Origin of the sequence: Pseudomonas tremae (assembly GCF_001401155.1) — a bacterium.
GTDB classification, from domain to species: Bacteria; Pseudomonadota; Gammaproteobacteria; order Pseudomonadales; family Pseudomonadaceae; genus Aquipseudomonas; species Aquipseudomonas tremae.
The window spans coordinates 114,782-172,452 of record NZ_LJRO01000090.1; the positions used below are offsets into that span (position 1 = coordinate 114,782).

46 protein-coding genes, 1 tRNA gene, 1 pseudogene and 1 riboswitch (2 of these 49 running past the window's edge) are annotated in these 57,671 nt (G+C 58.4%); of the genes and pseudogenes, 32 read left to right on the forward strand and 16 right to left on the reverse strand.

From position 1 onward, the window contains the following. Positions 1-296: the end of a VRR-NUC domain-containing protein gene (locus ALO43_RS07100; protein ID WP_024691276.1), read on the forward strand. The gene continues 1,390 nt to the left of window position 1, outside the view; the window shows 296 of its 1,686 coding nt (coding positions 1,391-1,686); the start codon falls outside the window, past its left edge; the stop codon is at positions 294-296. On the opposite strand, the gene ALO43_RS07105 is transcribed toward ALO43_RS07100, so the two are convergent. Beyond that, a complete protein-coding gene (locus ALO43_RS07105) occupies positions 272-574 on the reverse strand; it encodes a hypothetical protein (RefSeq protein ID WP_005893956.1) in 303 nt (100 codons plus the stop codon). The two genes, ALO43_RS07100 and ALO43_RS07105, sit on opposite strands and share 25 nt — an antisense overlap. A gap of 124 nt (positions 575-698) precedes the next feature. Next, the gene (locus ALO43_RS07110; RefSeq protein WP_005893957.1) at positions 699-983 is read right to left on the reverse strand and encodes a hypothetical protein; all 285 of its coding nucleotides are present in this window, start codon (positions 981-983) and stop codon (positions 699-701) included. Positions 984-1,503: 520 nt separating this feature from the next. Between ALO43_RS07110 and pstS the strand changes: the two genes are divergently transcribed. The 4 genes from pstS to pstB all read left to right on the forward strand — a co-directional run bounded on the left by pstS (position 1,504) and on the right by pstB (position 5,266). Next, positions 1,504-2,529, forward strand: a complete 1,026-nt coding sequence (gene pstS, locus ALO43_RS07115; RefSeq protein ID WP_005893959.1) for a phosphate ABC transporter substrate-binding protein PstS — start codon at positions 1,504-1,506, stop codon at positions 2,527-2,529. Positions 2,530-2,610: 81 nt separating this feature from the next. Beyond that, positions 2,611-3,606 carry a phosphate ABC transporter permease subunit PstC gene (gene pstC, locus ALO43_RS07120; RefSeq protein ID WP_005893960.1) on the forward strand — a complete coding sequence of 332 codons (996 nt, stop codon included), beginning with the start codon at positions 2,611-2,613 and terminating at the stop codon, positions 3,604-3,606. Then, positions 3,603-4,487 (forward strand): phosphate ABC transporter permease PstA, encoded by an 885-nt coding sequence (gene pstA / locus ALO43_RS07125; RefSeq protein WP_024691275.1) that lies wholly within the window; start codon positions 3,603-3,605, stop codon positions 4,485-4,487. The genes pstC and pstA overlap by 4 nt, the downstream gene beginning before the upstream one ends. Continuing rightward, positions 4,487-5,266 carry a phosphate ABC transporter ATP-binding protein PstB gene (gene pstB / locus ALO43_RS07130; RefSeq protein WP_024646511.1) on the forward strand — a complete coding sequence of 260 codons (780 nt, stop codon included), beginning with the start codon at positions 4,487-4,489 and terminating at the stop codon, positions 5,264-5,266. The genes pstA and pstB overlap by 1 nt, the downstream gene beginning before the upstream one ends. Here pstB and ALO43_RS07135 read toward each other — a convergent pair whose 3' ends face one another. Next, a complete protein-coding gene (locus ALO43_RS07135) occupies positions 5,267-6,196 on the reverse strand; it encodes a LysR substrate-binding domain-containing protein (RefSeq protein ID WP_005893965.1) in 930 nt (309 codons plus the stop codon). Between the two features lie 242 nt (positions 6,197-6,438). Between ALO43_RS07135 and ALO43_RS07140 the strand changes: the two genes are divergently transcribed. Then, a complete protein-coding gene (locus ALO43_RS07140; protein WP_024669421.1) occupies positions 6,439-7,437 on the forward strand; it encodes an alpha/beta fold hydrolase in 999 nt (332 codons plus the stop codon). A 57-nt stretch (positions 7,438-7,494) separates the two neighbouring features. On the opposite strand, the gene nirD is transcribed toward ALO43_RS07140, so the two are convergent. Together nirD and nirB are read right to left on the reverse strand one after the other, a co-directional pair. Then, positions 7,495-7,881: a nitrite reductase small subunit NirD gene (nirD, locus tag ALO43_RS07145; protein ID WP_024669420.1), complete on the reverse strand. Its 387-nt coding sequence runs from the start codon at positions 7,879-7,881 to the stop codon at positions 7,495-7,497. Continuing rightward, entirely contained in the window at positions 7,881-10,439 is a 2,559-nt protein-coding gene (gene nirB, locus ALO43_RS07150; protein WP_053479565.1) for a nitrite reductase large subunit NirB, read from the reverse strand. Before nirB ends, nirD begins: the two co-directional genes overlap by 1 nt. Positions 10,440-10,969: 530 nt before the next feature. Here nirB and ALO43_RS07155 point away from each other — a divergent pair. Then, entirely contained in the window at positions 10,970-11,464 is a 495-nt protein-coding gene (locus tag ALO43_RS07155) for a GNAT family N-acetyltransferase (protein ID WP_054997301.1), read from the forward strand. A gap of 42 nt (positions 11,465-11,506) precedes the next feature. Here the strand turns inward: ALO43_RS07155 and ALO43_RS07160 are convergent, their stop codons facing one another. The 4 genes from ALO43_RS07160 to ALO43_RS07175 all read right to left on the reverse strand — a co-directional run bounded on the left by ALO43_RS07160 (position 11,507) and on the right by ALO43_RS07175 (position 16,439). Further along, complete coding sequence (locus ALO43_RS07160; protein ID WP_005893972.1) at positions 11,507-13,513, reverse strand: peptidase U32 family protein; 2,007 nt, start codon at positions 13,511-13,513, stop codon at positions 11,507-11,509. 105 nt (positions 13,514-13,618) lie between these two features. Beyond that, entirely contained in the window at positions 13,619-14,410 is a 792-nt protein-coding gene (locus tag ALO43_RS07165) for an ABC transporter ATP-binding protein (protein WP_005893973.1), read from the reverse strand. Then, positions 14,407-15,429: a FecCD family ABC transporter permease gene (locus ALO43_RS07170; protein WP_024691270.1), complete on the reverse strand. Its 1,023-nt coding sequence runs from the start codon at positions 15,427-15,429 to the stop codon at positions 14,407-14,409. The genes ALO43_RS07165 and ALO43_RS07170 overlap by 4 nt, the downstream gene beginning before the upstream one ends. Beyond that, on the reverse strand, positions 15,426-16,439 hold the full coding sequence (locus ALO43_RS07175) for an ABC transporter substrate-binding protein (protein WP_054997302.1): 1,014 nt from the start codon (positions 16,437-16,439) through the stop codon (positions 15,426-15,428). The genes ALO43_RS07170 and ALO43_RS07175 overlap by 4 nt, the downstream gene beginning before the upstream one ends. Before the next feature lie 137 nt (positions 16,440-16,576). Beyond that, positions 16,577-16,776, reverse strand: a riboswitch (cobalamin riboswitch). 342 nt (positions 16,777-17,118) lie between these two features. Between ALO43_RS07175 and pmrG the strand changes: the two genes are divergently transcribed. Genes pmrG through ALO43_RS07190 form a run of 3 tightly spaced genes read left to right on the forward strand, consistent with a single transcriptional unit; the run spans position 17,119 to position 19,380 of the window. After that, entirely contained in the window at positions 17,119-17,817 is a 699-nt protein-coding gene (gene pmrG, locus ALO43_RS07180) for a lipopolysaccharide core heptose(II)-phosphate phosphatase PmrG (RefSeq protein WP_005893977.1), read from the forward strand. Then, on the forward strand, positions 17,784-18,686 hold the full coding sequence (locus ALO43_RS07185) for a phosphatase PAP2 family protein (protein ID WP_050587159.1): 903 nt from the start codon (positions 17,784-17,786) through the stop codon (positions 18,684-18,686). Before pmrG ends, ALO43_RS07185 begins: the two co-directional genes overlap by 34 nt. Positions 18,687-18,705: 19 nt before the next feature. Further along, complete coding sequence (locus tag ALO43_RS07190) at positions 18,706-19,380, forward strand: response regulator transcription factor (RefSeq protein ID WP_005893979.1); 675 nt, start codon at positions 18,706-18,708, stop codon at positions 19,378-19,380. 7 nt (positions 19,381-19,387) lie between these two features. Here ALO43_RS07190 and ALO43_RS07195 read toward each other — a convergent pair whose 3' ends face one another. Then, positions 19,388-20,302, reverse strand: a complete 915-nt coding sequence (locus tag ALO43_RS07195) for a GGDEF domain-containing protein (RefSeq protein ID WP_053932727.1) — start codon at positions 20,300-20,302, stop codon at positions 19,388-19,390. 240 nt (positions 20,303-20,542) lie between these two features. Between ALO43_RS07195 and ALO43_RS07200 the strand changes: the two genes are divergently transcribed. Further along, a tRNA-Asn gene (locus tag ALO43_RS07200) sits at positions 20,543-20,618 on the forward strand. Between the two features lie 394 nt (positions 20,619-21,012). Here the strand turns inward: ALO43_RS07200 and mapR are convergent. Beyond that, positions 21,013-22,422 carry a GntR family transcriptional regulator MpaR gene (mapR, locus tag ALO43_RS07205; protein ID WP_054997354.1) on the reverse strand — a complete coding sequence of 470 codons (1,410 nt, stop codon included), beginning with the start codon at positions 22,420-22,422 and terminating at the stop codon, positions 21,013-21,015. A 424-nt stretch (positions 22,423-22,846) separates the two neighbouring features. Between mapR and ALO43_RS07210 the strand changes: the two genes are divergently transcribed. Then, positions 22,847-24,334 carry a SulP family inorganic anion transporter gene (locus tag ALO43_RS07210; protein WP_054997303.1) on the forward strand — a complete coding sequence of 496 codons (1,488 nt, stop codon included), beginning with the start codon at positions 22,847-22,849 and terminating at the stop codon, positions 24,332-24,334. A 21-nt stretch (positions 24,335-24,355) separates the two neighbouring features. On the opposite strand, the gene ALO43_RS07215 is transcribed toward ALO43_RS07210, so the two are convergent. Both ALO43_RS07215 and ALO43_RS07220 read right to left on the reverse strand, forming a co-directional pair. Next, on the reverse strand, positions 24,356-25,531 hold the full coding sequence (locus tag ALO43_RS07215) for a sensor histidine kinase (protein WP_054997304.1): 1,176 nt from the start codon (positions 25,529-25,531) through the stop codon (positions 24,356-24,358). A gap of 5 nt (positions 25,532-25,536) precedes the next feature. Next, positions 25,537-26,226 (reverse strand): response regulator, encoded by a 690-nt coding sequence (locus ALO43_RS07220; RefSeq protein WP_053480229.1) that lies wholly within the window; start codon positions 26,224-26,226, stop codon positions 25,537-25,539. 98 nt (positions 26,227-26,324) lie between these two features. Between ALO43_RS07220 and ALO43_RS07225 the strand changes: the two genes are divergently transcribed. From ALO43_RS07225 to ALO43_RS07250, 6 genes are all read left to right on the forward strand, one after another. Next, complete coding sequence (locus tag ALO43_RS07225) at positions 26,325-27,800, forward strand: efflux transporter outer membrane subunit (RefSeq protein WP_024669409.1); 1,476 nt, start codon at positions 26,325-26,327, stop codon at positions 27,798-27,800. 18 nt (positions 27,801-27,818) lie between these two features. Next, complete coding sequence (locus tag ALO43_RS07230; RefSeq protein WP_005893987.1) at positions 27,819-28,670, forward strand: MipA/OmpV family protein; 852 nt, start codon at positions 27,819-27,821, stop codon at positions 28,668-28,670. A gap of 85 nt (positions 28,671-28,755) precedes the next feature. After that, positions 28,756-29,823, forward strand: coding sequence for an efflux RND transporter periplasmic adaptor subunit (locus ALO43_RS07235; RefSeq protein WP_054997355.1), 1,068 nt, complete (start codon positions 28,756-28,758; stop codon positions 29,821-29,823). Further along, positions 29,820-32,900, forward strand: coding sequence for an efflux RND transporter permease subunit (locus ALO43_RS07240; RefSeq protein WP_054997305.1), 3,081 nt, complete (start codon positions 29,820-29,822; stop codon positions 32,898-32,900). The genes ALO43_RS07235 and ALO43_RS07240 overlap by 4 nt, the downstream gene beginning before the upstream one ends. 64 nt (positions 32,901-32,964) lie before the next feature. Beyond that, on the forward strand, positions 32,965-34,206 hold the full coding sequence (locus tag ALO43_RS07245) for a M20/M25/M40 family metallo-hydrolase (protein WP_054997306.1): 1,242 nt from the start codon (positions 32,965-32,967) through the stop codon (positions 34,204-34,206). Between the two features lie 181 nt (positions 34,207-34,387). Continuing rightward, positions 34,388-34,813, forward strand: a complete 426-nt coding sequence (locus ALO43_RS07250) for a VOC family protein (protein WP_024669404.1) — start codon at positions 34,388-34,390, stop codon at positions 34,811-34,813. Between the two features lie 26 nt (positions 34,814-34,839). Here the strand turns inward: ALO43_RS07250 and ALO43_RS07255 are convergent, their stop codons facing one another. Continuing rightward, entirely contained in the window at positions 34,840-35,715 is an 876-nt protein-coding gene (locus ALO43_RS07255; RefSeq protein ID WP_024691197.1) for a LysR family transcriptional regulator, read from the reverse strand. Positions 35,716-35,906: 191 nt separating this feature from the next. Between ALO43_RS07255 and ALO43_RS07260 the strand changes: the two genes are divergently transcribed. The 5 genes from ALO43_RS07260 (at position 35,907) to ALO43_RS07280 (ending at position 44,590) form a co-directional block, all read left to right on the forward strand. Beyond that, complete coding sequence (locus ALO43_RS07260; protein WP_081000224.1) at positions 35,907-37,382, forward strand: TolC family outer membrane protein; 1,476 nt, start codon at positions 35,907-35,909, stop codon at positions 37,380-37,382. 141 nt (positions 37,383-37,523) lie between these two features. After that, positions 37,524-39,686: a type I secretion system permease/ATPase gene (locus ALO43_RS07265; protein ID WP_054997307.1), complete on the forward strand. Its 2,163-nt coding sequence runs from the start codon at positions 37,524-37,526 to the stop codon at positions 39,684-39,686. Then, entirely contained in the window at positions 39,679-41,100 is a 1,422-nt protein-coding gene (locus ALO43_RS07270) for an HlyD family type I secretion periplasmic adaptor subunit (protein ID WP_054997308.1), read from the forward strand. Before ALO43_RS07265 ends, ALO43_RS07270 begins: the two co-directional genes overlap by 8 nt. A 50-nt stretch (positions 41,101-41,150) precedes the next feature. Then, positions 41,151-43,664, forward strand: coding sequence for a calcium-binding protein (locus ALO43_RS07275; RefSeq protein WP_053932722.1), 2,514 nt, complete (start codon positions 41,151-41,153; stop codon positions 43,662-43,664). A 290-nt stretch (positions 43,665-43,954) separates the two neighbouring features. Beyond that, positions 43,955-44,590 carry a glutathione S-transferase family protein gene (locus ALO43_RS07280; protein WP_054997309.1) on the forward strand — a complete coding sequence of 212 codons (636 nt, stop codon included), beginning with the start codon at positions 43,955-43,957 and terminating at the stop codon, positions 44,588-44,590. A gap of 33 nt (positions 44,591-44,623) precedes the next feature. Here the strand turns inward: ALO43_RS07280 and ALO43_RS07285 are convergent, their stop codons facing one another. Further along, positions 44,624-45,934, reverse strand: coding sequence for a sensor histidine kinase (locus ALO43_RS07285; protein WP_024669398.1), 1,311 nt, complete (start codon positions 45,932-45,934; stop codon positions 44,624-44,626). Between the two features lie 485 nt (positions 45,935-46,419). Here ALO43_RS07285 and ALO43_RS07290 point away from each other — a divergent pair, with 485 nt between their 5' ends. From ALO43_RS07290 to ALO43_RS07325, 8 genes are all read left to right on the forward strand, one after another. Next, complete coding sequence (locus ALO43_RS07290; RefSeq protein WP_054997310.1) at positions 46,420-48,027, forward strand: M10 family metallopeptidase; 1,608 nt, start codon at positions 46,420-46,422, stop codon at positions 48,025-48,027. A gap of 427 nt (positions 48,028-48,454) precedes the next feature. After that, complete coding sequence (locus tag ALO43_RS07295) at positions 48,455-49,798, forward strand: amidase (RefSeq protein WP_234779159.1); 1,344 nt, start codon at positions 48,455-48,457, stop codon at positions 49,796-49,798. Positions 49,799-49,878: 80 nt separating this feature from the next. Next, positions 49,879-50,637 carry a DeoR/GlpR family DNA-binding transcription regulator gene (locus tag ALO43_RS07300; RefSeq protein WP_024669395.1) on the forward strand — a complete coding sequence of 253 codons (759 nt, stop codon included), beginning with the start codon at positions 49,879-49,881 and terminating at the stop codon, positions 50,635-50,637. Then, a complete protein-coding gene (locus tag ALO43_RS07305) occupies positions 50,615-51,895 on the forward strand; it encodes a M20 family metallo-hydrolase (RefSeq protein WP_024691193.1) in 1,281 nt (426 codons plus the stop codon). The genes ALO43_RS07300 and ALO43_RS07305 overlap by 23 nt, the downstream gene beginning before the upstream one ends. 10 nt (positions 51,896-51,905) lie before the next feature. Continuing rightward, a complete protein-coding gene (locus ALO43_RS07310; protein WP_053480239.1) occupies positions 51,906-52,859 on the forward strand; it encodes an aminoglycoside phosphotransferase family protein in 954 nt (317 codons plus the stop codon). After that, the gene (locus ALO43_RS07315; protein WP_005894025.1) at positions 52,856-53,791 is read left to right on the forward strand and encodes a choline kinase family protein; all 936 of its coding nucleotides are present in this window, start codon (positions 52,856-52,858) and stop codon (positions 53,789-53,791) included. The genes ALO43_RS07310 and ALO43_RS07315 overlap by 4 nt, the downstream gene beginning before the upstream one ends. Before the next feature lie 131 nt (positions 53,792-53,922). Then, positions 53,923-54,183: a hypothetical protein gene (locus ALO43_RS07320; protein WP_005894028.1), complete on the forward strand. Its 261-nt coding sequence runs from the start codon at positions 53,923-53,925 to the stop codon at positions 54,181-54,183. Next, on the forward strand, positions 54,180-55,709 hold the full coding sequence (locus tag ALO43_RS07325; protein ID WP_005894030.1) for a sodium:solute symporter family protein: 1,530 nt from the start codon (positions 54,180-54,182) through the stop codon (positions 55,707-55,709). The genes ALO43_RS07320 and ALO43_RS07325 overlap by 4 nt, the downstream gene beginning before the upstream one ends. Positions 55,710-55,810: 101 nt before the next feature. On the opposite strand, the pseudogene ALO43_RS07330 reads toward ALO43_RS07325, so the two are convergent. Continuing rightward, a pseudogene (locus ALO43_RS07330) lies at positions 55,811-56,651 on the reverse strand (pirin family protein). 112 nt (positions 56,652-56,763) lie between these two features. On the opposite strand from ALO43_RS07330, the gene ALO43_RS07335 reads away from it, so the two are divergent. Next, positions 56,764-57,671 carry the 5' portion of a LysR family transcriptional regulator gene (locus tag ALO43_RS07335; protein WP_024669390.1) on the forward strand. It continues 4 nt past the right edge of the window, so only the first 908 of its 912 coding nucleotides appear in the window; the start codon lies at positions 56,764-56,766; its stop codon lies beyond the right edge, outside the window.

A 57,671-nucleotide genomic window follows, 5' to 3' on the forward strand; every position in this document is an offset into this window, starting at 1 on the left:
TTGAGCAGGCCCTGCATTGTCTGCCCGCAGAGCATTTGCTTCACTGGTTTCGTCGCTTGTTGCAGGACATCAAGGCAAACCGGACCGGTATGCCGGACCTGATCCAGTTCTTTCCGGACCAACGTAGTTATCGGATGATTGAGGTCAAGGGGCCTGGCGATCGCTTGCAGGACAACCAGCTTCGCTGGCTGGATTTCTGCGCCGAGCATGGCATGCCGGTGGACGTGTGTTATGTGCGATGGGCGCTCGATAGTGCCGAGCAGCCAGTCAGTCAGGGCTTCCTGACGTCGTCATGATCGCTGTCAGGGTTCATGTCCGAGGCTTTTTTAGAGTCGTGTGGCTGGCCTTTCATGCCGTCTTTTTTAGCAGGTTCAGGGTCCATGCCTTTGGTGCCGGGGCTGGTACCCGGTGCGCCGGTGCTGGTTCCGTCGACATTCTTGTCAATACCAGTGCCAGGCACCGGTTTCATGCCGCTGTCGGGGTAGGTAGGGCCGGTAGAGCCCGCCATGACGCCGCCACTGGCACACGCCAACAGGGTTGCGAGACTCAGTGCCACCAGTCGTTTATCAATCATGATGAAAACCTCCGTGAGTGTCGGTGCTGCTGTCATCGCGCTTCAGCCCGGTAAGCGGAGCTGAAGCGCGCAGGGCTGGCCTGCCAGCGAACAAGGCCAGGCCCTGTCCGCGTGCGCTGTCGGATCAATTGGTTTTGGTTTTCTCGGTAACTTTGCTCTTGTCGTGGGTGCCGTGAGCGCCTTTGTCGTGCTTCATCGAACGCTCTGCAGCCGCTTCCTTGCTTTCATTCTGCGCGCCTGGGGTTTCGGACGAAGTACGGTCCATTGGCTGGGTGTTGGTGCCCGGCAGTTTGGTCGCATTCTTGTTGATCGGCGTCTCGTTGCCGGTCGTCGATTCAGCGAATACTGCACCTGAAGCTACAGCCATCAGGCCAGCCAGTGTAAGGGCAGTCAGTTTGGTCTTGATCATGATGTTTGCTCCGTTGTTTTAAAGTACTCACGTTGGTCATTGGCCAGTGGCCATAGGTGCCCTCTATCCCGACGAACGGTATGTGGCTACCACTTTTAGCAGGTTGCATACAGCAGCAACAAGGCGGCTTTGATATGGCTGCCTTTTGTGCGCTTTCGCAGGGCAATAATAGGCGCCTGTACCGCATTTTTAAGTCGCTTTAGCTATAACGTGACCGTCCGGTCATTTATTACCGATCTTAAAATGCACACTTTCTTACACTTTTATAACGCGGATAGCGTTAAGCCATTATGCTGATAGTGGCAGAACGATATTTCATCCAGGAAGGCGCAATATGCCTGAAAACACTGGGCGAAACACAAATTAAAGGCTCGTTGATCTGCAGAAATTCGCGACAAAAAAGTTTCCGCTTCGACATGATTCGTTTGATTGTCATTAAACAGCAACATTTCAGGTTTTAAATCCGCCTCGGGCCTCCTTAACTGGGCCACCACACAATCTCCCGGACTGAGGTATTACCGTGATACTGCTGACTAAAAAACGCTTGTCGCTTCTGATCGCTTCGCTGTGCCTCAGCGGTGTGGCCCACGCGACTGACGTAACAGGCGCTGGTTCGAGCTTCGTTTTCCCGGTTATTTCCGCGTGGTCCCAGGACTACAGTAAAAGCAACGACTCCAAAAACCGCATCAACTATCAGTCGATCGGTTCGGGTGGTGGTATTGCTCAAATCAAAGCAGCGACTGTCGATTTCGGCGCTTCCGACGCTCCGATGTCCGCTGAGGACCTGCAAGCAGGCGGTCTGGGCCAGTTCCCGAGCGTGATCGGCGGTATCGTGCCGATCGTCAACGTTGAAGGCGTTGAAAGTGGTCAGCTGAAGCTGGATGGCGCTGTAATGGCCAAGATCTTCATGGGCGAAATCAAGACCTGGAACGACCCGGCGATCGTTGCGCTGAACCCTGGCGTGAAACTGCCGAAAACGGTGATCACCGTCGTTCACCGTTCGGACGGCTCGGGCACCACTTACAACTTCACCAACTACCTGAGCAAAGTCAGCCCGGAGTGGAACGAGAAGCTGAAGTTCGGTTCGACCGTTCAGTGGCCGGCCGGTGTGGGTGGCAAGGGTAACGAAGGTGTTTCCGCCTACGTGAAGCAGATCAAGGGTTCGATCGGCTACGTTGAGTACTCCTACGCCGTCACCAACAAACTGTCCTACACCCAGTTGAAGAACGCCGCCGGCAAGTTCATCAAGCCAGACGCCAAGGCTTTTGCCGCCGCTGCCGATTCGGCCAAGTGGGAAGATGCCAAGGACTTCAACCTGATCATGACCAACGCGCCGGGTGACACTGCGTGGCCGATCACGGCGACTACCTGGATCATCATGTACAAGAAAGCCAAGAACGAAGAGAAAAGCGCTGCGACTTTCGACTTCTTCAAATGGTCCTTGGAAAACGGCCAGAAACAGGCCGAAAAACTTGAGTATGTTGCTTTGCCGAAATCGCTGGTCGAGCGCGTAGAGAGCTACTGGAAAACGGAATTCACCAAGTAAGTGATTCAACCCGTATCACCCCTGTCATCAGCCGCGATATCGGCTCGGTGACAGGGGCTTTTCCTTGCGAGTGGCCTCAACATGACTGAAAACACCCAATACCTGTCCGCGAATGTCTCCGCTGGTGAGTCCGAAGGCGAGAAGCGCGCCAAACGGGATCATCGTCATGACCTGTGGTTCAAGCGTTCATTGCAAGCCGCAGCGATGCTGGTGCTTGCTTTGCTGGGTTGTATTGCCTTGTCGACCCTCTGGGGCGGCAGTCTGGCATTCCAGACCTTCGGGTTCGAGTTTCTGACCAGCACCGAATGGGATGTGAACGCCGGCAAGTTCGGCGCACTGGTTCCTATCTACGGCACCCTGGTGACTTCTTTTCTGGCCTTGCTGATCGCCGTTCCGGTGAGCTTCGGCATCGCAATCTTTCTGACCGAAGTAGCTCCGCCTTGGCTGCGCATGCCGATTGCCTCTGCAATCGAACTGCTGGCCGGTATCCCTTCGATCATCTACGGCATGTGGGGGCTGTTTGTATTCGGCCCGTTCATGGCTGAGCATCTTTCACCCTGGATTACCGAAAACCTCGGCGCATTGCCGGTGATTGGTCCGATGTTCCAGGGGCCGCCACTGGGCATCGGCATGCTGACTGCCGGTATTGTCCTGGCGATCATGATCACGCCGTTCATTACCTCGGTGATGCAGGAAGTTTTCCGCACTGTACCTGTTGCGCTCAAAGAGTCGGCTTATGCATTGGGCGGCACTACCTGGGAAGTGGTCTGGGACATCGTGCTGCCTTACACCCGTTCTGCGGTAGTCGGTGGCATCTTCCTGGGCCTGGGACGCGCGTTGGGCGAGACGATGGCAGTGACCTTCGTGCTGGGTAACGCTCACCAGTTCTCGGCATCGCTGATGATGCCGAGCAGTTCCATTGCCTCGGTAATCGCCAACGAGTTCAACGAGGCCTACACCGACTTGCACCGTTCGGCATTGATCGCACTGGGCTTCCTGTTGTTTGTCGTCACCTTCATCGTGCTGGCCCTTGCACGTCTGATGCTGTCGCGCCTTTCGCGTAAGGAGGGGTTATGAGTAAGGACATGACGGGCAGCGAGCGCATTTACCGGGCTCGCAATTTCAAAAACAAGATCGCTATGGTGTTCAGCTGTGGCGCCACTGCGTTTGGCTTGCTGTGGCTGGTCTGGATTCTGCTGACCACCATCATCAAGGGGATCGACGCACTCAACCTGCAACTGTTCACCGGCATGACGCCACCGCCTGGCACCGCCGGCGGTTTGGCCAACGCGTTTTATGGCAGCGTTCTGATGTCCGGTATCGGTCTGCTGATCGGCACGCCTATCGGCTTGATGGCCGGAATCTGGCTGGCCGAGTTTGCCCGCTACACCAAGCTGGGCAACACCGTGCGCTTCATCAACGACATTCTGCTGTCGGCCCCCTCCATCGTGCTCGGTCTGTTCGTCTACACCGTCGTGGTTTTGCCACTCAACGCTGTGACAGGCCATCAGGTCGGCTTTTCGGCGCTGGCGGGTGCCTTGGCGCTGGCCCTGCTGGTGATCCCGGTTGTGGTGCGCACCACCGACGAAATGATGCAACTGCAGCCCTCGACCATGCGCGAAGCTGCGCTGGCACTGGGTGTGCCGCAATGGAAGCTGACCCTGCAAATCGTCTTGCGCGCCGCCAAGGCGGGCGTGGTCACAGGTGTGTTGCTGGCGCTGGCACGTATCACCGGCGAAACCGCTCCATTGCTTTTCACCGCTTTCGGCAACCAGTTCTGGAGCAGTGACCTGCTCAAACCAATCGCCAGTGTTCCGGTGGTGGTTTTCCAGTACGCGATGAGCCCGTTCGAAGACTGGCACTCCCTGGCGTGGGCCGGTGCACTGGTCATGACGCTGTTCGTACTGATACTGAGTCTGCTGTCTCGCTTAATTCTTCTGCGCAATAGGGCGTCCTGATGAACAACCTTTCCCTGGCCAACGAAAAGACCAAGATCCAAGTGCGCGGTCTGGAGTTTTTTTACAATAACCAGAAGTCGTTGAAGTCCATCGACATGACCATCCCCGAGAAGCGCATCACTGCGATCATCGGCCCATCGGGTTGCGGCAAATCGACTCTGCTGCGCGTGTTCAACCGCATCTACGCGATGTACCCGAAGCAGGAAGCGCGCGGCGAAGTGCTGCTCAATGGCGAGAACATATTGGCGCCGGGCTATTCGATGAACCGCCTGCGCAGTCATGTGGGCATGGTATTTCAGAAGCCAGTACCGTTCCCGATGTCTATCTACGACAACATTTCCTACGCCATCAAACACCACGAAAAGCTGTCACGCCGCGAAATGGAAGACCGCGTAGAGCAGGCGCTGCGTGGCGCGGCGCTGTGGGATGAGGTCAAGGACAAGCTCAAGCAAAGCGCGACCGGCCTGTCCGGTGGCCAACAGCAGCGTCTGTGCATCGCCCGCACGATAGCGCTGCGCCCTCAAGTGCTGTTGCTGGATGAGCCAACCTCGGCGCTCGATCCGATCTCGACCGGCCGTATCGAACAGTTGATTACCGAGCTCAAAGAGCAGTTCACCGTGATCATCGTGACCCACAACATGCAACAGGCCGCACGTTGCTCGGATTACACCGCGTTCATGTTCATGGGCGAATTGATCGAGCACGGCGACACCGATACCATCTTCACCAAGCCCTCCAAGAGCCAGACCGAAGACTACATCACCGGTCGTTTCGGCTGATCACTCAGCCAGGGCGGGCGCTTCCCGGCGCTCGCCCATGAACTCCTCGATCCTGCTGCGCAACCAGCGCTCGGCAGGGTCGCTGTCCATAACGCTCAGCCATGTCATCGACAGGTCCAGCCCCGGCGTGGGGAAGGGCAACGGCTCGTCATACAGCAAACCCAAGGCGCTCATGGCCTTTGCCGCATAGTCGGAAAGGCCCGAGATCATGTCCGTGCCTGCCATCAGCGCGGGCAGGGTTGTGAATTGCGGCACCGACAGCACCACCTGGCGCTTACGGCCCAGCGCAGTCAGCCACTCATCTGCAAAACTGCTGACACTCGCCACGTGCGATACCACAACGTGCGGCCTGGAGCAGTATTCGTCCATGCTCATCGGGCCAGACGGCTTGTCGGCCCGCACCAGCCTGGGCTGCACGTTACGCAGCGTCTTGCGCTTGGCATTGGCCGGCAACTCGCGAGTCAGGCAGACGCCAACGGTGATGTCGCCGGACATCAGAACTTCGGAGATATTCAGGTAATCGACGTGCGTGACCACGATCACCACCCCGGGGGCTTCATGGCGAATGGCCTTGAGCATGGCGGGCAGCAGGCCGAACTCGACATCGTCGGTCAGGCCGATACGAAAGGTCATCTTGCTGACCGACGGGTCGAAGTCGGTGGTCAGGCTCAGTGCCGTGGACATGGCGTCCAGTGCGGGCGTGAGGTGCTTGAGGATCTCGTGGGCACGAGCGGTGGGCTCCATTCGGTGACCGACCCGGATGAACAGCGGATCGTTGAGCAGGCTGCGCAGCCGGTTCAGTGCGGCGCTGATCGTGGGCTGGCCAAGAAACAGCTTCTCCGCTGCGCGGGTCACGTTACGCTCCTGCATCAAGGTCTCGAAGACCACCATCAGGTTGATGTCGGCCTTGCGCAGTTCATTTCGATTCATTGCTATTCCTTGGCATCAGACCCTGCTGGCCACGACGGCCCGTAACGGACGGCTCAGTCTAGGCAAGCGCAGCAGGGAGCGTCCAGCGTTTTGCCTTGACGGTGTCTGTGTGCCGAAACGTCTGCTTACGGTTCTATGGGTAGGAAAAGGGCGAATCTGTTGTGGGAAACAGGGTCTACTTGCAGGTCTGCTGCTGTGGTTCAGCGTTCAAGCATTTGATTTCATCTACGGGAGGTGCCCTTATGCGGGCTGCAAAGATTGCCGGTGTGTTGATGTCGTTGGCGCTGCCAGGCGCGGCGCTGGGCGATACACCCAGCTACGGCCAGCAACTGGAAGGTTTTACCTATCCTCATCCGCTGAAAAAGTTCGAGTTCCAGTCACAGGGCCAGCCCCTGCAAATGGGCTACATGGACGTACAACCCACAGGCAAGGCCAATGGCCGCACTGCTGTGCTGCTGCACGGCAAGAACTTCTGCGCGGCTACTTGGGAAGACACCATCAAAAGCCTGAGTGCGGCGGGGTATAGGGTCATCGCGCCCGATCAGATTGGTTTCTGCACATCAACCAAGCCTGAGCATTATCAATACAGCTTTCAGCAACTGTCGATGAACACCCATGCATTGCTGGAGAAGCTGAAAGTCGACAAGGTCTCGGTGATCGGGCATTCCACCGGCGGTATGCTGGCCACTCGATACGCATTGATGTATCCGAAGCAGACCGAAAAACTGGTAATGGTCAACCCGATCGGCCTGGAAGACTGGAAAGCCCTTGGCGTGCCTTATCGCAGCGTCGATCAGTGGTATGAACGCGAATTGAAGACTACTGCAGACGGGATTCGCGCCTACGAACAGAAGACCTATTACGACGGCCGCTGGAAGCCCGAGTATGACAAGTGGGTCGATATGCTGGCTGGTTTGAACAAGGGCCCGGGCCACAAGGTAGTCGCCTGGAACTCGGCGCTTATCTACGACATGATTTTCACCCAGCCGGTGTTTTACGAATTTCCGAAGTTGCAGGTGCCAACCGTGTTGATGATCGGTGACGCGGACACCACGGCCATCGGCAGTGACATCGCGCCGCCGGAGGTCAAAGCGAGAATTGGCCAATACAAGGTACTGGGCAAGCAGGTCGCGCAGATGATTCCCGGCGCTAAACTCGTCGAGTTCAAGGGCATGGGTCACGCGCCGCAAATGGAAGACCCGGCGGGCTTCAACGCATCACTGGTGTCCGAGCTTCAGTGAACCATTGGTATGCCCAGCGACAGCCGGATTACGGTTGTCGCTGGGGATTCTTGCACGCTAGACCGCAACCTCCACCTGCTTGCCATTCAGACGCACCGGCCAGACGTCCAGCTGCTGGTCAGGGTATTCGATGCAGCTGCCGTCGCGCAGCCGAAAATGCTGCTTGTATAACGGCGACGCAATAACCAGCTCACCGCTTATCTGCCCGATCAGGCCGCGTCCGATCACATTTGCCCCGGACTTGGGGTCGCGGTTGTCGATGGCAAAGAGTTGTTCGCCCTCTGGCGCGTCAGGCAGGTAGATCAGTGCTATCTGCTTACCTTCCAGCCACGCCACAACACCGGAATTGGCGACCAGATCTTCACGCTCACACAGCGCATTCCAATGCACAGCCTGCGCGGCGTGGGTATTTTCTTCGGCGAATGTTGCGTCGTTCAGGTTCATCACACCACCTCCTTGAACAGCGGGATAAGGGCCAGTTCTTCAGGTTTTGCCGGGCGACGCTGGGCACGTTCCTTGACGAAATGCACGTCAGGATCGCTGCGTCCGTCATTGACGAAGGTGCGGAAACGCTTGAGCTTTTCCGGGTCTTTGAGGGCATTGGCCCATTCGCATTCGTAGCGGTCGACCACCAGTTGCATCTGTGACTCCAACTCGGCCGCCAGGCCCAGGCTGTCGTCAAGGATCACCGCCTTGAGGTAGTCGAGGCCGCCTTCCAGTGTTTCTCGCCACACTGAGGTCCGCTGCAGTTTGTCGGCGGTGCGGATGTAAAGCATCAGGAAACGGTCGATGTAACGAATCAGGGTCTCGTCATCCAGGTCAGTGGCAAACAGCTCGGCATGACGTGGGCGCATGCCGCCATTGCCGCACAGGTACAGGTTCCAGCCGTTCTCGGTGGCGATCACGCCGACGTCCTTGCTCTGCGCTTCGGCGCATTCGCGGGTGCAGCCGGAGACTGCAAACTTGAGTTTGTGCGGCGAACGCAGGCCCTTGTAGCGGTCTTCGATACGCAACGCCATGGCGACGCTGTCCTGCACGCCGTAGCGACACCAGGTGCTGCCGACGCAGGATTTTACGGTGCGAGTCGATTTGCCATAGGCATGGCCGGTTTCGAAACCGGCCGCGATCAGTTCGCTCCAGATGTCCGGCAGTTCGTGCAGTTGCGCGCCAAACAGGTCGATGCGTTGGCCGCCGGTGATCTTGGTGTACAGGTCATATTTTTTGGCCACGGCGCCAATCGCGATCAGGCCGTCCGGAGTGATTTCACCACCCGGGATGCGTGGCACCACAGAATAGGTGCCGTTTTTTTGCATGTTGGCCATGAACGTGTCGTTAGTGTCCTGCAATGGCACCAGCGAGGGCTCGGTGATCGGACGGTTCCAGCACGACGCCAGGATCGATCCGACTGCAGGCTTGCAGATGTCGCAGCCGTGGGCGCCTTTGCCGTGGCGGGTCAGCAGCTCTTCGAAAGTTTCGATGCCTTCGACGCGCACCATCGAGTACAGCTCCTGGCGGGTGTAGGCAAAGTGTTCACACAGGCTTTTGTCGACCGCTACACCACGTGCCATAAGCTCATGTTCAAAAACCTGCTTGAGCAATGCCGTACAGCCACCGCAACCGGTCGCCGCCTTGGTGCAGGCCTTGATCCCGGCGAGGTCGGTGCAGCCGTTATCGATGGCTGAACAGATCGATCCCTTGCTGACGTTGTGGCACGAGCAGACCGTCGCGGTGGCAGGCAGTGCATCGACACCCAGCGTCGGCGCGCCCTCGCCACGCGGCAAAATCAGGCTCGACGGATCAGCGGGCAGGGTGATGCCGTTCTGGGCGTACTGCAGCAAGGTGTCGTAGTAGCTGTTATCGCCGACCAGTACGGCCCCGAGCACTTGTTTGCCGTCAGCCGACACGACCAGGCGGCGATAGCTGGCAGTGGCTTCGTCGATGTAGCGATAGCTGACCGCGCCAGCCAGCGCGCCATGCGCGTCGCCGATGGAGCCAACGTCCACGCCCAGCAGTTTGAGTTTGGTGGACATATCGGCACCGAAGAACGCATCGGTGTCTTTTTCGCACAACTGCGCTGCCACCCCGCGGGCCATCTGATAACCGGGCGCCACCAGGCCGAACACGCTGCCGTTCCAGGCTGCACACTCGCCGATTGCATAAATGTCGGCGTCACTGGTGCGGCAATGCTCATCGATTGCGACACCACCGCGTGGGCCGAGCTCCAGCTCGCACTGTCGCGCCAGAGCGTCTTGCGGACGGATGCCTGCCGAGAACACGATCAAGTCTGTTTCAAGAAATTCATCATTGGCAAAGTTCATGCGATAGCGATATTGCTTGCCGTCGCTGATCGACTGCGTGGCACGGGATAAATGCACGCCGACGCCCAACGCTTCGATGCGCGCCTTCAACGCGGCACCGCCGTGATCATCCAGCTGCACTGGCATCAGGCGCGGGGCGAATTCCACCACATGAGCCTCAAGCCCCAGCGACTTCAGCGCATTGGCCGCTTCCAGCCCCAGCAAACCGCCTCCGACCACCACACCACGCCGCGCTTTGGTGGCGGCGTAACGAATGTTGTCCAGATCCTCGAGGGTTCGATAAACCAGTCGCGAGTCGCCCTTGGCGCCTTCAATCGGTGGCACGAAAGGGTAGGAGCCGGTAGCGAGGATCAGCTTGTCGTAACTGAAGCAGCCTTCTGCGGTGATGATCTCGTGGCGTTCGCGATCAATCTCCAGCACAGGCACGCCCAAGTGCAAGGTCAGGCCGGTCTGCTCGTAGACCGACATCTCGCTCATGGCCAGCGACTCGGCATCGCGGCCGGTGAAATATTCGGAAAGATGCACGCGGTCGTAGGCACGCTGCGATTCTTCGCCGAACACATGAATGCGGTAGCGCTCGAGGGCACCGCCAGCAATCAGCTGCTCGACGCAATGATGCCCGACCATTCCGTTACCGACGACGATCAGGGTTTTTACATCGTTGAGGGGGAAGACTGTGTTCATAGCGAGTCCCGGCCGAGGCCAATCAGGTTTTTTTACGCAAAAAAAGCGCCCGGAACCTTTCGGTTCCAGGCGCCTTTGCCTGTTCTCTTATGGGTGTTCGGGGTGCCATCGAGCCACGTTGCCGGATGCACCTGAGTAGCCCTCTGGTCTCTGCGAGACTGGCGATCTACAGCGATCAACCGGGGCAGGCCCGACCACATTCATGGTGGGGTTATAGTGAATTATGCAGAGGTTGTGCCAGTTTTCAGCTGCGGCTGCCCAGGCACTGTGTGGTGGCGTCTGGAGAGCGACGTGTCAGATTGTGCACATCAGTTCTTGCCTTGCATTGGTGCGAGTGGCCTGTGTGCTGCCTCAAATGCGGTCGAGATTTCAGTCTGTACATCTTCGCGAACAACTTCGCTCCCACGGTCTTTGGCCAGAGTAAAGAACAGGCTTGTGCAAGACGCGAGCAATGGTACGAGGGGCGGCCAGCTCACTCTGCCTGGCTCAGAATTTGTATTAACCTGCGACCCCCAGCCAAGCCAATTGCCATGAATATCATCATTACCGAAGTACATCCCGCCAACATACCGCACACCGTCGACTTCGTCATGCGGGCCCGTGCCGAGATATTTCCATTGCTCGATACCGTGACCGTGCCTTCTGATCTGGCCGGTTTCGAACAGGTTTACCTGAGTGGCGAAAACGGAAAATTCCTGATTGCCCGCTGTGATGAGCGAATCATCGCCGCCGTAGGCTATCTGCCTTACGACCATCGTTTTCCGCAATTCGACTACACAGGGCGTAGGACCGTCGAGATCGTACGCCTGTACGTCGCGCCCCAATTTCGCGGCGATGGCCTGGCCAGCCGGCTATGTCAGGCGCTTTGGGCTCATGCCGATGCTGATGCGATAGAGGTACTTTATCTGCACACCCACCCGTTTCTGCCAGGTGCTATTCGTTTCTGGGAAAAGCAGGGCTTTGCCGTGACCGATGTGGAAAGCGATCCGGTGTGGAACACGACCCATATGGAGCGTGTGCTGTAGAAGGCGAAAAGGTGGGGCATTCAACGGCCCCCTGGTTGCCGATCAGCGCGGGTGACGCTGGCGTGCGGTTTTGAGCAGGTCTTCCGGCGTGATGTGGCCAACCACCGATTTTGCCGCCGCGCTGCCTGGCAATGGCAGATCTAGGATGTGGCCTTTCATCTTGCCGATCACGTGCATTTCACAGGGCTTGCAGTCGAACTTGAGGGTCAGCACTTCGTCACCGTGCACCAGTTGCATCGGCGCGACCTTGGTGCGCACGCCTGTGACGCCCTTTGCCTGTTTGGGGCAGAGGTTGAACGAGAAGCGCAGGCAGTGCTTGGTGATCATCACCGGCACCTCTCCCGTCTCTTCGTGAGCCTCGTATGCTGCGTCAATCAGCTGTACGCCATGACGATGATAGAAATCGCGGGCTTTCTGGTTGTAGACGTTGGCCAGGAAAGACAGATGCGAATCTGGATAAACCGGCGGCGGTGTGGTCTCGGCCTTGCGTCCACCGCGCGGGTGAGCCTTGACCCGGGCTTCGGTCAGCGCCTCGATGGCGTCGCGGCGCAGGGTCTTGAGCTGCGAGTTGGGCACGAAGTAAGCCTGTGGCGCGTCGAGCTTGACCCCCTGAGCGTGGTAGATCGTGGTGCCCAGCTGGGTAAGCAGGTCACGCAGTTGATCCAGTGCCTGCTCGGGCTTGTTGGCAGCACCAAACGGGCCGTCCAGGCCAACTGTCACGTTCACGCCTTCCTCGCTGATGGCATTCAGGCTCAGATGCTCCTCGCGCAGCATGACCTGCCACTGGATGCCGATGCGGCGCTCGGCTGAGGTTTTTAGCAATGCCTGCTGCCAGTTGTGATCCAGGTTGCGGTTCAGCGGATGGTTCGGTCGCACGCGGGAGAGGGCTGCCGGCATTTCGTTCGGCTCTACGCGATAGCGCCAGCGCTTCTGGCCGTCTTCTTCGAATTCGCCTTTGAGTTCGGCGATGTTGGCCCGAAAGCCCACCACTTCACGTTTGATCTGCACGTTGAGGCCGTCACCGTTGGACAGCGGCTCATGGGTGACTGCGATCAGATCACGCTTGCCAAGTTTTTCGACGGTACCCACTGCCAAGCCGGTGAAGGTCGGCGTATCGAACGCGCCGATATCGATCTTGCGGTCGCTGACAAAATAATCGGTGCTGCCACGGTGAAAAGTCTTTTCCGGGTCAGGCACGAAGAAGTGCGCGGTATGCCCGCTTGATGCGCGTGCCAGGTCCGGGCGATCCTCGAGAATCTCGTCCAGACGCTGGCGGTAATAGGCGGTAATGTTTTTGACGTAGGCTGCGTCTTTATAACGACCTTCGATCTTGAACGAGCGCACGCCGGCATCGACCAGATCGCTCAGGTTGGCGCTCTGGTTGTTGTCTTTCATCGAAAGCAGGTGTTTTTCGAATGCGACGACGCGGCCCTGATCATCCTTGAGCGTGTAGGGCAGGCGGCAGGCTTGCGAGCAGTCGCCACGGTTCGCGCTGCGGCCGTTTTGCGCGTGGGAGATGTTGCACTGCCCGGAGAACGCCACGCACAGCGCGCCATGAATGAAGAACTCGATGGTCGCGTCGGTTTCACTGGCGATTTCACGGATTTCCTGCAGGTTCAGCTCGCGAGCCAGCACCAGTTGCGAGAAACCGGCCTGATCGAGAAACTTTGCCCGACCGAGAGTACGAATATCGGTCTGGGTGCTGGCATGCAGTTCGATGGGCGGGATATCCAGTTCCATGACCCCAAGGTCCTGAACGATCAGCGCATCGACGCCTGCGTCGTAGAGCTGGTGGATCAGCTTGCGGGCGGGCTCCAGCTCGTCGTCATGCAGGATGGTGTTGATCGTGGTGAAGATCCGTGCGTGATAGCGATGGGCGAATTTCACCAGCTCGGCAATATCACTGACGTCGTTGCAGGCGTTGTGTCGCGCACCAAAGCTCGGCCCGCCGATGTACACCGCGTCGGCACCATGCAGGATGGCTTCACGGGCGATGGTCACGTCCCGTGCAGGGCTGAGCAATTCCAGGTGGTGCTTGGGTAACGACATGGCAACGGGGTCCGGCAGCGGCAAAGCGCGCATTGTAGTGCCACAGGCGGCGCGGCGCACCTGTTGCCGGTTCCTGCCTGTCACGGGCTGACCACCGGCGTAGCGTCAGATTGAGCGCAATCGCAGGATTTTCGTGCCGTCGAAAGGGTCGATCAGCCAGTGCGCAAGGACGCCGAAGGTGCTGAGCAGACGTTCCGGTGTGAGGACTTTCTCCGGCGCCCCCAGCGCCACCAATCGGCCTTTTTCCATGACCGCCACCCGGTCGCAATCCAGCGCCTGATTCAGGTCGTGCAGGGCAATCACTGTCGTCACCGGCAAGGCTCTGACCAGGCCGAGAATAGTCAGCTGATGCTGGATGTCCAAGTGGTTGGTCGGTTCGTCCAGCAGCAGGATTCGCGGTCGTTGAGCCAGCGCTCTGGCGATATGAACGCGTTGCCGTTCGCCACCGGACAGGGTATGCCAGGCACGTTTCTGCATGTGCAGCATGTCCACGTCCTGCAGGGCCTGGTGAACGATGGCATCGTCCTCGGCGCTCCAGGGTTCCAGCGCTGACAGCCAGGGCGTGCGTCCCAGCTCGACGGCGTCCAGCACGGTCACTGCGTCGCTGGTTTCAGCCTGTTGTTCGACCACGGCCAGCATACGCGCCACGTCTCTGCGGCTCATGGCTGAGAGTGGCTGATCACCCAGCGTGACCCTGCCAGTGACCGGCTTCTGAATACCGGCCAGCAGCTTGAGCAGGGTGGATTTGCCCGAACCGTTGGGGCCGACCACGGCCAGCGTTTCGCCTGCCGTGATGTTCAGGTCGACATCCTTCAGCAGTGCAGTGCCCCGTACCGAGTAGCTCAGGCCCTTGCAACCAAGTACCGGTGCGCCAGACAGATGTGGGAAGGCGTTCATCGCGTGCTGTTGCCCCGGAGAAGAATCAGTGCGAAGACCGGTGCGCCGATCAGTGCAGTTATCACCCCGATCGGCAGTGCCTGCCCCTTGATCAGAGTGCGCGAAAGGATGTCGGCGGCGATCAGAAACAGCGCGCCGCTCAGGGCGCTCAGGGGCACCAGCCGTGCGTGACGTACGCCGACCAGCATGCGCACCGCGTGCGGAATCACCAGCCCTACAAAACCGATGGAGCCGACAATCGAGACCATGATCGCGGTGACCAGTGCTGCTGTGGCGATCAGGATGATCTGCACGCGCCGTACCGCTATGCCGAGAGACGCTGCCGAGTCGCTGCCGAAGGTGAAGGCGTCCAGCGCGCGTCTGTACCAGAGGCACACCAGCAGACCCACCAGCACCGTCGGCACGGCCAGCCAGACCGAATGCCAGCGTACGCCGCTGAGGTTGCCCAGCAGCCAGAACATGATGCCCCGAGCCTGCTCGGAACTGGCGGATTTGGTGATCATGAACGAGGTCAGCGCGTTGAATAGCTGTGAGCCGGCGATACCCGCCAGAATGATCTGCACGGAGGCAGTGGTGCCTCGGGATGAATGCGCCAGCAGGGCGACCAGCGAAAACGCTGCCACGGCGCCAGCGAATGCACCGGCCGACATGGAAATTGCGCCTGCCCCGAAGCCCAGAATGGCCACCAGTACCGCGCCGGTCGAGGCCCCGGCAGAAATACCCAGCAAATACGGGTCGGCCAGCGGGTTGCGCAGCAACGATTGCAATACCACGCCGCAGATCGCCAGGCCGGCCCCACAGGCTGCCGCCACAATGGCGCGGGTCAGCCGGTAATTCCAGACGATGCCTTCATCGATAGGGTCGAGCACATAGTTGGCTGCCCAGAGTTTGTTGGCCAGTACCTGAAAAACCACCTTCAGGCTGATCGAGGTTTCACCTATCGCCGCGCCAACCATGATCGCCAGCACCAGCACGGCGGCAACCCAGACCAGATGGCCAAGCGCTACAGGCAGTCTCATCGTGCGGCGTTGAAGCGATTGGCGGCGTCGGCCAGCTCTTCGAAACCGGTGAACAGGCGCAGGCCGGCCTGCATGCCCTCGGCGTCGATGATCACGATCCGGTCATGCTTGACCGCATCCATGTTGCGCGTTACCGGGTCGGTCTTCAGAAATTCGATCTTCTTCTGGTAGTCGTCGGCTGGAAAGCGGCGGCGATCCATGCGCGCGATCACCAGAATGCTCGGGTTGGCCTTGGCAATGGTTTCCCAGCCTACGGTTGGCCATTCTTCATCGGACTGGACGATGTTGCTCATGCCCAGACTGTTGAGCATGAAGTCCGGAATGCCTTTGCGGCCCGCCACGAACGGATCGCTGGCGATGTCCGAGCTGGAAAACCAGAACAGCGCTGACACATCGTTGGCCTTGTTCTGTCTGACGTTGGCAATCGCCGCGCTCAGGCGCGCCTTGAGGTCGGCGACCAGCGTAGCGCCGCGATCCTGCACATCGAAAATCTGCGCCAGCTGTTCGATGCTTTTGTAGATGGTCTCGATGCGGAACGGCTCCAGGCGCGTGCCATCGGCGCCGACCAGATTGTCTTTGCCCTCGCAATCGGACGGCAGGATATACGTTGGGATCTTCAGGTCATGAAACTGCTCGCGGGTACCGACCGCGCCCTGTTTGCCGACCATCCATTCCAGTTGCACGACCACCAGTTCAGGACGCTTGCCGATCACCGCTTCAAAGCCCGGTTCGTTATCGGCCAGACGTTCTACCTTGTCGTTCTGCACCTTGAAGCGCGGCAGCACATTGTTGAACCACAGCGAAGTGCCGACCAGCTTGTCGCCCAGGCCCAGCTCATAAAGCATTTCGGTGCCAGCCTGGCCAATGGTCACGGCCTTGCCGGGTGCGTGGGCGAAGGTCAGGGACGAGCCGCAGTTTTCAAGGGTCAAGGGATATTGCGTGGGCGCGGCAAAGGTCAGCGTGGACAGCGTCATGCAGGCAGCGAGTGCGGCGAGGCGGGGCAACGACATGAAGTGCAGTCTCCATTGGGACAGGTGCCAAGGCGCAATGCACATAGGAAAACACATCCCCGGCGTGTCAAAAAAGACCGGGCACGGCAGAAACTGCCGACGCGTGCGGATGTCCTTCCCGGACACCCCGCCGGTTAGTTGGTTGAATCGGGTCGGCAGGTCTCCTGACTGGCATGTCATCACCTCGCTCCGGCCTTCCCGGACCCGAGTCCAGTGGCAGTCATGGAGCAGGCTCGATGCCTACAGTTGCGGGGGCAGTTTCGTTTCGACCTTGTTGACACAAGGCGTGCGAATTCCCTGTTAGTTCCTCTCGGAAACCGACGGCCGGCATGGTAAACGATAAGGGTTTTAGTGGCTAATGCTTTGCGCGTGCGGTCGTTCGCTCGGACGCGCCCTGACCGGCAAACGCAGGCACGGTTGTGCCATCGAACCGGCTTCGCCACGCTCGACGTTCGTAAAAACGCTTAAATTATCTTCATGTTTGATTCGCCAAAAGCCTCTAAGCCTTGATTTTAGAGGCGTGCACGATAAAACAGCGTGTTTGCTCCCAACACGCTTTTCACATCTTCTTCACTGCTTCGGCACCATGCTGAACCTATGTTGCTTTCATGGGAGCGGTCATGACTTCGGGGGCTTCTCGGGTCACCGCTGCATATGGGCTCAGTGTAGGAGTGGTCACTTGGCTGACACGGTAATCAACAACAAGAATCTGCTTTCCGGTACAGGCATCCGCCAGCGCTTCAAAATGCATCAGCACGTCGCTTTGTTGTCTGTGGTCGTTGTCCTGGCAGCGATTTGTGCGTGGTGCTACATGGCGTTCTCGGGCGTGCATGTGGTGGACCTCGGCGCCGGTAACAATCTGAAAACCTCCGGGCTGCGCGAACACTGGTTGCGCGGTGACGTGGTGGTCATGATCCGGCACGCCGAGCGCTGTGACCGCTCGACGAACCCGTGCATGGCCAGCGCCGACGGCATCACCTCCAAAGGCCGCGACGCAGCGCTGGCGGTCGGCGCTGGCATGCAAAAGATGGGCATGGATCACGCACGCATGGTCACCAGCCCGAAAGTGCGCACCCAGCAGACGGCAGAGCTGCTGGCAGGGCATGCGGTCGTCGCGCAGGACTGGATCAACGACTGCGACAGCGGCTTCATGAAAGCGGTGCAGGCGCATAAGGTCGGCGGTGAAAACCTGGTGCTGGTCACCCACAGTGGTTGTATCGACCAGTTCGAGCGCAAGGTCGGTGTACCGGGCGGTGAGCGCTCGAGTGATTATGCCGAAGCATTTTTCGTGCGGATGGATGAACGCCATCAGCCAAAACTGCTTGGGTCTCTGAGTGCCGAACAATGGGCCAACCTCAACAGCGAGCAATTCAATTGACGACAACAACCAGCACCAGACTGCGTTTTTACGGCATTAATCTGGGTGTACCCGTGTTTCTCGCGTTACTGGTTTTCGTGACGTTTGACCTGACCAACATCGACCGGCAATTGAGCGACATGCTGTTTGATTCGGCCACTGGTGTATTTCCCATCGGGCAAATTCATCTATTTGAGACCATCACCCACAAATGGGCCAGGATCATCCCCAACCTGACCGGCGAACTGGCAATAATCGGTGCGATCATGTCGTTCGTCTGGCCCCTGCTGGAGCGACGCAGGAACTCGGGCCTGACGCAGCTCGCCATACGCGCCCGGCTTGAACGCCCTCTGCAATTCGCCCGCAGGCATCGTCTCGATTTCTTTTTTGTAACGGTCGCGTTTTCGGTGAGCACAGGGATGATCCATTACCTGAAAAGCCACACCAGCGTGTATTGCCCGGTCGAAACGACGCTGTACGGCGGTACTCAGGCACATATCGAATGGTTCAGGAACTTCAATCTTCTGCATGAAGCAGGTGCCGGGCGATGCTGGCCGGGCGGGCATGCTTCCAGTGCATTCAGCCTGCTGGCCCTGTACTTCGTGGCGCGGCGCTATTGCTGGCAGCATTCGAACGTGCTGCTGGCAGGTATTCTGTTGCTCGGCATGATCTACGGCACGACGCGGGTGCTTCAGGGCTGGCACTACATGTCACACACCTTCTGGGCAGGTATCGTTGTGTGGCTGAGTTCTCTGCTGGTTGCCTTGTGCTTTTACGGCCGGGCAAAGCTGCAGAGGCCTGTCCGCAAGGGGTCATTGTCGTATGGCAATGACCAGCCGCTCGTTCGCCCCCTGAAGTCATCGGCTACCCTGACCCGGTCAGCTGGATAGAAAACAGGAAGGCGTTGCGATGAACATTCTGGTGATTGAAGACCACCGCGATATCCACGATAACCTGCTGGAGTTTTTCGAACTCCGAGGGCATGCGGTCGAAGGTGCGCTGGATGGTCTGAGCGGGCTGCACCTGGCCGCCTCGAAACGTTTTGATGCAATCGTTCTGGACATCATGTTACCGGGCATTGATGGAAACCAGATCTGCCGCAGCCTGCGTCAGTACTCGAAGTCGGAAGTCGCGATCGTCATGCTCAGCGCTCGCGATGAGCTGGACGATCGTCTGATCGGCTTCAAGGTCGGGGCCGATGATTACATCACCAAGCCTTTTGCAATGGCCGAAGTGCTGGCCCGGATAGAAGCAGTAGTGGGGCGACGGCAGCGCAAGGACAGCCGGGTGCTGATGGTGGCCGACCTGCGCTTTGACCTCGACACCCTGGAGGTCACCCGTAACGAGGTGTCATTGAAGCTGAACCCGACCAGCATGAAGCTGCTGGAGTTGTTGATGCGCAAAAGCCCGCATATCGTGAAGCATTCCGAGCTTGAAGCGGTACTGTGGGGGCGCGACGCACCGAACAGCAGCAGCCTGCGCAGCAGCATTCACATCCTCAGGCGCACACTGCACAACGGCCATGACACGCCGCTTTTGCATACCGCTCACGGGCTTGGCTACAAGCTGTGCGTACAGCGTTGACGCATGCTCAGGCAGTGCGCGTCAGCGGTCGCCGGGCGCGGGCCAGTGACAGGTTGAGACGACGTAGCAGGTTGTCTGGTGTTTCGTTGAGCGCCATAACCACCGCCACACTGGCTGACAGATGAAGACGCTCACCCTGTTGTCGGGTTTTGTGCGCCAGGCTGGCGACTGCGTGCTGCAACTCCAGCGCCAACAGCTTTGCCTGACTCTCGCCAGTATCGGGCAACAGCACTACAAAGCGGTCGCCGGCAAGCCTGCATAGCAGGTCATGACGACGCAGGTTGAGCGTCAGCAAATGACTGAGCGCCGACAGCACTTCATCTCCTTCTGCATGACCAAACGTTTTGTTGATAGCGCTGAAACCGTCGATATCCAGTGCCAGCAGCGACAGCGGTTGCTGCTGGCAGAGGCTTTGCTCAAGGCTTACGATCAATTGCCGCTGCAGAGTGTCGGCGTTGCCCAGCGGAGTCAGCTTGTCGTAAAGCCGATGGTCACCAAAGCCACGATCGCGCTTTTCCACCTGCGCGCGGGTCGCCAGTTGCTCTCGATGCCAATGGTGGATGCCGAGGGTCAATAGAATCAGGCCGACCGGCATCGGGCCGGACGCCAGCCAATGGTCCCATTCGATTTTGGCGGGCAGACGAATGAACTCGTCCAGCACGTCGACCCACCATGAAAACAACACGCAGCTCAGCCCCACCGACAGGTAGTTGGTCACCCGACCGGCTGGCCGTCTCTTGAGCACCAGAAACAGCCAGATGAGCGACAGCAAAGCAGAGCCACCTTCGCCAACGATGTCGAGCCATTGCCATTCGCTCACCGGCTTTACAGTGCCCGATGACAGAAAAGCCGCCAGCCCTAGGTTGGCGGCAATCATCAGCACGGCGAGCTTCCAGCGATGAGGTTGGATGATCCTGAACATGATAAAAACGGCTCCTGATGTGCTGACTGTCGGCCAGCAGAACAGATGCACATGACACTAGGGTGAAGGTGGGTGGGCTGAAAATACCTTTCATTACCGAATCAGGCAGGGCGACTGCGTGCGTCCGGCGGTTGCTTTACCTGCACCTCGGTCATGTCAGAAATGGCGGCCAGACGAACGAACAGGATTTTTTCCTGGCCTGCTTGACTTCCTTTTCCGAATCAGTAACATAGCGCTCATTCCGCGATAGCTCAGTTGGTAGAGCAAGTGACTGTTAATCACTGGGTCCCTGGTTCGAGTCCAGGTCGTGGAGCCATACATAGGCACAGAGGTAATCTGTATAGCCTCTGAACCCAAAAAACCCGCCTTTATGGCGGGTTTTTTGTTTTCTGCGCTTATAGGGGCCTATCGTGCGGGGAGAGGACCTTAAGATCTGATCCGCATTGCGGCCGTTCTTCAATACGGCGAAATAGTGCCCAGCAACCCCACCCCGATTGCCAATAACAAAAAACCGATCAATGAAAGTCCGAGCTTGCCCATTAGTCTCTCCTGCTGCTGTGCTGGATCGCATACCGCAGGCGCCAATGGCTGGCGTTCGGCAGCGCGTTTGGATGCGTTGCCATTATCGTGTGTGGTGAGTTTCTGGTACAGATTCAGAAACAGCTAAAAAATACAGATCAGTTTCCTTTGAAGCACGCTGTCCTAAGGTCTCAGAACGACGCGATGATACGCCCCAGCATCGCCATCGCCTGTTCGCTGCGGTCATCCCAAGGCGTGCCGTAGTTCAGGCGCGCGCAGTTCTTGAAACGCTGCGAGGCCGAGAATATCGGGCCGGGTGCCAGACTGATGCCTTGCGCCAGCGCAAGCTGGAACAGCTGCAGCGAATCCACCTGCTCAGGAAATTCAAACCACAGGAAATAGCCGCCGATCGGGCGGGTAACGCGTGTCGCTGCTGGAAAATAGCGGGCGGCAGCGGCCAGCATTGCGCCCTGTTGCAGCTCCAGAACATCACGCAGTTTGCGCAGATGGCGGTCGTAGCCGCCGTGCTTGAGATAATCGGCGATGGCGGCCTGTGCGGGCACAGACGGTGAAATAGTAGTCATCAGTTTCAGGCGGTCGATCTGCTCGGCATACCGCCCGCCCGCGACCCAACCGATACGGTAACCGGGCGCCAGGGTCTTGGAGAACGAGCTGCAGTGCATTACCAGGCCGCTGCGGTCCAGGCTTTTGACCGGGTAGGGCGCCTTGGCGCCGTAGTACAGCTCGGCGTATACGTCATCTTCGATCAAGGGTATCTGCTGCCGTTCGAGCAGGTCGTAGAGCCTGACCTTTTTCTCTTGAGTCATGCTCGCACCCAGCGGGTTCTGGAAGCTGCTCATGAACCAGCAGGCTTTGATCGGCAAGCGCGAGAGGCTGTCCTGCAGCGAGTCCAGGTCCACGCCGTCACGCGGATGAACAGGGATCTCGACGGCTTTGAGCTTGAGCCGTTCGAGTACTTGAAGGCAGGCGTAGAAGGCGGGGGCTTCGATGGCGACCAGGTCGCCGGGCTCGGTGACGCATTGCAGGCATAGATTCAAAGCCTCCATGGCGCCGTTGGTGATCACCAGCTCGTCGGCAGACAGACGTGAGCCGTTGATCATGTAACGCAGGGCGATCTGTCGACGCAGTTCGGAATTTCCGCTGGTCATGTCGCCGACAATGCCTGATGGCGTCATGGCACGCACGGCGCAAGCCATCGATTTCGCCAGCCGGGGTAGCGGATACAGATGCGGGCTGGGAAACGCCGAGCCAAAGGGCACCGTGTCAGGGTCCTTGAGCGACCCGAGCACCGAGAAGATCAGGTCGCTGACCCCAAGTTCGGTACCTTCGCTGGCATGTCGGACCAGTTCAGGTTCGGTCAGTGCGTTGGACGTATGTTCTCGCACGTAATACCCGGACCTTGCGCGGGCCTGTATCAGCCCTTTGTCTTCAAGCAGGTAATACGCCTTGAAGACGGTAGCGGGGCTGACCGACCAGGTACGACTTGCGACCCGGACAGAAGGTAATTTTTCACCGGCAGGCAGCACACCGCTGCGAATCATTTCCGAGATATCGGCTGCGAACTTTTCGTAGCGTTTCATAAGCGCCATTGTCTGAGTGGTGCAGCCATGATGAGCCAGACAGCGCTCAGAGAACAGTCGCAAGATACTTTCAAAAAAGCATATCAGAGACTTCGAACGCTCATCTCGGAATGCCTGGGCAACTGTCATTCAAGTACTTTGTGCGGATAAAACATGCTTGAACCCTCCAAACGGATAGGCCTATGATGTGCAGGTCCTGCTACCCTTGTAAGGAATTGTCCTTGTCTCGTTCCAACTGGCTGCCTACGCCGCCTTAGCGCTTCGCCCCCTCGCCACACCCTGACTGCCATTAGCTGCGGTCGTCTGTTGCCGTGTCCGTTTTGCGGTCGCTGCCACGTTCATCACAACCCAATCGAAAACTGATGCTCTTGCTCGTCCGGCACGCGTTGCTGTGCGTCCTGCTGCGTCTGTCATAGGTATTTCTATGCTCGAAAAAATCAAAGCTGCGTGGTTTTCCAACGTCCGCGCCGATGTTCTGGCCGGGCTGGTTGTCGCCTTGGCCCTGATTCCAGAAGCCATTGCGTTCTCGATCATTACCGGCGTGGACCCGAAAGTCGGGCTGTATGCCTCGTTTTGTATCTGCACGATCATTGCGTTCGTGGGCGGCCGTCCCGCCATGATCTCCGCGGCCACAGGTGCGATGGCCCTGCTGATGGTGAACCTGGTGAAAGAGCATGGTCTTCAGTATCTGCTGGCCGCCACGTTGCTGTGTGGCGTATTGCAGATCATTGCAGGCTATCTGCGGCTGGGTGAACTGATGCGCTTTGTGTCGCGCTCAGTCGTCACCGGTTTCGTCAACGCCCTGGCGATTCTGATCTTCATGGCTCAGTTGCCGGAGCTGACAAACGTCACCTGGCCGGTCTATGCAATGACCGCAGCGGGTCTGGCCATCATCTATCTGTTTCCGCGTGTGCCGGTACTGGGCAAGTTGCTGCCGTCGCCACTGGTGTGCATTCTGGTGCTCACTGCGATCTCCATCTACATGGGCCTTCACGTCAGAACAGTAGGGGACATGGGCGCGATGCCTGACAGTCTGCCGACGTTCATGTGGCCGGACGTCACGCCGGGTATCGAGACGCTGCTGATCATCCTGCCGTACTCCGCTGCGCTGGCCGTTGTGGGCCTGCTCGAGTCGATGATGACGGCGACTATCGTCGACGACCTGACCGACACCGGCAGTGATCGCAATCGGGAGTGCAAGGGGCAGGGCATTGCCAACATTGCCAGTGGCCTGATCGGCGGCATGGCCGGCTGCGCCATGATCGGTCAGTCGATGATCAATGTGAAGTCTGGTGGCAAGACGCGTCTTTCAACACTCAGTGCGGGCTTGTTGCTGTTGATCATGATGCTGTTTCTGGGCGACTGGCTGGCGCGCATTCCGATGGCGGCGCTGGTGGCGGTCATGATCATGGTGTCCATCAGTACATTCAGTTGGGGGTCGATCCGTAACCTCAAGGAGTACCCTCTCTCGACCAACATCGTGATGGTTGTCACTGTGGTGGTGGTCGTGGCCACACACAACCTGGCCTATGGTGTGCTAGTCGGGTCGCTGCTGGCTGCGATGTTTTTTGCCAGCAAAATCGCCCACTACCTCGACGTCAGCTCGCAACGCGATCCTCTCCACAGCCAACGTACTTATTATGTGACCGGTCAGGTATTCTTTGCCTCCGCTGACCGTTTCATGGCGTCATTCGACCTGCGGGAAAGCGTGGAAGCGGTGGTCATCGATCTTCGCGAGGCGCACTTCTGGGACGTTACGGCAGTTGCTGCGCTGGACAAAGTGGTACTGAAGCTGAGGAGGGCGGGTGCCAGCGTGGAGGTGGTCGGCATGAACCGCGCCACGACCACGCTGGTGGACAGGTTTGGCGTACACGACAAGCCTGATGGAATTGACTCGCTGATGGGGCATTGATCTGTTATCCGCTTGCCCGGTTCAGACCGGCATGTGCAGCCGGATGACGGAGCCGCCACCGGGCCTGTCCTGAACCTCGATATGCGCCTCGTGCTCGACGCAGATAGCGCGGGCGATGGACAGGCCAAGGCCGCTGCCCCCCGAATAGCGTGCCCGCGAACGCTCTGCGCGCCAGAAGCGGTCGAACACTTGTTCAAGGTTTTCCGGACCGAAACCCGGGCCGCGGTCCGAGAAGGTCAGTTCGACATTGCGCGCGGTCGCTCTGGCGGCAATCAGCAGTTCGCCGCCCTGTGCTGAGTAGCGCAGCGCGTTATCCACGAGGATATTGACCACCTGACCCATACGGTCCCGGTCCGCCGTGATGTTCAATTGGCGAGGTATGTCCAGGGTTACACGCAAGTGCGCTTCATCCAGTTGCGTGGCGAACCAGCTCAAGCGCTCGGCCACCAGTTTTTGCAAGGGAAACACAGTTTTGTCCAGCGTCAGCTGTCCGGCGCTGGCCAGCGACAGCAGGTGCAGATCGCTGACCAGCTTGTTCAGTTGGCTGAGCTGCCGATGGACCAGTTCCAGCTGCGCGATATCACGTGGAAACACTTCATCGATCATGCCCTGAACGCGACCCATGGCGGCGTTCAGCGGCGTTCTCAGCTCATGGGCGATCATTGCGCTGGATTCACTGACCTCCAGTTCGTAACGACCCAGCTGGGTGGTCATGGTATTGAAGTCGCTGACCAGCGCCTGTAGTTCTTCCGGTCCTTTGACGTCCATCGGCAGGCGGGTCTTGAAGTCGCCCTGAGCAACGCGTCGTGCGCCTCGGGCAATCGACGAAAACTGACTGGAGAGCGGACGTGAAAACAGAAAACCGAAAAAGATGATGATGGGAATGGCGCCTGCTACCAGCCCCGACAACACCCACCACTCCTTGTTGGCAATGCCCGGCAACAGATTTTCGATGGGATAGTACTGAACGAACAGCTCCCGAAGCCTGGCAATGTTTGCCTCGGGATCGGCTTGCAGACGCTGAAATTCGCTGCGCACCTCGGTCGGCATTGCCTGCACGGTCATCCAGTCAGACACCGTGACGTGCAGCCACATGCAAAAGGCAATCACGATGACTGCACCCACCGCCAGCATGCTCATGCGCATACCGACCCAATGCCACAAAGGTTGCTGCCTGTGCCTGAAAAGAGGTCGCATGAGTTTCACCTGAATCGATAACCGACTGACCGCACTGTCACCAGCACGTTATCCACGCCATGAATTTCAAGTTTGCGACGCAGGTTATGCACATGTGCATCGACCACTCTGGCCAGCGCCTCGCTCTCGGGGAGGCAGATCTCAAGCAATTCTTCCCGGGTGAAAGCCTTGGACGGGGTTTTCAGCAGGGTCGATAGAATCTTGAACTCGGTCGGCGTGAGGTCAAGCAGGGTGTGTGGGGTGTCGGCGTTCTCGATAACGGCGGTGACCGATTCAAGGTCCACCAGCAGGTGCTGATGGCGCAGGTGGCGGTCGTTATTGCCATTTTGCTGTGAACGCCTGAGCACTGCATGCACCCTGGCGACTACCTCTTTTGGGTTGTAGGGTTTGACCACGTAATCGTCGGCGCCGTAGCGCAGCGCTCCGAGTTTTTCAGGCTCATCACCCATGGCGGTCACCATGATCACCGGTGTGTCGCTGCAGCGTCTTACCGCCGATAGCACATCAGTGCCGCTGACCAGCGGCAGCATCACGTCCAGCAGAATCAGGTCGGGCTTCCATTGACGGTGCATGTCGATGCCGCGCTGGCCGTTTTCTGCCAGCCCTACGATGAAGCCGTCACGAAGCAGGTAGGCCTCGAGAATACTGGCACTGTCGGCATCGTCTTCGACGATAAGAATGCGTTTTCCTGACATGGGGGTGCCTCTTGATCAAATCTTGATAATTAGCGAACGGTTTATTGAAAGTCGGCGTTCAGGATTGCGTCCAGACCCCACTGTCGCGGACAGATCCTATGCTGATGAGTACACCGCTGTCCAAGCGTATCCGAAACCTGAGCGGCCACTGTCTGCTGGCTGTGCTGCTAGGCATCGGTGTTTCCGGTTGTTCGCTGGTTCCGGCTTACCAGCGGCCAGCGCTGCCGGTTCCCGCAGATCAGTTGTCGGCTGCGCTACCTGCTCGCGAGACACCTCCCGACATCGTCCTGAGCGCGGAGGAAGAGGCGCTTGCGGCCGAGCTGTCACCCAAGGGTGAGCTTCGGGCTCTGCTGCAATCCGCTTTGGCGTTTAATCGCGATTTTCGTGTGGCGGTGCTGCGTGTGGGAGAGGCCAGGGCGATGCACGGTATCAGCCGCGCCGATCGGTTCCCAACGATTGCCGCAGGCGTCGAGCGTGACCGTCAGCACTTCGATAATGCCGTCGCCGACGAGCGCTACGGGCAGGACATCGCTATTGCATCAGTGGGTGTTTCCGACTTCGAGCTGGATTTCTTCGGCCGCGTGCGCAGCCTGTCGGAGGCGGCGCGCCATGAGTATCTGGCCAGCACCTATGGTCAGCAGGCTGCGCGCAGTGCGCTGGTTGCCGAGGTAGCGCGCGCCTGGCTGGCAGAGCGGCTGAGCGCTGCATTGCAGCAGGATGCACAGGCGGTGCATGACGCTCGATCGATGTGGGTGAAAGCCGTCGAAGAGCAGCAGCGTCAAGGCGCTGTCTCGCTGGATGATCTGTTGGTGCAGCGTGTGGATACATTGAGCGCGCAGCAGCAGCTACAGGATGCCGTCAGTGAACATGCGCGTGCATCACAGGCCTTGCTGTTGCTGACCGGCTACTCGACACCCTTGCCGACGCCCCCGACGGACACGCCTGTGCTGAGCAGCGCGCTGCTCGAGACGCCGGGCTGGCTGGCGAATCTGCCTTCACAGCGTCTGCTGGAGCGATTCGACATCCGCCAGCGCGAAGAGGCGCTCAAAGCCGGCAACGCCAATATCGGCGCCGCGCGCGCAGCATTCTTTCCATCGATAAAACTCACTACCGGGGTCGGCATTCAGAGCGACAGCCTGCGCACTCTGTTCAGCAGCGGCAGCGGTGCCTGGCTGTTCAGCCCGCAGCTGAACCTGCCCTTGTTCGATGGCGGACGCAACCAGGCCAATCTGGACCTTGCGCAAGTACGCCAGCAGATCGCTGTCGCCGAATATGAACAGTCTGTGCAGAACGCATTCCGTGAAATGTCCGGTGTGCTGAGCCGACGTCAGCAGGCCTTGGGCCATGTCCGCAACGAGATCGAGCGCGTCGCGCTGGTGCAGGAAAAAGTGCGGCGTCTGTCCTTTGAGTTGAATGCCGGCGCCGCTGACCGTACCGCATTGCTGGCGTCCAGCATCCGCATCGCCGAGGCCGACGCAGCCTGTCGCAGGTCGCTCGATGATTTGCAGCAGAACCGGATTGACCTGTTTCGCGCGCTTCGCGGAGCAGAACCCGCCACCCCTTCGAAACCCTGACTGAACCGGAGTATCACCATGAATCATGACCTCGCTCATTCTAACCCGCGAACTGCTCTGCTCAAGCCGCTGCTCAACACGCTGATCGCTTGCGCCACCATGACCCTGATCGGCCAGGCCTATGCTCAGGAGGGTGATTCTGCGGGCAGTCAGTCCATTCTCGGCGACAAGTTCAACGTCAACCTCGGTCTGGGCATGGCTGTATTGCCGCGCTACATGGGCGCCGACGAGTATCGCAGTCAGGTATTGCCGATGCTCACTGTCCAGCGCGGGATCTTTTTCGCTGATACCACGCGTGGCCTGGGGGTTCAGTTTCAATCGGCGTCCGGGTTCGGTGCCAGTGCGGCGCTCAATTACGACTTCGGTCGAACCGAGAAAAACAGCGGGAATCGTCCCGGCTCCAACGAGCTTAGGGGCATGGGAACCGTCGAGGGCGCCACCGTCGGCGATTTCATGGTCTCTCAGCAGCTTGCGCCTTGGCTGTCGGCCAGCGCCGAGGCCGAATTACGAGTGGCTGGCGAAAAACGTGGCAACCGTTACCGGTTGGGCTTCGAAGGCATTGCCTACCACAGCCAGACCGACACGGTGACGCTCGACATCGACGCACATGCCGGCGACAGCCGCTACAACCAGACCTACTTCGGCGTAAGCCCGATGCAAAGCCAGCGCAGCGGTTTTTCAAGGTTTACGGCCGACAGCGGCATTTACGCGTATTCAGCGGCTCTCGCCTGGCAGCATACCTTCGACGCTCACTGGTCAAGCGTCGCCAGCGTCGGAGTGACGCATTACACCGATCAGACCCGTGGCAGCCCACTGGTCGAGACCGATGCCGAAGGCAGTGGCCTGATTGCCCTGAATTACGCTTTCTGAAGAGTGGACGCCTGCCATGCGATTTCATCCTGATGCGTTTTCTGCTGCCTTGCGGCGATGTGCTGCTCACCTGTGCAGTCTGGCCTTGATCGTCCTGATACTCAGTGGATGCAGCGACAAACACCCGACCAGCGTTGCTGCCGTGCGTGCCGTCAAGGTCGACGCGGTGCGCGCTGGCGAGGCGGCCACGATGCGCTTTATCGGCACCGTTCGGCAGCAGGCGCGCGCCAGTCTGGCATTCGAGTCCGCCGGCACCGTGAGCGAAATACGCGTCGATGTCGGCGACGCGGTGCAGAAGGGCCAGCTGCTCGCCAGTCTTGATCGACAGCCTGCAACCTTGCATCTGCAGCAGGCGCAGGCCAGCGCGCGTCTGGCTGCAGCCCAGTCAGTCGAGCGTGAGCAAAACTACCAGCGTCAGAAGAATCTGCTCGCTGCAGGCAGTGTTGCGCAAAGCGTTGTCGAGTCGGCTCTGGCATCCCGCGAGCAAGCCAAGGCCGAGCAGGTTCGGGCCCAGGCTGAATTAGCGCTGGCGCGTCGTGATCTGGAGCGTAGCCAGATGCTTGCGCCTTTTTCCGGGCGAGTGGTTGCGCGCCGTGCCGAACCGTGCAGCGTGCTGCCTGCCGGGCAGGTAGTGCTTGACGTCGAATCCGGCGAGGGGCAGCAGGTGGTCGCGGCTGTTCCGGTTGCGCTTGCCGAGGAGCTCAAACCCGGCGAACTCGCCAGAGCTTCGCGCACGGCAGACAACACGTCAGGCTTCGATCTGGCTCTTGAAGGTATTTCTCCACGGGCCGATGACGGGCTGGTCAGAACGGCGGTATTTCGTGTCTTGCGTCCCGCCCGAACGCTGCCCAGCGGCGTCACGCTGCTGGTGCAGATGCAACTCGAATCAGGCCCGCAGCCGCTGTCTATTCCGATACAAGCGTTATGGATGGGAGCTGGCAGCAACACGGCCGAGGTATTTGTCTATCAACCGGGTGGAACGGTGTCGATCCGCGCAGTCTCCTTGGGACCGGTCAGAGAAGGGCGAGCGGTTATCGCCAGCGGGCTGGTTGCAGGTGAACAAGTGGTGACTGCCGGAGCCGCCTTCCTGCAGGACGGGCAGGCTGTCAGCCTGTTTCAGCCAAGTACGCGTTTGAGCGGAAGTGCGCCATGAACCTTACGTATCGAGCAATGCGCGCAAGCCGCCTGACCCTGTTTGCTGCCGGCCTGATTTTGCTGGCCGGCGTCGCTACTTTCATGGGTTTTCCTTCTCAGGAAGAGCCTTCGGTGACTGTTCGGGATGCCTTGGTCAGCGTCTCTCTGCCTGGTCTTTCCGCTGAACGCACCGAGGAGCTGCTTGCCAGGCCGCTTGAAGAGAAAATTCGTGAACTGGCGGATATCAGGAACGTGGTCACTACGGTCAAGCCGGGCCGGGTGATTGTGCAGGTCACGGCCTATGACAGCGTCAAGGACCTCGGGCTGTTGTGGCAGCGACTGCGGGCCAAGACAGGTGAAGCGAGCGGTGTTTTTCCAGCGGGTACCCAAGGCCCCTTTGTGGATGACGATTTTGGCCGGGTTGCGGTAGCTTCCATTGCGGTGACGGCACCGGGTTTCAGCATGAGCGAAATGCGCAGACCGGTAAAACGGCTGCGCAACCAGCTTTATGAGCTTGATGGTGTCGATCAGGTCGAGCTCTACGGCTTGCAAGAAGAGCGTATCTATCTGGACTTCGATCACCAGACACTGGCGGCTGCCGGGCTTTCGCCTCAGCAGCTAATGCAGCAGTTGCAGGCGCGTAATGTTATTGCGCCGGGAGGCAACCCGGTGATCGGCCAGCAGAGCACGACGCTCTCGGTCAGTGGCGAGATACTTTCGCTTGAGCAGCTTCGCCAGTTTCCCGTGCAGTTGTCCAGCGGTCAGACGGTTGCGCTGCAAAGCCTGGGCAGGGTGTCGGTGGCCGCAGCCGATCCACCGGACACCGAGGCCATTTATCAAGGGCAGGATGCTGTTGTTCTGGCGGTATCGATGCAGCCGGGCCTTAATGTCCAGACGTTCGGCAGCGCGTTGCGCAAGCGGCTCGGAGAGCTCGAACAGCAACTCCCGGCCGGCTTCACCTTGCACATCGTGACGTTCCAGTCCGACGTGGTTAAGCACGAGATGAGCAAGATGTACCACGTCATGGCCGAAACGGTCGTCATCGTGATGTGCGTGGTCATGCTGTTTCTCGGCTGGCGCACCGGCTTGGTGGTCGGGGTGATCGTGCCGTTGACTATTCTGAGTACGCTGCTGGTCATGCGTGCTCTGGGGATTGAGCTGCAAACCGTCTCGATCGCCGCGATCATTCTGGCGTTGGGGTTGCTGGTGGATAATGGCATCGTCATCGCCGAGGACATCGAGCGCCGACTGCATGCCGGAGAGGATCGACGAAGCGCGTGTGAGCAAGCGGGGCGAACGCTGATGATTCCCCTGCTGACCTCGTCACTGGTCATCGTGCTGGCGTTCTCGCCATTCTTTCTGGGCCAGACCAGTACCAATGAATACCTGCGTTCACTGGCAATCGTACTGGCGACCACGCTGGTTAGTTCCTGGTTGCTCAGTGTGACGGTGACGCCCTTGCTGTGCTTTTACTTCGCCCGGTCTCCGGTTGATTCAAAGGAGCCTGCCACCGATGAATATGCATCTGTGTTCTATCGCGGTTATCGAAAAGTCATCGAGGGACTGCTGAGGCACTACCTGATTTTCATTGGCAGCATGGCGGTCTTGCTGGTAATCGCGGTCACAGTGCTGACTCATGTGCCCTACGACTTTCTACCGAAGTCGGACCGCATGCAGTTCCAGATCCCGCTGGTTCTGGAGCCGGGCAGCAGCTCGCGTGCGACGTCACAGGCGGTGCGTGATATCAGCCAGTGGCTGAGTAATGACAAGGACGTCAAAGACAGCATCGGCTATGTGGCCGATGGTGGTCCACGAATCGTTCTGGGGCTCAACCCGCCATTGTCCGCTCCAGACGTTGCCTACTTCACGGTCAGCGTGCGCGACGGTGCCAATGTCGATGAGGTGATTGAACGAACCCGGCATTTTCTTCTCTCGCAGCACCCCGAAATAGAAGCACAGCCCAAACGCTTTTCACTGGGCACCACCGAGGCAGGCGTCGCGATTTATCGAGTGATCGGCCCGGACGAAAAAGTACTGCGCACGATTGCGCGCAGGATCGAACAGGCCTTGTCGGCGTTGCCGGGTACGCTGGACGTACATGATGACTGGCGCAACCGGCTGCTGCGGTATGACGTGGTGGTCGATCAATACAAGGCACTGCATGCCGGAGTTTCGACTCAGGACATTGCGCAGGCCCTGCAACTGAGGAATAACGGCCTGAGCGTGTCTTCAATGCAGGATGGCGAAACCGCCGTGGCTATCGTGGCGCGCGAGCAGGGCACACCGAGCATGCCCGCCAGCGAGCTGGACAGTACGCTGATCTATCCGGCTTCAGGTGCCGCCCCGCTGATGTTGTCCGCTATCGCCACTGTGGAGCCAAAAGCCGAAGCCTCGACCATCCAGCGCCGCAACCTGGAGCGGGCCATCACCGTGGTCGGGCACAACCCGTCGTTGACGGCTACGTCTATCGTCGAACAACTGGCACCGCAAATCGCTGCGCTCAATCTGCCTGCCGGTTATCGCATTGAGCTGGGTGGCGAGATAGAGGACTCGGCCGAAGCCAACCAGGCATTGCTGCAGTACATGCCGCATGCGCTGGTGGCGATGCTGCTGTTGTTTATCTGGCAGTTCAACTCGTTCCGCAAATTGCTGATTGTCATTTCCAGCGTGCCCTTTGTGCTCATCGGCGTAGCGTTGGCGCTGGTGCTTACGGGGTATCCGTTCGGCTTCATGGCCACCTTCGGACTGCTTTCGCTGGCGGGGATCATTGTCAATAACGCGGTGTTGCTACTGGAGCGCATTGAAGCCGAGCGCGAGGGCGGGCTTTCTGTACGTGAGTCGGTAGTCAATGCAGCGGTCAAGCGCTTGCGACCGATTGTGATGACCAAATTGACCTGCATCATCGGCCTGATCCCCTTGATGCTGTTCGCCGGTCCGCTCTGGGAAGGCATGGCGATCACCATCATGGGCGGGCTTGCTCTTGGCACGCTGGTGACGCTGGGCCTGATCCCCATTCTTTACTGGCTGCTGTTCGAAAAGCTCGAGCGCAGGCGCGAACGGACTTTAACGTGCGATACAGGCGCATCGCACTCGTGACGCCTGACAACGCGGTAGGGTATGTTTCTGAAAAACCCGTTCATGCAAACAAGGATAGATAACCATGCGCCCATTTTTTCGCTCGCCACTGGCTGCTCACTTGGCCTTGGCACTGGCCTTGACGACTTCGGCACAGGTGGCGATGGCCGAAACCCACAAGGCGATTCAGGCCGATGCGGAGCAATATCAGGACGAGGCCTTGAAACTGCTCGAACGCCTAGTGAACATCGACTCGGGTTCCGGCTATGTGCCGGGCCTTACCAAGGTCAGTGATATCGCTATCGACGAGCTGAAAAAGCTCGGTGCAACCATCGAGCAGGTGCCGAATACACCTGAGGCCAGTCATCATGTCATCGCTACGCTGAAGGGCACCGGCAAGGCGAAAATCCTGTTGATGGCGCACATGGACACGGTATTCAAAGAAGGTTCGGCGGCAGAACGACCATTCCATATCAAGGATGGTCGTGCCTACGGCCCTGGCGTGATGGACGACAAAGGTGGCATCGTCGCTGCCATCTACGCGCTGAAAGTCTTGCATAACCTGAAATTCACTGACTACGCGCAGATCACCGTGCTGCTCGACGCCAGTGAAGAAACCGGCTCGGTGGTCGCGACCGACCTGATCAAAAAGACTGCCAAAGAGCATGATGTCACGCTGAACCTGGAGCCAGGGCGTCCGGCCGATGGCCTTGTGGTCTGGCGCAAGGGGTCTGCAACGGCGCTGGTCGACGTGAAGGGCAAGGCGTCCCACGCAGGCGTCGCCCCGGAACTGGGGCGCAATGCGGCCACCGAAGTGGCGCATCAGATCCTGCAACTCGGCAAGCTGGGGGACGAGGAGAAGAAAACCACCATCAACTTCACGGTCCTCAAGGCGGGTGATCGCACCAACGTGATTCCGGATCAGGCCAGCGCCAAGGCCGACGTCCGCGCAGCGGTGCCTGAGGAGTTCGACCGGATCGAGCAAGATCTCGCCAGGGTCTCGGCCAACAAGCTAGTGCCTGATACCGAGGTCAAGACCAGCCTGGTGCGCGGCCTGCCACCCATGCCGCAAACGCCGAAGTCCGATGCGCTGGTCGCTATGGCACAAGGCATCTATGGCGAACTGGGCCGCACACTGACGATTGAAGGCAGTGGCGGGGCGGCGGATTCAAGTCTGTCTGCGAGCGTGGGGACGCCGACGCTGGATGGTTTCGGCATTGTCGGTGGCAATATTCACACGCCGGAAGAATACGCCGAGGTGGGCAGCGTGGCGCCAAGGATTTACTTGCTGTCACGGATGATCATGAAATTGTCCGGTCAGCCTTGATGCTTAAGTCCTGAAGCACTGATGTATGGACAGGCACAAATATTATTTGTGCTTGTCCACAAAACATGTTGATTTTATTTTTCGCTCGCAAGCCCCAGGATGAGGACAGATTCAAGCGGATCGTTTTGGCGAGACAGCAGCCTCGACGACCGCCTCCCATAAAAACGTCCCCGGAGTTCTGATGAGCCTTTCTCCTTTCCATCTGGCAATTCCCGTTTATGACCTGGCCGCCGCACGCACTTTCTACGGCGAAGTGTTCGGGCTTGCCGAGGGCCGTTCCAGTGCGCAATGGGTCGATTTCGACTTTTATGGCCATCAACTGGTGATACACGAACAACCCAAGACCCCTTCCCAGGAAAGCGTACACAGCAACCCGGTGGACGGGCACGACGTGCCGGTTCCGCATTTCGGCATCATTCTGGAGTGGGTGCAGTGGGAGGCATTGGCCGAGCGCCTGAAGTCGTTCGGCACGCAGTTCGTCATCGAGCCTTACATCCGCTTCAAAGGACAAGTTGGCGAGCAGGCCACCATGTTTCTGTTTGATCCGTGCGGCAATGCACTTGAGTTCAAGGCGTTCAAGGACATGAGCCAGCTATTCGCCAAATAACGTTTGCGTACTGGCAGTGGCCCCGGTCACTGCACTTCCTGACCCTGCGCCGTCAGCAGTCGGGCGAGTTCTTTTACTGGCTCTGCCAGACTTCTGCGCGCCCGATGCACCAGACCTATATCACGATGAAACGTGTGTTGCCCCAGATCGACGGCCCGCACCCCCGCTGGCCATGCCTGAAGGGTGGCTGTCTGCGGGACCAGCGCAACACCCACGCCGTTGGCGACCAGTTTGACGATCGCGTCCAGTTCATCGAGCTCGCACACCTCCCGTAACGCGACGTGCGTCTTACGCAGGAAACGGTCGACTTGGCGGCCGCCAAACGATGATCGGTCATAGCGGATGAAGGGCTGATTCGAGATCAGCGCAGACCAGTCATCACCTCGCACATCGGCCGGGACGATGAGGCAATAGGGTTCGCGTGTCAGGGTGGTCCAGCGCAGGTCGCTGTGCAGCGAGAAGGGTGGACGAATGATCGCTGCCAGATCGATTTCGCCAGCGTCCACCTGGTTGACCAGGTCCATCGACAGCCCAGGAATGATACGGGTTCGACATTGTGGGCATTGCTGATGAAACAGTGCGAGCGCGTCCGGCAAGAACGAGCGTTGCACAGAAGCAATGGCCCCCAGCGTCACCAGCACATCGGGGGCCAGCCCAACGGCGTCACTGCCCAGATTGCCGTATAGCTGCAGCAGCTCTTGAGCCTGTAACAGCACTTGCTGGCCCATACGATTCAACTGCGCCGAACGCCCTGTGCGGTCGAACAACTTGACCCCCAGCTCCGCCTCAAGACGCTGCATCTGCGCACTTACCGCTGCCTGAGTCAGGCCTATCCGGTCTCCGGCAGCGGCGAACGTGCCATCCCGAGCAACGGCGATAAAAGTTTTCAGTTCTTTGATCATTGGCAAATATTAGTTGTGTTCAAGATGTGAATGCATCGGTTTATTTGATCAATCAGGTTAGCGTAATAACGCGGGGTCTTACATGGCAAATTAGCTTTAAAAAAAGTTCAACAAACCAGATAAAGGGTCGATACATTTATTTGACGTCATAGTGATGGCGTTCCAGGATTGTCCAACTTTTTGATGTCAATATGCTATCGCAAGGACGCACTGTGTACGTTGATGCTTTCAAAACAACGCTGCTTTTCTTGTTCTCTATCGTCGCACTTCCTTTGCTCGCGGCTCCTGCGCCCGCTGATAAAAGCGCTGTGTATGGTGCTGGTAGCCAAGGCCGGGATATGCCAAGGCAGCGAGCAGATCTTTTGAGCGTTTATGAGGCTGCATCCCATAACGATGCTCGATTGTCTGCTGCGCGCCACGCTTACAGGGCAGAGCTTGAAGCCGTCCCGCAGGCGCGCGCAGGGCTATTGCCGAGCCTGACTGCCGGCGCGACAACCGAAGTGACGGGCTTGAAGCGTGACGAGCCTGCCCTGAGCCGCGAGCGAAGCGGTACAACTGTTCGGGCGAATCTCAGTCAGCCGTTGTTCCGTATTGATCGCTGGTTCCAGTTGAAGGCGGCGCAGTCAAGTGTCATCCAGGCCGAGCTCGAACTTGCCGCTCAGGAACAAAACCTGATTCTGACGGCTGCTCAGACCTATTTCGAAATACTCAGGCAACTGGACGCTTTTGCCGCAGCTCAGGCGGAAGAGGCTGCCTTGCTGCGCCAGCGCGATCAGGCGCAGGGGCGGCTTGAGGATGGAGCTTCAAGTATCACTGATGTGTACGATGCCCAAGCCGCTTACGACAACGCCCGCGCCGATCGGCAACAGTTTCAGCGCAAAGTGGATGATGCCTATGAAGCGCTGGAGCGCCTGACGCGGCGCACATACAGCGCTATTGCCGGTATGGGGCATCAGTTACCCGTAGAGGCGCCGGTGCCTAATGACGCCCGAGCCTGGGTGGACACCGCTGTTCGACAGAACCTGGAACTTCAGGCCAGCGAATACGCAGTCAGTGCCGCGACGCACACGCTCAGCCAGCGAAAGTCTGGTCACGCGCCCACGATTGATGCAGTAGCGTCGTATCGCAAAGGTGATAACGATAGTTTTGGGTACAGCAATCCCACTGACTTTGGCAGTAATGGTTATCGCGACCGGGTAGCGCAAAGCAGCGTCGGTATTGAACTTAATATTCCCCTGTATTCGGGCGGAATGACCAATTCCCAGATCAAAGAGTCCACCGAGCGTCTTTATCAGAGTCAGGACGAACAGGAGGACCGCCGCCGTGAAGTCGTACTGAATACCCGCAATGCATTTCGCGGTATCAACGCAGGCATAGAGCAGATCATCGCCCGTCGCCAGAGCATCGTTTCCGGGCAGAAGTCGGTGGAGGCTAATCAGGTCGGTGTTGACCTGGGGTCGCGCAATATTGCGGATGTACTCAACGCTCAGCGTCAACTGTACGCAGCCGTGCGTGATTATAACGACGCTCGTTATGACTACATCCTAGACAACCTGAAGCTTAAACAGGCGGCAGGCACCCTGAGTCCTGATGACTTGAAAGCACTGGCGCGCTACTTGAAACAGGACTACGACCCGGCCCGTGATTTTTTGCCGACAGGCAGTTGAAGGTGTTGGCATTGCCTGCCTCAAACATTGAGATTTGGCGATGTTGACGCTGCAAGCATCACACCCACGAAAGTAACTCACACTCTTATTTGAACATCTGATGAGACTGCCGACCTCAAGGCATGTCGGCAGGGACGCGCAATGAATGATTCGGAAATGGGCGCTCGGACGCCTGACAATGCCCCTCGTCTCGACACCGGACTGGCCTCGCTGGTCATGCTTGCGCGCTTCCATCAGGTAGCGGCTTCGCCAGAGCAACTGGCTCATGAGTTTGGTAGTCCTGATCAATCCCTGTCGCAAGACAGCTTGTTACTGGCAGCCCGCAAACTCGGTTTGAAAGCCAAAGCGGCCAAGACCAACACTGAGCGTCTGGACCGTACACCACTCCCCGCCATAGCAGTGGACAACAACGGCGGGTTCTTCATCATTGCGCGCCTCGATCAAGGCAAGGCGTTAATTCACGATCCATTGGCTCAGCGTCCTGAAGTCATTACCTTCGAGGCCTTGCAGGCACGCTGGACCGGACAGCTGTTACTTATTCGCTCGGAGGCCGGCACGCCGGGCGAGTCTTCAAGTTTCGATTTCACCTGGTTCATTCCTGCCATTGTCAAATACCGGAAGTTGCTGGGTGAAGTGATGCTGGTTTCCTTCGTCCTGCAGATTTTCTCGTTGATCACGCCGCTGTTCTTTCAAGTAGTGATGGACAAGGTACTTGTCCATCACGGCCTGACGACTCTTGACGTCATCGCTGTTGGCCTTGCCGGGGTCATGCTGTTTGAGTCGGCCCTGTCCGGCTTGCGCACCTACGTATTTGCGCATACCGCCAGCCGCATCGACGTAGAGCTGGGTTCGAAGCTGTTTCGTCACTTGATCACCTTGCCACTCTCATACTTTCAGGCGCGCCGCGTAGGTGATTCGGTAGCGCGTGTTCGCGAATTGGAAAACATCCGTAATTTCCTGACCGGCAATGCCATCACCCTGTTGCTGGATGTGCTGTTCTCGGTGGTGTTCATTGCGGTGATGTTTTACTACAGCGGTTGGCTGACGTTGATCGTATTGCTGTCCCTGCCGCTCTACATTCTGGTGTCGGTGCTTATCACTCCGGTTTTGCGCAAACGCCTCAACGACAGTTTTGCTCGTGGTGCAGAGAATCAGGCGTTTCTGGTCGAAACTGTCAACGGTATAGACACCCTTAAGTCCATGGCGGTAGAACCGCAAGCCATTCGAAAGTGGGACAACCAGCTGGCGGGTTATGTTGCTGCGGGCTTCAAAACCCAGAACCTGTCGACCATCGCCAATGAAAGCGTCTCGCTGATCGGCAAACTGGTAACTGTCGCAACGCTGTGGTTCGGTGCTCGTCTTGTGATTGACGGCCAGCTTTCGGTGGGGCAGTTGATTGCGTTCAACATGCTGGCCGGTCGTGTCGCTCAACCGATCATGCGCCTTGCCCAACTGTGGACCAACTTCCAGCAAACCGGTGTATCGGTCCAGCGTCTGGGCGACATCCTCAATACCCGTAACGAACTTTCGCAAGTCAATCGCAGTGCGTTGCCACCTATCAAAGGGCGTATCGAGTTCGATCAGGTGCATTTTCGCTATCGCCCGGACGGTTCGGAGATCCTGCGAGGTATCAACCTTGTTATTACGCCGGGGCAAGTCATCGGTGTGGTGGGGCGTTCCGGTTCGGGCAAGAGCACATTGACGCGTTTGTTGCAGCGCCTCTATGTGCCGGAGCGCGGTCGGGTGTTGGTCGATGGCATGGACCTGGCCCTGGCAGACGTTTCGTCCTTGCGCCGCCAGATCGGCGTGGTACTGCAGGACAACATGCTGTTCAACCGCAGCATCCGCGAAAACATCGCCCTGAGTGATGCCGGGGCGCCTTTGGAAGCGGTGATGCAAATGGCCAAACTGGCTGGCGCCCACGACTTCATCCTTGAGCTGCCGGAGGGTTACGACACGATGGTTGGCGAGCACGGCGCATCGTTATCTGGCGGTCAGCGCCAACGCATCGCTATTGCTCGTGCCCTGATGGGCAACCCGCGAATCCTGATTTTCGACGAGGCCACCAGTGCGCTGGACTATGAGTCTGAACGCATTGTTCAGCAGAACATGCAGGCTATCTGCAAAGGGCGCACGGTCATCATCATCGCGCATCGACTGTCCGCCGTTCGCGATGCCAACCGCATCGTCGTCGTGGATCGCGGGCAAATTGTAGAGCAGGGCTCCCACGCCGAATTGCTGACCCACCAAGCGGGTCACTACTCGCGTCTCCACCGCTTGCAGCAAGGAGGCAGTCATGTCTAAAGCTGAATCCACCGGGCTTTTACAGCGCTATCGCCGTGTCTGGCGGCAATCCTGGCGTCAGCGCAGTGAAATGGAAGCGCCCAGGCGCCTGGCGCATGAAGTGCAGTTTCTGCCCGCTGCGCTGGAGTTGCAGGACAAGCCGAGCCACCCCGCGCCGCGTATTTTCATGTGGGCGATCATGCTATTTGCCGCCTTGGCGCTGCTGTGGGCTTGTCTGGGCAAGATTGATGTAGTCGCCACCGCCAGCGGCAAAATCATTCCCAGCGGCAAGACCAAAACCATTCAGTCCAGTGAAACGGCGGTGGTCAAAGCGATTCATGTGCGTGACGGGCAATCGGTCAAGGCGGGTCAGTTGCTTTTGGAACTGGACTCCACATCAGCCGATGCCGATGTGGGACGTGTTCGCAGTGACCTGTTGGCTGCACGCGTTGACAGTGCGCGGGCGGCAGCCATGCTCGACGCAATCAACCAGCGCAAACCGCCTCGGGATCTGGCCGGCACTATTGTCGATGCCGACCCGATGCATGTGATGGCAGCTGAGCGCTGGTTGCAGGGCCAGTATCAGGAATACCGCAGCAGCCTGGACCTGGTCGATGCCGAGATTCAGCAACGCCAGGCCGATATCCAGGCGGCACGCATCCAGGTAATGAGCCTGCAGAAGACCTTGCCTATCGCCACCAAGCTGGCCAGTGACTACGAAAACCTGCTGAAAAAGCAGTACATCGCCCGCCACGCGTACCTTGAAAAGGAACAGGCGCGCCTGGACCTTGAACGCCAACTGAGCGTGCAGCAAGCCAGCGTCCTGCAATCCACTGCCGCCCGACAGGAAGCAGAACGTCGTCGCGAAGGCGTAGTCGCCCAGACCCGCCGCGCCATGCTCGACTTGCTGCAACAGGCCGACCAGAAAATCGCATCTTTCAATCAGGACTTGACCAAGGCCCGTTATCAGGAAGACCTCACCACTCTCGAGGCGCCGGTAGACGGCACTGTCCAGCAACTGGCCGTGCATACCGTCGGCGGCGTCGTCACCCCCGCACAACCGCTGATGGTTCTCGTCCCTGATGGCCAGCCGGTGGAAGTGGAAGCCATGCTGGAGAACAAGGACATCGGTTTCGTCCGTGCTGGCCAGCCCGTTACCGTCAAGGTCGAGACGTTCACTTTCACCAAGTACGGCACGATAGAAGGCGAAGTTATCAGCGTCTCCAATGACGCCATCGAAGATGAAAAGCGTGGGTTGATCTACAGCAGCAAGATTCGCCTTAACAGCGACACGCTGAACGTAAATGGCGTGGACATCAAGTTGTCGCCGGGTATGGCAGTGACGGCGGAAGTGAAGACGAACAAGCGTCGGGTAATTGAGTATTTCCTGAGTCCGTTGCAGCAGCATGCACAGGAGAGTTTCAGGGAAAGGTAGTACGTGAAAAAAACGGATCAATAACAGCAACTCAAGGCGGTGACTCTCTTATGGGCGATACAACGGCAACTCTTATCAACGGGCAGAGTGGCGACGATTGGCTTTATGGTACGTCGGGCAATGACATCCTGGATGGCGGTGCGGGAAATGACAGCTTGTCCGGTCAGTTCGGCAATGACACTTACCTGTTCTACCGAGGTATGGGGCAAGATACAGTTACTGATTTCGACTGGACCGTCGGCAATATCGATACCATCAAGGTCGCTGCCGATATTGCACCCGCCGATGTGACGGTTAGTCGTGATGGCAACTATTTGTATCTCTCGATAAAGGGCACGACGGACAAAATGTCAGTCACGCTCTTCAATAACATCAACTATCAGGTGGAGCGTGTCGAGTTCGCTGACGGGACGGTATGGGGTGTCGATACCTTGAAAACCATGACTCGCGGCGTCGCCAGCGATGCCGCTGATACGTTGTATGGCGATGTCGGGGCCGATGTGCTCGATGGCCTCAATGGCAACGACAAGTTATACGGTGAGGAAGGCGACGACTTGCTGAGCGGAGGGGGTGGTAACGATTGGTTGTATGGAGGAGCAGGCAACGACACCTTGAATGGCGGTGCAGGCGACGACTCCCTAAGCGGTGATGTGGGCGATGACATCCTGGACGGCGGTGCCGGTAATGACTATTTGTCGGGATATACAGGCAACGACACTTATCTTTTCTACAGAGGGATGGGGCAAGACACTATCACTGAGTACGATACCACTGTCGGCAACGTCGATATCATTAAGGTGGCTGCCGATATCGCTCCTGATGATGTCGTCGTGAAGCAAGAGCGCTCGGATCTTTATCTGTCCATCAAGGGCACGACAGACTGGATGAAGATTTACAGCTATACCGACCCTGGCGCGCAGATTGAACGGGTCGAATTTGCTGACGGGACCGTCTGGTCTCCAACCGATCTCAAACGTCTTTCGCAGGTAGTTGCCAGTGAAGTGGCGGACACGCTCTATGGGGACGAAACCAGTGAGCAGCTCGATGGTCTGGGCGGTAACGACCAGATTTATGGCCTTGCCGGCAACGATGTGCTCTTGGGCGGCGCGGGCGATGACATGCTTGATGGCGGAATGGGGCGCGATACACTGGATGGCGGCGCTGGCAACGACTCGCTTTATGGCGGCACCGACAATGATACTTATCTGTTTCAGCGTGGCGGCGGTCAGGATGTGATCTTTGATAGCGACTGGACCGCCGGCAATATCGACACGATCAAACTGGCGTCAGGTATTGCTTCAACCGATATCAAGGCCTCGCGAACAGGAGACAACCTCGAACTGGCAATTATCGGAACATCGGACAAAATAACGGTTCGCGACTGGTTTTATTCTGCCGATTCGCAGGTCGAACAAGTTCAGTTTGCGGATGGCACTCTCTGGGATGTTGCGACCCTGAAAGCCATGGTCAAAGGCGTTGCAAGTGAAGGCAACGACGTTCTGCAAGGGGATGAGTCCGTTGCCGATATCCTGAACGGATTGGGTGGGGACGATAAACTTTACGGTTTGTCGGGTAATGACACGCTCAATGGCGGTGCCGGCAAAGACACGCTTTACGGTGGTGCAGGTGCGGACACCCTTGATGGTGGCGCCGGCAATGACAGCCTTTATGGTGACGCTGGCAACGACACTTATCTTTTCTATCGTGGCGCCGGACAAGACTGGATCAGCGATTACGACAGTACTGCAGGCAATCTGGATGTCATCAAGATCGCAGAAAACCTTACGCCTGCCGACATCCAGCTAAGCCGCAGTACATACGATCTGTATGTAGGCATCGCAGGGGCAACCGACAAGCTTACGGTGTCTGGATGGTTTTCCAATAGCTCGACCCAGGTCGAGCAGATTCAGTTCTCTGATGGAACAACCTGGGGAGCTGATGCGATCACAACGATGAGTAGTGGTATGGCCAGTCAGGGCGACGATGTCCTTTACGGTAAAGATGCGCTGGCTGATTCGTTGGCGGGTCTGGATGGCAACGACGAACTTCACGGGTTGGGCGGCAACGACATTCTGTCGGGGGGCTCTGGTAACGATCAGCTTTATGGCGATGCAGGCAACGACACTCTGACAGGTGGGGCCGGCAATGATCGACTGAGCGGCGGTCTGGGTAATGATCTCTACCAATTTGAGCGAGGCGACGGTCAAGACGTTATCGACGATTTCGATCCTGATGCCAACACTGATGTACTGCAATTCGGCGCAGATATTGCGGCAGATCAATTGTGGTTCAGCAAGAACGGTTGGGATCTGGAAGTCGGTGTCATTGGCACTGCTGATAAAGTGACGGTATCGAACTGGTCTTTCTGGAGCTCGGACAGTTGGAAAGATTCTCAGAAGATTGAGCAATTCCGTACCGCCGACGGCAAAGTCCTGATGGGAAGCCAGGTTGATCAGTTGGTCGAAGCCATGGCCGCGTTCGCGCCTCCTGCTGCCGGGGAACTTAAGTTGTCCGACAGCTATCAGGCATCGTTGGACGTGGTTATTGCCAGCAACTGGCAATAACCGTTATCCAGGCTGTCGAGCTATCTTAGCTGTGACAGCCTGGAGTTTTCCTGCAGCTGCGTATCCTTGGCTCACATAAAACGTCGGGTGTCGGAGTTTCTAATATTTGATCGTACTTATGCTATTCACCCGCCTGCAGAAACTGCAAAAGCATTTGTCTGCCGGGTCATCATGCCCTGCATCGCATTGTCTGCCTGGGCCTCGAAGACATGACAATTTGCCCTTTATAAAACGCAGCTGGGCATCAGGTACAAGCACTTCTTCTAACTATATGTGACAGGAAAACCGCCATGTACACATTATTCGGCACTGAAAACTCCGGCTCGGCAGCCATCGAAATGGCGCTTGAGCAGTGTGCTGTTCCCTATGAGCTTGTGAATGCGTGTTCATGGGAGGAGGGGGCGGGCAAAGAGGCATTGAGGAAGGTCAATCCATTGCTGCAAGTGCCAACGCTGGTGCTGCCCGATGGCAGTGTGTTGACGGAAAGCGTTGCGATTCTGATTTACCTCGGTCTGGAGTTCCCAGGCTCCGGTCTTTTGCCAAAAGACTCAGGGCTGCGGGCCCAGGCGCTGCGTGCGCTGGTCTACATAGCCAGCAATTGCTATGCCGCCATAGGGCTTATCGACTACCCGCTACGCTGGTTGCCGGGTGCGGATGACGTTCTGCAGGCACGATTTGAATCCGGTGCGCGGGCGCGCCTGAACGAGAGCTGGGCGACTTTCGCTGATCTTTTCGGTCGTCCTTCAGGCTGGCAGCAAGGTGCACCAGGCGCAGTTGAGATGCTTACTGCTGTAGTAACCAGATGGGGCGAGGCCCGCGAGCATTTGCAGGCATTTCGGCCTGATTTTTACGCGTTGTTGATGCAGGTGGATGCCCATCCGGTGGTAAAGACTGTTGCGCAGCGTCACTGGCGTGAAGACACCTGAAACACCTGCTGCGGACTCGGCGTGCTTTTAAGCCTAACCCTGACTCTCCGAGTTGATCTGGCCCAGTATCCTCAGGTAGAGGTGCATGGTGGTGCCACTGCCAGGTGCGGTTTCGACGAGTACGCCGCCGCCTGCGTTCACCGCGAACTCCTGAACCTGCGCCAGGCCCAGCCCGGTGCCAAGGCCGGAGGTCTTGGTGGTGAAAAAGGGTTCGAATATCTGATCCTTGAGATGGTCGACCATGCCGGCGCCGTTATCACTTACGCTGAGCACCACATAGTCACCCGCCTGCAGGCGCGGCTCGTCCTTGACGGATTCAAAACGCGTCGCGATATGCGCCTTGCCTGGCCCCGACATGGCGTCCCGTGCATTGGCCAGCAGGTTCAGTACGGCAGCGTGAAGCTGGGCTTCGACACACAAAACGCCCCAGCCACGGGCTGAGAAGTCGAACGTCAGTTCGAGTTGGTCTCCTACCGAACGCCATAAAAGGTCACGGGCGGCCTCAAGCCGCTCACTGACATCTATGCAGATCAGTTCGTGACCGTCCTGACGGACGCTGTTGAGCAGGCGAGTTACCAGTTGACGGCCATGCTCCACCGCTTGCAGCCCGCTGTTGCTGAACGTCTCGACATCTCGTGGACGTCGCGAGCGCATGTTGATGAGTTGCAGGCTGGCGCTTAGCGCCTGAAGCAGGTTGTTGAAGTCATGGGCGATGCTGGCGGTGAGCATGCCCAGCGAAGACACCCGCTGTGAGTGACGCAAATTACGTTCCAGTGCCAGGCTTTGGCTCTGGGCGTTCTCGAGGCTCAAGGTCAGCTCTGCAGCATGGCGATCGCGTTGTTCGTTGAGCAGGCGATTTTCCAGCAGTGCTCCTGTCTGTCGCGCCAGTGCCTGCAGCGCAAGGCGCTGTTGTTCGGTCAGGACGCGCGGCCAGATATCGATCACGCAGACTGTACCCAGTGCGTGGCCGTCTTCAGTGCGAATCGGCGCGCCTGCATAAAACTTTATGTAGGGCGGCCCCAGAACCAGTGGGCTTTCTCTGAAGCGGGGGTCTGTGGTGGCGTCTTCCACCACCATCACGTCGTCAGGCTGCAGGATTGCGTGAGCACAGAAGGCCAGATCGCGATGGGTTTCCCGGACATCCAGACCAATACAGGCCTTGAACCACTGACGCTCACGATCAATCAGCGACACCAGCGCTATGGGCGCATCGCACAAGGTGGTGGCGAGCAGCACTATGTCGTCGAAGTCCCGTTCCGGGAGGCTGTCCAGGACGTTGAGATGCTCGAGCGACAGGACTCGATCTTCCTCGTTAGCTGGAAGTGGTGCAGGGCTATGGGCCATGAGGACGATCGCACTAATGACGAAATGAGACCCTATGATGCCTATGATTGACAGGCGGCAGCAAGGCTCATTATCAGCGACCGGAGCGCGGCCCGTGCTTCCGGCGCGCGTCCATAGGGTATGCCCCTGAAGAGCATGGCGGGGGGAGTGGGCATGCAGTCGGGGGCCTGCTGAGCGAGCAGTGAACTACGTACGGTGTTCCTCGGTTTTACGGTAACTTTGTGAACATCAGGCTGTGTGTTTAAAAGCATGTAAGAAGGGGCGCTTAAAAAGTTTATTAAAGTATGGTCGTAATAAGAATTGAAGTATGACTGTCATAAAAAGCCTCGGCGCCCTCGTCATTATTCTGTTGTTGTGTACGAATGCTAAAGTTGTAACTTATTGTGTCCAGATTACGCCTGTTGTGTAATAAACTTGCCGTGGGTTTGTGCTGTTCTGCACAAGCTCTGACCCACTAATGTCTACTCGCTTCAGGAGCAATGCCGATGCCTGGCCCAAATGATTCAAGCCCTGCCGACCTGTTGACTGCGGGGTCCGACGATGACCGAATCACGAGCTTGCTGTGGGGGCCATACTGGCTGAAAGGGCCTAACGGCAATAACCTGACCTACAGCTTTCATACCGCAGATTCCGTGTACTCCACTGACTACAGTCGCTCGCAGGAACCCAGCGACGCCTACTCGCTGACCACCGCTCAAATGGACGCGGCCAGAAGCGCGCTGGGCGCATGGAGCGCAGTGGCGGACATCAAGTTCACTGAGGTTCAGGACACCCCTGACAACGTCGGCGATATCCGTTTCGGTGGTTTCAAGGGCCTGAAGGGCACCGAGCTAGGCCAGGCTTACGCGCCGGGCACGCTGGGCAGGTCGGGCGACGTCTGGATCGGTCCCGACGTGGATGCGGCAGTGCCTGGAAAAGGTACGCCCGATTACCTGACGTTCATGCATGAAACGGGGCATGCACTCGGTTTGAAGCATTCGTTCGAAGAAACTCAGTACAACGATGTATTGCTTGACGCGAAGTTTGAAGACGCCCGCTACACCATCATGAGCTACACCAATAAATACAGCTTCAAGCCCACCACGCCCATGCTGCTGGACGTTGCAGCCATGCAGTTCATCTATGGTGCCAACACCCACTATCACACCGAGAACGACGTCTATAAGTGGGCCCCCGATCAGTCGGTGTTCGAGACCATCTGGGACGCGGGTGGTAAGGACACTATCGATGCCAGCAATCAGGCGGCATTTGTGAAGATCAACCTTAACGAGGGGGAGTTCAGCACCATCGGCAAGGCGTTTCTTGATTACAACCATACCCCGGACAACCCGACCCAGATGAATTCGGGGCTGGCGATTGCCTATGGCACGCATATCGAAAATGCAATCGGCTCCGCATTCGATGACACGTTGATCGGCAACGAGCTGGCGAACGTGCTGGATGGTCGTGGCGGTCTGGACACCATGATCGGCGGCCTCGGCAACGACACCTACGTGGTCGATCAGGTTGGTGAGCTGGCGTTGGTACAGGAAAAAGCCAATGAAGGCATAGATACGCTGAAAATCACTTACAACAATACCTCCGACAAGGCAGCTGTGATCGACCTCAACACCGGGACGCTGGCGAACTTCGAGAATGTTCACCTGAAAGGCGAGGGTGATTTCACGGTACTGGGCAATGATCGCAACAATACCCTGACCGGTAATGACGCCAACAACATCCTCGTTGGCGGCGGTGGTAATGACAAGCTCACTGGCGGTCAGGGGGCTGACATTCTCACCGGAGGTAGCGGCGCTGACCATTTCGTATTCAATGACCTGTCTGAAACAGGCAAAGGCCTGAACAGCGACGTGATCACGGACTTCAACAGTCAGCAGGGCGACAAACTGAGCTTTCTCAAGATGGACGCGAATATCGATACCAAGGCTCTGGATGCGTTCACCTTCATCGGCAGCGGAGAATTTACCGCAGCTGGCCAGTTACGCTTTGTCGATCATGTGTTGTCCGGCAACGTCAATGCCGACCTGCATGCCGATTTTGACATCCAACTGGTCGGCGTGACGAGTTTTCATGCTCAGGATCTGGCGGTCTGATTGCTGCCATGAAGCGCTGTTGCAATGAACTGTTCAACCAGTAGGAAGTGCCAAGGAATGGCACTGTTTCATTCAATCGTTTTTTTGTCTGAGCCCGGCGTTCGCTGGATTCGTTTGACCTTTCCAGCCTATGCAAACGCGCACCGTGAAAGTGCGAGGTATTGTTTTGCCTGCGTTTTCAGCACCGCTACGGTGCTGTTACAAAATTTAAAGCCACAAAATCAAAATAACCAACAAATCCCACTTGACGCGTCAACATACGCTCCCTGTAATGCGCTGACCGAGGTTCATGCCAGGCGTTACGCAGACGTATTACAGACATACTTACGCTGAGGTATCCCAATTGATTGAGGCAAAGCCATCTTCCGTACCGACTGTAATTGAGGCCGCCGCGCTCGTCCGCAAAGGATGCATGACGTCTATACGCATGACCGAGTTATGCCTTTCGGCCATTGAAACCCACAATCCCACACTGAACGCCTTTGGCGACGTTTACGCAGAGGCTGCGCTCGAGCAGGCCTGGATCCTCACTGGCGAGATGCAGCGCGGCAAGATACGCGGCCCGTTGCACGGCATACCTTTTGGCATCAAGGACCTCTTCTCGACTGCCGGGCTACGCACCACGCGTGGTTCGTTGAGCGCGCTGGATGCGGTGCCGACTCAGGACGCTCCGATCATCCGGCGTCTCAAGAACGCGGGTGCAATCATTCTGGGCAAAACCGCGACCACCGAGTTCGGCTGGACCGGGGCCAGCACATCAAAAGTGTTTGGCAACGGTCGCAACCCGTGGGACCCGACGCTGACCAGTGGTGGCTCCAGTTCGGGGTCTGCAATTGCGGTGGCGGCGCGAATGGTTCCGGCCACACTGGGGTCTGATGGCGGGGGTTCGGTGCGTATACCGGGGGCCTTTTGTGGCGCGTTTGCCCTGAAGGGAACCCTGGGGCGCATTCCGACCTGGCCCTGGTCGGCGACCGAGATGCTCAGCCATGCCGGGCCGATTACCCGAACCGTGCGTGACAGCGCGCTGCTGTTCGACATTCTGTCAGGGCCTGATCCGCTGGATCATCAGGCATTGCCTGCCCCTGACGAGTCCTTTCTGGCTCGCTGCGATCAGCCATTGCCCCCGTTGCGAATCGGATTTTGTCCGACCCTGTTCGATACACCGGTCGATCCGCAAGTCGCGGCTGTTGTGGACGCTGCGGTTGCCAATATCGCCAGGTCCCTGCCAGTGACGGTCAGTACCTTCGATCCGGGCTGGCAGGACCCGCTGGCGACTTTTGAAACACTCTGGGTCGGGGGGCGCGGCATCGCTTACGGCAAGGCGTTGTCGCAGCAGATGGATCAGCTCGATCCTGGCTTTGCCGAGCTGATCAGACGCTCGGCGCACTACAGCCTGAGTGATTACCTGCAGGCGCTTCAACAGCGCGCAGCCTTTGCCAACCAAGTACACGCGACTTTTGAAGATTACGATCTGCTGATCATGCCCACACTGCCGATTCTGCCGTTTGCCGCAGACGAGGTGGCACCAGTCGGGTATCCCGGTCAGGACAGCGCAGTGCCCTGGGCACGCTGGACGCCGTTTACCTACCCTTTCAACATCGCCGGCAACCCGGCAGCCAGCCTGCCTTGCGGGCTGAGCAGTACCGGGCTGCCTGTTGGCCTGCAGGTCGTCGGGCCACGTTTCGCCGATGCCCTGGTGCTTCAGTTCTGCGCTGCCGTGGAGGCCATTGCGCCTTGGGACCAGCGCCTTCCGCCGATGCTGGGGGCGTGAAGATGAGGCTCGTCCGTGCGCAAGCGCAGCCAACCTGCCGTTACCCCGGAGATATCATTTTGCAACGGAATGTCACCCCCATGCTCAACCAGCCGCGTCTGGACGAAATCATGCGCCTGCTCGCGCAACAACAGCGGGTCAAGTCTACCGACCTGGCGCAGATGCTGTTCGTCTCCGAAGAGACTATCCGACGTGATTTCAAGCACCTTGAAGAGGAGGGCAGGTTAAGAAGAATCCACGGTGGCGCCATTCTGCCCAGATCCAGTGAAGAACTGCCTCTGCAGGAGCGCAGCCGCCTCAAGCCCAGGGCCAAGGCGGGCATTGCCACGCGGGCCGTCCAACTGGTCTGCGAGGGCATGGCGATCTTTCTCGACACGGGCACTTCGACCCTGGCGTTGGCCCAGCAACTGACCCGCTTCAGCCATCTGAAGATCATCACCAACTCGCTGGACATCGCTCAGATGATCTCGCACCAGAGCGACAATCAAGTGCTGGTGGCGCCTGGCGATGTGCGGCGTACCGATAATGCGTTGATCGGACCGCATACTCTGGAGTTTGCCCGCCAGTTTCATTACGACATCGCGTTCATGGGCATTGGCGGTATTGATCTGGACCTCGGGCTGATGGATTACCAGGAGCCCGAAGCCATGCTGCGCAGGACGTTGGTCAGGCATTGCACGCGCAGCGTAGTGCTGGCCGATGACGGCAAGTTCGGCCACCGCACGTTCATCAATACCTTGCCGTTTGCGGCAGTCACGACCCTGGTCACCAATCGGCCGTTATCCGACGAGTTCGCGACACGCCTGGAGAAAGATCATGTCGATACCCTCTATGCCTGAGCTGATCGAGCCAGGCGCAGCTGATCTGGCGGCGTTCGAAGCACTGTTTCGGCAAAGCTCGGCCATTGGCGCAACACCGGCTGGCGGCCTGCATCGGCTGGCAGCCTCGGCTGAAGACGGTCAGGCTCGCGACCTGTTTCGTGACTGGCTCGAAGGGCACGGTTTTGAAGTGCGTGTCGATGCTATTGGTAATATGTTCGGTCTGATGACTTTCAACCCGGACGCGCCATACCTGCTGTGCGGTTCACATCTGGACAGCCAGCCAAGTGCAGGGCGTTTTGACGGTGTTTACGGCGTGCTTGCAGGTGCCGTCGCCGTGGCCACTCTGGCGCGACAGATGCGCGAGCGCGGTGAAATCCCGGCCTGTAATCTGGCCGTCGTCAACTGGACCAACGAAGAGGGCGCCCGCTTTCAGCCGAGTCTGATCGGCAGCGGTGTATTCACAGGTGCGCTGGCGCTGAACGACGCGTGGGAAAGTCGCGATGGCGACGGCATTCGTCTCAAGGACGCACTGCAAGCCATCGGCTACCTCGGCAATGACACGTTCGACTTGGCCATTTCCGGTTACGTCGAGGTTCACGTCGAGCAGGGATGCGGCCTGGAAAACAGTCAGACGGCCATCGGCGTGGTGCGCGAAACCTGGGCAGCTTTGAAACGCCGGGTGCGCTTCGATGGCGAACAGAATCATACCGGCCCCACGCCCATGGCCGCTCGTCGTGATGCATTGCTGGCTGCCGCTCACACCATCACTGCGGTGCGTGAAGAGGCCGGTCTGCATGGCTTGCACATGCACACATCGGTCGGGCGTATCGAGGTCTACCCCAACTCACCGAATGTGGTGCCTTCCAGAGTATCGCTGCTGATCGAATACCGCTCCCGCGATGTCGAGTTGCTGAGCATGGCGGCCGAGCGACTGGACGCAAGCCTGCACGCCATAGCCGAAAAGACCATGACCGGCTTTGAAGTGGAAAGCAGCGTGCTGCGAGCGCCTGCCAGGCTGAATGACGGGCTTGCCGCGCTGGCACACTCGGTCGGCGTCGAGCTGGGCTTGTCGACCACCGACAGCATGACCGTTGCCGGCCACGATGCGATCAGCCTGAACCGCAGCTTCCCTGTGTGCCTGCTGTTCATTCCCAGTAGCAATGGTGTGTCCCATAACGAGGCCGAATACACCAGCGATCAGGATATGCGCAATGGTTTGCGCATGCTGACCGGATTGCTGCATCGCGCTTGTACCTTACCCGTTTCGTCTTGTTGAGGGGCTGACCATGTCATATGGCGACGACTTGACCGCCCGGCTGCTCGGCGCACTGGCAACTGTCGGTTTCGATACAAACCCTGAGGTCGAACTGATTGTTCAGGGAGTAGCCTCGCCATCGCGGCTTGCCACAGAATGGGCCGGTTTCCGTGTGACGGCTGCCGGTGGCAGTTGTTACGCGAAAGTACTGCATGCCGACATGGCACCCCTTATCGATTTTCAGCGTGCCGCGCAGGCCAGCGAATGTGCCGGGCGCACAGGCGCGGCTCCGCGTTTGCTGGGTGCAGACAAGACTGGCGGCGTGTTGATTTTCGAGGACCTTGGGACGAGCTGGCGCGCTGCGCGTCTCGATGACCTGCTCGCGCCGGGGCTGCTTGATGCGCTATGGGCACTCAAGCGACGTGTGCATGCCGGGCCTGCCCCCGATTACGCCTGGTCGCCGATGGCAGACATCGAACGCCTGCGCGTCAGGTGTAGGCAAGACGGTGTTGTACTGCCAGCGGAGCATCAATGGATAGACCGTTGCGTCGACATGGTGTGGCTGGCGTTGCAACAGCGTCAGGTGCGTGTCGCCCCTGTCCACGGTGATGGCGTGGTCAGCAACGTCATGGTGTCGAGCGAAGGCGAATTGCGCCTGGTTGATTTTGACTACGGCGGCTGCATGGACCCGTGGTACGACGTTGCGATTACCTTGAATGAGCTTTATTCGTTCGAGAACCAGTGGCGCGAAGGCATCCGTGCATGGGCGGGAGAGTGTCTTGAAGTCGACTATGCCGTGTGCAGGTTGTACGCGCTGATCAATGACTGGTACTGGACATTGTGGGGGTTCTGGAGTGGCACCACGTCCGCGCGGCAACTGGAGTTTTCCAAGGTAGGCCAATGGACGTTGCTGCGCTGCAGGCAGTGCGTGCAGGACCCGCGCCTGGAAGGCTGGATGCGTCAGGTCCAAGAGGGCAAAGCATGAAAACGTTAGGGCAGTCCATCAGTACCCAGGAGCGTCAGCTGGAGGCCGCAGTGCGCAGCATTGACTGCTGGCAGGGCCGGCATGTCGGTTATGAGCCTGTCAGCGGCGGGATCTCCAACACCAACTGGCGGGTCGAAGTAGAAGGGGCCGACACGGCTTACTTCTTCAAGGTGCCGGGCGTGGGCACAGAGATGTTCATCGACCGTCACACGGCGCACGAAGCCAGCGTGAAGGCGGCACAGACCGGTTACGGCGCGCCGGTGTTCGCCTTTCTAGAAGCGTTCGGTGTCGAAGTGTTCGAGTTCATGGAAGGCTGGCGGGCATCCTCCAATCATGATTTTCTGCAACGCGACATACGCCATGGAGCCCTTCATGGGCTCAAGGCCTTCAACGATCAGCCATTGTTGAAGCAGACCAAGACCGTGTTCGACATGATCGCCGAACACCAGGGTCAGGTGGCTGACCTCAAAGGTCTCAAGCCTCAGGACGACGGCTGGCTCTGCCTGCAGTATCAGCGCGCCAAAACGGCCCTGGAGGCTTCCGGTATCGACCTGGCCCCGTGTATGAATGACACGCTGGCGGGCAATTTCATGCTTAATGCCGAGCGCCAGATTCGCTTGGTGGACTTCGAGTACGCGTCCAATAACGACCGCCATTACGAACTGGCGCTGTGGTTTGGCGAGATGTTTTTCAGCGATGAGATGGAGCTGGCATTGATCGAGGATTACTTCGGCCACGTCAGCGCGCAAACCATCGCGCGTATCAAGCTCAACAAGGCCTTGGCGGATATCAAATGGTCGACCTGGGCCATGGTTCAGCATGCGGTTTCGCAACTGGACTTCGACTTCTACAAATACGGCAGCTGGAAGCACATGCGCGCCCGCAGCATCATCAATGATTCGCAATGGGAAACATGGCTGCGACAGGCATGACCCGCTGTTGATCGACACCTTTCGACACGCACCACACAATAAAAAAATAGCGGGTCACCGCACGTTTCTTTTACTGCTTGAGTTTTATCCGGTCACTTCATAGCCAGATCCTGAAATTCAAGGAGCACTCCATGAGTAACGTTCCGTCCTCCGTAACACCCGGCCGCCTGAAAAGCCTGGTCTTCGGCGTTTATTTTCTTGCCTTGCTGATGATGGCGCTGTTTCCGCCTTTCTACCTCAGCGTCAGCGGCAGTACCGTCGTGGTGCTCGGTATCCCGCTGCCGATCTTCTACTGGATTCTTATCGCCGTGCTGATGGGTTTAGGCCTTTGGATGCTCTACGTGGTCGAGTCTCTGACGGGTGAAATCCCGGAAGAGGGGGGCGCGCAATGATCAGCACGACGACGGTTTCGGACCTGTACATCACCTTCGGCCTGATAGGCGTTTTTCTGGCAGGCATGATCGCTGTGCTGTACGCGACGAATCGCAAGAGCGACAGCTTTTCCGATTACGCAGTAGGCGGGCGCTCCTATGGGCCTTGGTTCATCGCCATGTGCTACACCAATTCATGGTGGCCAGGCGCAACCTTCACGGCGTTCTTTGCCTTGTCCGTCGGCGGTGCGCTGGGTTTTTACGGGATGGTCTATGCCACCTTGGGCGTCACGGCGATGTACCTGATGGCCAATCGCGCCTGGACCTGGGGCAAGCGCTTCAACCTGACCACACAGCCGGACCTGCTGGGTATGCGCTTCAACAGTCCGGTGGTCAAACGTATCGCCTCGATCATCGGCATCATCTCGGTATTTCCATGGGTGGTCATGGGTATCCAGGCCCTCGCAACCCTGTTTCAATTCGCCAGTTTCGGCCGCTGGGGCGTCACCACCTGCTTGCTGGTCGGGGTCGGGGTGATCCTGATTCGTCAATACTGGACTGTGAGCATGGGCATGCGCGGGCTGATCATGACCGACATGTATCAGGGGCTGATCGCCTACGTGCTGTGCGCAGCCTTGTGTATCTTTCTCATGTTCGGTGATCAGGCGTCGTTTTCGAACCTCTCGCAACTGCCCGCCAGCATGCTGATGATCCCCGGGGGGGCAGGCAGCACGTACGGGCCGCTGTACATGTTCAGCCTGATCTTCACCGGCGTCATCGGTTCGATGTGCTGGCCCATGAGTTTCCAGCGCATTTATACCGCCAGCGGTGTGCGTTCCGTGAAGAAGGGCACGGTGCTGACCATTCTGCTGGTGGGTGGTTTCTACGGCATTCTGATGCTCTTCGCGGCAGCCATCAGCCAGGACCCGAGCGTTGCCGCGCATCCGCAGCATGGCTGGTTCCTGTCGCTGTTCGATATCGGTGGGCCGTGGTTGCTGGCCGTGGCAATCATGATTGTTCTGGCCGCCAGTATCGGCCACGTCGATGGCTGTGTTCAGGTGTGCGGCACCCAGTTTGCCAACGATCTGGCGACCTGGAACAAACCCCGCACCGACCGCGAGAAAACCATATTGGCCAAGGTCGGCATGGTGGTATTCATCGCCGCAGCCTCGCTTCTGGCTTACCTGACGTTCGACTATGCTCGCCTGCAATTGCTGGCGCAGATCTCCTACCAGGGCATTATTCAGCTCGCTGTGCCGCTGTTCTTTGGCGTTTTCAGTCGCCGTGGCAATAAGCAGGGCGCGATTGCCGGAATGCTGGTCGGGATCGTGACCGCCATCGTGCTGACCACGCTCTACCCAGACGACATCCCGGCGCTGGGTTCGCTGACCAGCGGCATCGTCGGCCTGATCTTCAATGCTGGCGTTTTTGTCGTGTGTGCTGTTGCGATCAAGCCGAGCGCGGATGAAGTCAGACGTGTCGACGAGCTGTTTGCGATGGCTGCACCGCAACGCCGACACGTGAGTGCAGCTACTGCAATGAGCTGACACTGGCCGTGCGCCGAGGTCGATTCGCCAGCAGCGCTAGCCGCTGGCGTCGAGACCTGCGTCGATAAAGTCCACAGCGGCTGCCAGTGGTCACGCAGCAGCTAAAGCCTGCCTTGTTCGCGCAGCAGGTCACCGATGCGCTCGATTTCCTGTTCACCCTGAATGAGCGCTGCCTTGCTGGTGTGCACCGAGTAGTAGCCTGTGACCAAGTCATGGGGATGCTTGATCGCCGATCCCAACACAAAGCAGGTCGGTCCTTTCGCCACGAAATCGATGGGCCGGTCCGACTCTTCGAAAACGGCCAGTTCGCCCGCACCGATCGGGCCGCCAGCGTCCAGGTGTCCGCTGCTGACTGCCAGCCAGCCAGCCAACGGTATGGCCTGCTGGTGGTGTGTAGCGCCAGTGCTCGCCATCCTTTAAATGCACGGCCAGGTAATTCATGCCTGCCGGTGACGGTATGCTGCTTTGAGCCTTGCCATAACGCCCCAACAGCACCTGCGCCGGACCTTCCTGTGCCACCTGCGAGGCAGCCAGGTAAACACTGTTTGCCGGGCCGTTCTCCTGCGCTGCGGGTAACGCTATCCACAATTGAAAGCCGGTTATGGCTGTGCTGCCGGCAGGTTGGGCATCGTGCCACACCCCGTTACCTGCGCTCATCCATTCCACGCCGCCGCTCGGTAGCAGCCCTGATTTACCAGTTGTATCTTCATAGACAATTTCGCCCCCGAGCATATAGGTCACCGTTGCAATGCCGGAGTGCGGGTGCATGCCAAAGCCCTTTTGATCCGGTTCGGATTTGAAGCCGAACTGGTCGAGAAAAACGAAAGGCTTCAACTGTTGACCCAGATCGCCCGGGCTCATCAGCCGAGTGATCGGCCCCCGCTTTTTGCCAAGGGTGCGACGAGTAACAGCGCGGGGCTGGATGGCAATGATGCTGTTCATGGGGCTTTTCCTCCGGACTTTATGCCTGAGCGCACAGCATAAGCGTCTGTGGATTGGCTTATTAGTCGGTATAGTTGGCTTGAACTCATCCGTAAATAAAAGGAATCAAAGTGTGGTGCCGGATCTGAATGATATCGCGCTGTTTGTTCAGGTCGTGCGCAGCGGCAGTTTCGCGCAGGCGGCGAGGCATCTGGGTATGCCTTCCAACACCGTCAGCCGCCGGGTTCAGGAACTCGAAGTACAGCTCGGTACGCGACTGTTGCAGCGGTCCACGCGCAAGTTGACGCTGACCCAGGGGGGTGAAGACTTTTACGGGCGCTGCACAGACGCGGTGGACGGCCTGATGGATGCAGCCGAGCACCTTGTTTCAGGGCGCGAAGAGCCCAGCGGGCGGGTACGTATTGCCGCGACGGCGGACTTCTTCGATTTTTTCTCGATGGACTGGGTGGCCGATTTTCTCGCCCGATACCCTCGTGTACAGCTTGAATTCGTGCTCAGTGACGAACGCGCCGACCTGATCGCTGACCGGCTGGACATCGCCTTCAGGGGCGGCCCGCTGCTGGATTCGGGATACGTGGGGCGGCAGCTGATCGACGAAGCGCGGGACGGGATGGTCGCCAGCCCCGCCTATATAGCGACCCACGGCGTGCCTGATTCTCTGCAAAGCCTGCAACACCATTACTGTGTCAGTGCTGCACATCCCCGAGGGGCCAGCGGCTGGCGTCTGCTCGGGCCTGACGCCAGGATGCATGACGTGCAGATCGCCAGTCGGTTCACCGCCAACACTGCTCAGGCCTTGCGCAAGGCCGCACTTGCAGGGCTGGGTATCGCGTTATTGCCGGCGCCCTTGATTCGTTCCGATCTGCGCGATGGATTGCTGGTGCCGATACTTGCGCAATACCAGCGCACCAGTCACGGCCTGCACGTGCTTTACCCCAGTCGACAGCAGTTGCCCTTGGCGGTTTCAGCGTTTATCGAGATGGTGATGGAGAAGCTCGAGACCAAAGCGTTTCCTGCGCA

Coding starts and splice junctions, on each gene's coding strand:
- ALO43_RS07105 (WP_005893956.1), bottom strand. CDS start 574: ATGATTGATAAACGACTGGTGGCACTGAGTCTCGCAACCCTGTTGGCG.
- ALO43_RS07110 (WP_005893957.1), bottom strand. CDS start 983: ATGATCAAGACCAAACTGACTGCCCTTACACTGGCTGGCCTGATGGCT.
- pstC (WP_005893960.1), top strand. CDS start 2,611: ATGACTGAAAACACCCAATACCTGTCCGCGAATGTCTCCGCTGGTGAG.
- pstA (WP_024691275.1), top strand. CDS start 3,603: ATGAGTAAGGACATGACGGGCAGCGAGCGCATTTACCGGGCTCGCAAT.
- pstB (WP_024646511.1), top strand. CDS start 4,487: ATGAACAACCTTTCCCTGGCCAACGAAAAGACCAAGATCCAAGTGCGC.
- ALO43_RS07135 (WP_005893965.1), bottom strand. CDS start 6,196: ATGAATCGAAATGAACTGCGCAAGGCCGACATCAACCTGATGGTGGTC.
- ALO43_RS07140 (WP_024669421.1), top strand. CDS start 6,439: ATGCGGGCTGCAAAGATTGCCGGTGTGTTGATGTCGTTGGCGCTGCCA.
- nirD (WP_024669420.1), bottom strand. CDS start 7,881: ATGAACCTGAACGACGCAACATTCGCCGAAGAAAATACCCACGCCGCG.
- nirB (WP_053479565.1), bottom strand. CDS start 10,439: ATGAACACAGTCTTCCCCCTCAACGATGTAAAAACCCTGATCGTCGTC.
- ALO43_RS07155 (WP_054997301.1), top strand. CDS start 10,970: ATGAATATCATCATTACCGAAGTACATCCCGCCAACATACCGCACACC.
- ALO43_RS07160 (WP_005893972.1), bottom strand. CDS start 13,513: ATGTCGTTACCCAAGCACCACCTGGAATTGCTCAGCCCTGCACGGGAC.
- ALO43_RS07165 (WP_005893973.1), bottom strand. CDS start 14,410: ATGAACGCCTTCCCACATCTGTCTGGCGCACCGGTACTTGGTTGCAAG.
- ALO43_RS07170 (WP_024691270.1), bottom strand. CDS start 15,429: ATGAGACTGCCTGTAGCGCTTGGCCATCTGGTCTGGGTTGCCGCCGTG.
- ALO43_RS07175 (WP_054997302.1), bottom strand. CDS start 16,439: ATGTCGTTGCCCCGCCTCGCCGCACTCGCTGCCTGCATGACGCTGTCC.
- ALO43_RS07185 (WP_050587159.1), top strand. CDS start 17,784: ATGGGCCAACCTCAACAGCGAGCAATTCAATTGACGACAACAACCAGC.
- ALO43_RS07190 (WP_005893979.1), top strand. CDS start 18,706: ATGAACATTCTGGTGATTGAAGACCACCGCGATATCCACGATAACCTG.
- ALO43_RS07195 (WP_053932727.1), bottom strand. CDS start 20,302: ATGTTCAGGATCATCCAACCTCATCGCTGGAAGCTCGCCGTGCTGATG.
- mapR (WP_054997354.1), bottom strand. CDS start 22,422: ATGAAACGCTACGAAAAGTTCGCAGCCGATATCTCGGAAATGATTCGC.
- ALO43_RS07210 (WP_054997303.1), top strand. CDS start 22,847: ATGCTCGAAAAAATCAAAGCTGCGTGGTTTTCCAACGTCCGCGCCGAT.
- ALO43_RS07215 (WP_054997304.1), bottom strand. CDS start 25,531: ATGCGACCTCTTTTCAGGCACAGGCAGCAACCTTTGTGGCATTGGGTC.
- ALO43_RS07220 (WP_053480229.1), bottom strand. CDS start 26,226: ATGTCAGGAAAACGCATTCTTATCGTCGAAGACGATGCCGACAGTGCC.
- ALO43_RS07225 (WP_024669409.1), top strand. CDS start 26,325: ATGCTGATGAGTACACCGCTGTCCAAGCGTATCCGAAACCTGAGCGGC.
- ALO43_RS07230 (WP_005893987.1), top strand. CDS start 27,819: ATGAATCATGACCTCGCTCATTCTAACCCGCGAACTGCTCTGCTCAAG.
- ALO43_RS07240 (WP_054997305.1), top strand. CDS start 29,820: ATGAACCTTACGTATCGAGCAATGCGCGCAAGCCGCCTGACCCTGTTT.
- ALO43_RS07245 (WP_054997306.1), top strand. CDS start 32,965: ATGCGCCCATTTTTTCGCTCGCCACTGGCTGCTCACTTGGCCTTGGCA.
- ALO43_RS07250 (WP_024669404.1), top strand. CDS start 34,388: ATGAGCCTTTCTCCTTTCCATCTGGCAATTCCCGTTTATGACCTGGCC.
- ALO43_RS07255 (WP_024691197.1), bottom strand. CDS start 35,715: ATGATCAAAGAACTGAAAACTTTTATCGCCGTTGCTCGGGATGGCACG.
- ALO43_RS07260 (WP_081000224.1), top strand. CDS start 35,907: ATGCTATCGCAAGGACGCACTGTGTACGTTGATGCTTTCAAAACAACG.
- ALO43_RS07265 (WP_054997307.1), top strand. CDS start 37,524: ATGAATGATTCGGAAATGGGCGCTCGGACGCCTGACAATGCCCCTCGT.
- ALO43_RS07270 (WP_054997308.1), top strand. CDS start 39,679: ATGTCTAAAGCTGAATCCACCGGGCTTTTACAGCGCTATCGCCGTGTC.
- ALO43_RS07275 (WP_053932722.1), top strand. CDS start 41,151: ATGGGCGATACAACGGCAACTCTTATCAACGGGCAGAGTGGCGACGAT.
- ALO43_RS07280 (WP_054997309.1), top strand. CDS start 43,955: ATGTACACATTATTCGGCACTGAAAACTCCGGCTCGGCAGCCATCGAA.
- ALO43_RS07285 (WP_024669398.1), bottom strand. CDS start 45,934: ATGGCCCATAGCCCTGCACCACTTCCAGCTAACGAGGAAGATCGAGTC.
- ALO43_RS07290 (WP_054997310.1), top strand. CDS start 46,420: ATGCCTGGCCCAAATGATTCAAGCCCTGCCGACCTGTTGACTGCGGGG.
- ALO43_RS07295 (WP_234779159.1), top strand. CDS start 48,455: ATGACCGAGTTATGCCTTTCGGCCATTGAAACCCACAATCCCACACTG.
- ALO43_RS07300 (WP_024669395.1), top strand. CDS start 49,879: ATGCTCAACCAGCCGCGTCTGGACGAAATCATGCGCCTGCTCGCGCAA.
- ALO43_RS07305 (WP_024691193.1), top strand. CDS start 50,615: ATGTCGATACCCTCTATGCCTGAGCTGATCGAGCCAGGCGCAGCTGAT.
- ALO43_RS07310 (WP_053480239.1), top strand. CDS start 51,906: ATGTCATATGGCGACGACTTGACCGCCCGGCTGCTCGGCGCACTGGCA.
- ALO43_RS07315 (WP_005894025.1), top strand. CDS start 52,856: ATGAAAACGTTAGGGCAGTCCATCAGTACCCAGGAGCGTCAGCTGGAG.
- ALO43_RS07320 (WP_005894028.1), top strand. CDS start 53,923: ATGAGTAACGTTCCGTCCTCCGTAACACCCGGCCGCCTGAAAAGCCTG.
- ALO43_RS07325 (WP_005894030.1), top strand. CDS start 54,180: ATGATCAGCACGACGACGGTTTCGGACCTGTACATCACCTTCGGCCTG.